The sequence below is a fragment of the Hymenobacter radiodurans genome (assembly GCF_004355185.1).
GTDB classification, from domain to species: domain Bacteria; phylum Bacteroidota; class Bacteroidia; order Cytophagales; family Hymenobacteraceae; genus Hymenobacter; species Hymenobacter radiodurans.
Map to the genome: position 1 here is coordinate 1,725,521 of NZ_CP037922.1, position 57,671 is coordinate 1,783,191.

Annotated in this window: 41 protein-coding genes and 3 pseudogenes (1 of these 44 cut by a window edge); 22 read left to right on the forward strand and 22 right to left on the reverse strand. The window is 55.4% G+C overall.

The features are described 5' to 3' along the window. Positions 1 to 169 precede the first annotated feature (169 nt). From mutM to EPD59_RS23180, 11 genes and pseudogenes are all read right to left on the reverse strand, one after another. Positions 170 to 1,045 carry a DNA-formamidopyrimidine glycosylase gene (mutM, locus tag EPD59_RS08430; protein WP_240731677.1) on the reverse strand — a complete coding sequence of 292 codons (876 nt, stop codon included), beginning with the start codon at positions 1,043 to 1,045 and terminating at the stop codon, positions 170 to 172. Between the two features lie 71 nt (positions 1,046 to 1,116). Then, entirely contained in the window at positions 1,117 to 2,016 is a 900-nt protein-coding gene (locus EPD59_RS08435; RefSeq protein WP_133272399.1) for a PhzF family phenazine biosynthesis protein, read from the reverse strand. A gap of 111 nt (positions 2,017 to 2,127) precedes the next feature. Continuing rightward, positions 2,128 to 2,904, reverse strand: a complete 777-nt coding sequence (locus tag EPD59_RS08440) for a M48 family metalloprotease (RefSeq protein ID WP_133272400.1) — start codon at positions 2,902 to 2,904, stop codon at positions 2,128 to 2,130. Between the two features lie 339 nt (positions 2,905 to 3,243). Continuing rightward, positions 3,244 to 5,033, reverse strand: a pseudogene (locus EPD59_RS08445) (ABC transporter ATP-binding protein). Between the two features lie 73 nt (positions 5,034 to 5,106). Beyond that, positions 5,107 to 6,309, reverse strand: a complete 1,203-nt coding sequence (locus tag EPD59_RS08450) for an efflux transporter outer membrane subunit (RefSeq protein WP_133272401.1) — start codon at positions 6,307 to 6,309, stop codon at positions 5,107 to 5,109. Further along, a complete protein-coding gene (locus EPD59_RS08455) occupies positions 6,306 to 6,572 on the reverse strand; it encodes a hypothetical protein (protein ID WP_133272402.1) in 267 nt (88 codons plus the stop codon). Before EPD59_RS08455 ends, EPD59_RS08450 begins: the two co-directional genes overlap by 4 nt. Positions 6,573 to 6,606: 34 nt before the next feature. After that, entirely contained in the window at positions 6,607 to 7,776 is a 1,170-nt protein-coding gene (locus EPD59_RS08460) for an efflux RND transporter periplasmic adaptor subunit (protein ID WP_133272403.1), read from the reverse strand. An 81-nt stretch (positions 7,777 to 7,857) separates the two neighbouring features. Then, complete coding sequence (locus EPD59_RS08465; protein ID WP_133272404.1) at positions 7,858 to 8,100, reverse strand: hypothetical protein; 243 nt, start codon at positions 8,098 to 8,100, stop codon at positions 7,858 to 7,860. Between the two features lie 65 nt (positions 8,101 to 8,165). Beyond that, a complete protein-coding gene (locus EPD59_RS23170) occupies positions 8,166 to 9,143 on the reverse strand; it encodes an efflux RND transporter permease subunit (protein WP_205703502.1) in 978 nt (325 codons plus the stop codon). After that, a complete protein-coding gene (locus EPD59_RS23175) occupies positions 9,086 to 11,149 on the reverse strand; it encodes an efflux RND transporter permease subunit (RefSeq protein ID WP_317128528.1) in 2,064 nt (687 codons plus the stop codon). The genes EPD59_RS23170 and EPD59_RS23175 overlap by 58 nt, the downstream gene beginning before the upstream one ends. Beyond that, a complete protein-coding gene (locus EPD59_RS23180) occupies positions 11,134 to 11,469 on the reverse strand; it encodes an efflux RND transporter permease subunit (protein WP_262712935.1) in 336 nt (111 codons plus the stop codon). Before EPD59_RS23180 ends, EPD59_RS23175 begins: the two co-directional genes overlap by 16 nt. Positions 11,470 to 11,988: 519 nt before the next feature. Between EPD59_RS23180 and opgC the strand changes: the two genes are divergently transcribed. After that, positions 11,989 to 13,170, forward strand: coding sequence for an OpgC domain-containing protein (opgC, locus tag EPD59_RS08475; protein WP_133272405.1), 1,182 nt, complete (start codon positions 11,989 to 11,991; stop codon positions 13,168 to 13,170). A gap of 72 nt (positions 13,171 to 13,242) precedes the next feature. On the opposite strand, the pseudogene EPD59_RS08485 reads toward opgC, so the two are convergent. Further along, a pseudogene (locus EPD59_RS08485) lies at positions 13,243 to 14,936 on the reverse strand (MFS transporter). 153 nt (positions 14,937 to 15,089) lie between these two features. On the opposite strand from EPD59_RS08485, the gene EPD59_RS08490 reads away from it, so the two are divergent. After that, positions 15,090 to 15,971 carry a glycerophosphodiester phosphodiesterase gene (locus tag EPD59_RS08490; protein ID WP_133272408.1) on the forward strand — a complete coding sequence of 294 codons (882 nt, stop codon included), beginning with the start codon at positions 15,090 to 15,092 and terminating at the stop codon, positions 15,969 to 15,971. Positions 15,972 to 16,018: 47 nt separating this feature from the next. Here EPD59_RS08490 and EPD59_RS08495 read toward each other — a convergent pair whose 3' ends face one another. The 3 genes from EPD59_RS08495 to EPD59_RS08505 all read right to left on the reverse strand — a co-directional run bounded on the left by EPD59_RS08495 (position 16,019) and on the right by EPD59_RS08505 (position 18,398). Then, positions 16,019 to 16,348: an STAS domain-containing protein gene (locus EPD59_RS08495; RefSeq protein ID WP_133272409.1), complete on the reverse strand. Its 330-nt coding sequence runs from the start codon at positions 16,346 to 16,348 to the stop codon at positions 16,019 to 16,021. Between the two features lie 210 nt (positions 16,349 to 16,558). Continuing rightward, on the reverse strand, positions 16,559 to 16,963 hold the full coding sequence (locus EPD59_RS08500) for a hypothetical protein (RefSeq protein ID WP_133272410.1): 405 nt from the start codon (positions 16,961 to 16,963) through the stop codon (positions 16,559 to 16,561). A gap of 418 nt (positions 16,964 to 17,381) precedes the next feature. Then, positions 17,382 to 18,398, reverse strand: coding sequence for a chemotaxis protein CheB (locus tag EPD59_RS08505; protein ID WP_133272411.1), 1,017 nt, complete (start codon positions 18,396 to 18,398; stop codon positions 17,382 to 17,384). 305 nt (positions 18,399 to 18,703) lie between these two features. Here EPD59_RS08505 and EPD59_RS08510 point away from each other — a divergent pair, with 305 nt between their 5' ends. The 3 genes from EPD59_RS08510 to EPD59_RS08520 all read left to right on the forward strand — a co-directional run bounded on the left by EPD59_RS08510 (position 18,704) and on the right by EPD59_RS08520 (position 25,520). Beyond that, on the forward strand, positions 18,704 to 21,745 hold the full coding sequence (locus EPD59_RS08510; protein WP_133272412.1) for a CheR family methyltransferase: 3,042 nt from the start codon (positions 18,704 to 18,706) through the stop codon (positions 21,743 to 21,745). 199 nt (positions 21,746 to 21,944) lie between these two features. Next, a complete protein-coding gene (locus EPD59_RS08515; RefSeq protein WP_133272413.1) occupies positions 21,945 to 23,915 on the forward strand; it encodes a PAS domain-containing sensor histidine kinase in 1,971 nt (656 codons plus the stop codon). Positions 23,916 to 24,233: 318 nt separating this feature from the next. Continuing rightward, positions 24,234 to 25,520, forward strand: a complete 1,287-nt coding sequence (locus EPD59_RS08520) for an LruC domain-containing protein (protein ID WP_133272414.1) — start codon at positions 24,234 to 24,236, stop codon at positions 25,518 to 25,520. A gap of 72 nt (positions 25,521 to 25,592) precedes the next feature. Here EPD59_RS08520 and EPD59_RS08525 read toward each other — a convergent pair whose 3' ends face one another. The 4 genes from EPD59_RS08525 to EPD59_RS08540 form a co-directional block, all read right to left on the reverse strand. Continuing rightward, positions 25,593 to 26,036, reverse strand: coding sequence for a hypothetical protein (locus tag EPD59_RS08525; protein WP_133272415.1), 444 nt, complete (start codon positions 26,034 to 26,036; stop codon positions 25,593 to 25,595). Between the two features lie 77 nt (positions 26,037 to 26,113). Beyond that, the gene (locus EPD59_RS08530; protein WP_133272416.1) at positions 26,114 to 27,343 is read right to left on the reverse strand and encodes a hypothetical protein; all 1,230 of its coding nucleotides are present in this window, start codon (positions 27,341 to 27,343) and stop codon (positions 26,114 to 26,116) included. A gap of 119 nt (positions 27,344 to 27,462) precedes the next feature. After that, positions 27,463 to 27,756, reverse strand: coding sequence for a hypothetical protein (locus EPD59_RS08535; RefSeq protein WP_133272417.1), 294 nt, complete (start codon positions 27,754 to 27,756; stop codon positions 27,463 to 27,465). Between the two features lie 208 nt (positions 27,757 to 27,964). After that, entirely contained in the window at positions 27,965 to 28,696 is a 732-nt protein-coding gene (locus EPD59_RS08540) for a TVP38/TMEM64 family protein (protein WP_133272418.1), read from the reverse strand. 213 nt (positions 28,697 to 28,909) lie between these two features. Between EPD59_RS08540 and EPD59_RS08545 the strand changes: the two genes are divergently transcribed. Beyond that, on the forward strand, positions 28,910 to 30,694 hold the full coding sequence (locus tag EPD59_RS08545) for a glycoside hydrolase family 15 protein (RefSeq protein ID WP_133272419.1): 1,785 nt from the start codon (positions 28,910 to 28,912) through the stop codon (positions 30,692 to 30,694). A gap of 88 nt (positions 30,695 to 30,782) precedes the next feature. Here the strand turns inward: EPD59_RS08545 and otsB are convergent, their stop codons facing one another. Next, on the reverse strand, positions 30,783 to 31,508 hold the full coding sequence (gene otsB / locus EPD59_RS23610) for a trehalose-phosphatase (protein WP_317128529.1): 726 nt from the start codon (positions 31,506 to 31,508) through the stop codon (positions 30,783 to 30,785). Beyond that, positions 31,457 to 32,959, reverse strand: coding sequence for a bifunctional alpha,alpha-trehalose-phosphate synthase (UDP-forming)/trehalose-phosphatase (locus tag EPD59_RS08550; RefSeq protein ID WP_317128489.1), 1,503 nt, complete (start codon positions 32,957 to 32,959; stop codon positions 31,457 to 31,459). Before EPD59_RS08550 ends, otsB begins: the two co-directional genes overlap by 52 nt. 400 nt (positions 32,960 to 33,359) lie before the next feature. On the opposite strand from EPD59_RS08550, the gene EPD59_RS08555 reads away from it, so the two are divergent. The 12 genes and pseudogenes from EPD59_RS08555 (at position 33,360) to EPD59_RS08600 (ending at position 51,784) form a co-directional block, all read left to right on the forward strand. Beyond that, positions 33,360 to 36,080 carry a hybrid sensor histidine kinase/response regulator transcription factor gene (locus tag EPD59_RS08555; RefSeq protein ID WP_240731678.1) on the forward strand — a complete coding sequence of 907 codons (2,721 nt, stop codon included), beginning with the start codon at positions 33,360 to 33,362 and terminating at the stop codon, positions 36,078 to 36,080. Positions 36,081 to 36,269: 189 nt separating this feature from the next. After that, a pseudogene (locus tag EPD59_RS08560) lies at positions 36,270 to 37,593 on the forward strand (sugar porter family MFS transporter). Positions 37,594 to 37,832: 239 nt separating this feature from the next. Beyond that, entirely contained in the window at positions 37,833 to 39,017 is a 1,185-nt protein-coding gene (locus EPD59_RS08565) for a SusC/RagA family TonB-linked outer membrane protein (RefSeq protein ID WP_133272421.1), read from the forward strand. 59 nt (positions 39,018 to 39,076) lie between these two features. Then, positions 39,077 to 40,990: a SusC/RagA family TonB-linked outer membrane protein gene (locus EPD59_RS08570; protein ID WP_133272422.1), complete on the forward strand. Its 1,914-nt coding sequence runs from the start codon at positions 39,077 to 39,079 to the stop codon at positions 40,988 to 40,990. Positions 40,991 to 41,011: 21 nt separating this feature from the next. Then, a complete protein-coding gene (locus tag EPD59_RS23615) occupies positions 41,012 to 41,935 on the forward strand; it encodes a RagB/SusD family nutrient uptake outer membrane protein (RefSeq protein WP_317128490.1) in 924 nt (307 codons plus the stop codon). 8 nt (positions 41,936 to 41,943) lie between these two features. Further along, positions 41,944 to 42,732, forward strand: coding sequence for a RagB/SusD family nutrient uptake outer membrane protein (locus EPD59_RS23620; RefSeq protein WP_317128491.1), 789 nt, complete (start codon positions 41,944 to 41,946; stop codon positions 42,730 to 42,732). A gap of 93 nt (positions 42,733 to 42,825) precedes the next feature. After that, a complete protein-coding gene (locus EPD59_RS08580) occupies positions 42,826 to 43,719 on the forward strand; it encodes a carbohydrate kinase family protein (RefSeq protein ID WP_133272423.1) in 894 nt (297 codons plus the stop codon). A 142-nt stretch (positions 43,720 to 43,861) separates the two neighbouring features. Next, positions 43,862 to 45,370 (forward strand): glycoside hydrolase family 32 protein, encoded by a 1,509-nt coding sequence (locus EPD59_RS08585; protein WP_133272424.1) that lies wholly within the window; start codon positions 43,862 to 43,864, stop codon positions 45,368 to 45,370. A gap of 386 nt (positions 45,371 to 45,756) precedes the next feature. Then, positions 45,757 to 48,117, forward strand: coding sequence for a glycosyl hydrolase family 28 protein (locus tag EPD59_RS08590; protein WP_133272425.1), 2,361 nt, complete (start codon positions 45,757 to 45,759; stop codon positions 48,115 to 48,117). A gap of 72 nt (positions 48,118 to 48,189) precedes the next feature. Continuing rightward, complete coding sequence (locus EPD59_RS23625) at positions 48,190 to 49,338, forward strand: glycoside hydrolase family 88/105 protein (RefSeq protein ID WP_317128492.1); 1,149 nt, start codon at positions 48,190 to 48,192, stop codon at positions 49,336 to 49,338. A gap of 35 nt (positions 49,339 to 49,373) precedes the next feature. After that, complete coding sequence (locus tag EPD59_RS23630; RefSeq protein ID WP_317128493.1) at positions 49,374 to 50,135, forward strand: DUF4350 domain-containing protein; 762 nt, start codon at positions 49,374 to 49,376, stop codon at positions 50,133 to 50,135. Positions 50,136 to 50,161: 26 nt separating this feature from the next. Further along, a complete protein-coding gene (locus EPD59_RS08600; RefSeq protein ID WP_133272426.1) occupies positions 50,162 to 51,784 on the forward strand; it encodes a glycoside hydrolase family 43 protein in 1,623 nt (540 codons plus the stop codon). 72 nt (positions 51,785 to 51,856) lie between these two features. On the opposite strand, the gene EPD59_RS08605 is transcribed toward EPD59_RS08600, so the two are convergent. After that, positions 51,857 to 52,948 (reverse strand): LacI family DNA-binding transcriptional regulator, encoded by a 1,092-nt coding sequence (locus tag EPD59_RS08605; RefSeq protein ID WP_133272427.1) that lies wholly within the window; start codon positions 52,946 to 52,948, stop codon positions 51,857 to 51,859. 317 nt (positions 52,949 to 53,265) lie between these two features. Here EPD59_RS08605 and kduD point away from each other — a divergent pair, with 317 nt between their 5' ends. The 4 genes in view from kduD to EPD59_RS23190 are tightly spaced (at most 41 nt apart) and all read left to right on the forward strand, a layout consistent with a single transcriptional unit that may run on beyond the window. Then, complete coding sequence (gene kduD, locus EPD59_RS08610; protein ID WP_133272428.1) at positions 53,266 to 54,036, forward strand: 2-dehydro-3-deoxy-D-gluconate 5-dehydrogenase KduD; 771 nt, start codon at positions 53,266 to 53,268, stop codon at positions 54,034 to 54,036. A 41-nt stretch (positions 54,037 to 54,077) separates the two neighbouring features. Beyond that, entirely contained in the window at positions 54,078 to 54,896 is an 819-nt protein-coding gene (gene kduI, locus EPD59_RS08615) for a 5-dehydro-4-deoxy-D-glucuronate isomerase (protein WP_133272429.1), read from the forward strand. A gap of 37 nt (positions 54,897 to 54,933) precedes the next feature. Next, positions 54,934 to 56,424 carry a SusC/RagA family TonB-linked outer membrane protein gene (locus EPD59_RS23185; RefSeq protein ID WP_262712936.1) on the forward strand — a complete coding sequence of 497 codons (1,491 nt, stop codon included), beginning with the start codon at positions 54,934 to 54,936 and terminating at the stop codon, positions 56,422 to 56,424. Further along, positions 56,421 to 57,671, forward strand: the 5' portion of a protein-coding gene (locus EPD59_RS23190) for a SusC/RagA family TonB-linked outer membrane protein (RefSeq protein ID WP_262712937.1). 528 nt of this gene lie beyond the right edge of the window; 1,251 of the gene's 1,779 nt are visible here — the first part of the coding sequence; its start codon is at positions 56,421 to 56,423; its stop codon lies off the right edge, out of view. The genes EPD59_RS23185 and EPD59_RS23190 overlap by 4 nt, the downstream gene beginning before the upstream one ends.

Below are 57,671 nucleotides of genomic sequence, written 5' to 3' on the forward strand. Positions count from 1 at the left end.
TAATAGTTTTTGTGCATAATGGTTGGAACAATAGGTAGAGATTCAGGCGGCCTTATTGAAGATAATATAACTGTACAGTATGTGTTCATACTGTAAGCACGAAAAGCCAGACGTAAACGGACTATAACCGAGAGAAGCCCCCAGAACCAGTTCTGGGGGCTTTTCTCGGTTATAGTATCTGGCAGCGCGAACACACATACGTAGCTCGCCCACCCACATAGCTTTTATCAATTAGCGTTTTAGGATGGCGGGGACAAAACTTGTGCTGCTCCGAGCCGGGCGTGGCGGAGTCGTCCCACTCGCGGGCGTGGATGAGGAAGGAAGCTGGAAAGTGCCGATACGTAGCCTCGTGCTGAATGGCAGTTTGCAACACTAGCTGAATAGCTGCACTCAGGGCCTTGAATTCCTTATCACCTAGTGAGTTGGCGACTCGTTCGGGATGAATCTTGGCCTGAAACAATACCTCATCCACAATCCAGTTTCCTAGTCCTGCCGTGATGCGCTGATCAAGCAGCAGAGGCTTGAGAATGGTCTTTTTGCCCCCCAGTGCTTGCTTGAGATAGGGGGCGCTTACGTCGAGGGCATCGGGGCCTAGCTTCTTGGCTTGCTGGTACGCTTCTACGCTCTCGGCCAGACGAATGCGCCCGAACTTGCGGGGGTCGATGAAGGCCACGCGCAGGCCGTCGGCCAGGTGCAGAGCCACGCGAGTGAAGCGGGGCGCGTCGTGGTCGTCGCGGTAGGCACCTACATCGCCGGTCATGCCAAAGTGCAGGGCCAGCACGGCGCCATCATTCAGCTCCAGAAAACAGTTTTTGCCAATACGGCGGGTGGCCGTTACCTGCCGGCCGACCACGCGCTGGCGGAGCGTGTCCTCGTCCGCGCCCAGCACATGAGCGTCGCGCACTTCAAAGGCAGTAATCGGTTGATGAAGAATAATGTCGTCGAGAAACCGGCGGTAGGTTTCTACTTCGGGTAGTTCGGGCAATGAGGTAAGGAACTTAGATGGGGTAAAAACCAAAAAATGCCCTTGGGGGGCATTTTTCAAAGAATCAGCATTCTATTAACCAACTTTCCCACCGGAAGTTCCGATCAGTAAAGACCAGTTTGGTACTTGCTCTAAATTCGCATGGTGCCTACGGCGACCACTACGGCGGTGCCCCCAATTTGCACCATCTCAATCGACTCGTGCGAGCCCCGCACACTCACTTGCACCGTGCCAGGGCGGTCGAGCCAATGGCCCTGCTCCGCCACAAAATTGAGGGTATCGAGGTAGCGATAATGCCAAAGATAAGCGGCCATGCCGCCCGTTGCCGAGCCCGTAACGGGGTCTTCAATAGTATCGGGCGGTACACCGAAGTGGCGGGCGAAGGTGTGCCCAGCCTTGGTAGCGCCGCCCAGACAGAAAAGATGAGGACTAAAGAAGTCACTGGAGGCGCGGTACTTACGGAAAGACACTGGCTCGGGAGGAGTAGCGCGGCGCAGGGCATCGTGGTTGCGGAGCAGCACCATGAGCTGCGGAGTGCCGGTGCTCACTGTCTGGATGAGGGCGCCGGGATACAGGTCGTCGGGGGTGAGACCAAAGAAGGGCATCACCACTTCTGGCTCGTGCACCGCACCGAAGACCGGGCGGCGCTGAGTCATGACAACGTGCATGGGTTTTTGCCCCCCAGGCGCCAATACATCAATCTGAATGGGGCCTTCCTGCAATTCCAACTGCAAAGTGGTGTGAATGCCGGCTAGCGGCAGGCGACCCGCATAAATAAGAGCCGTAATAGCCGCAATAGTAGGGTGGCCGGCCAGCGGCAATTCTTCCGCAGGGGTAAAATAGCGCAGACCAAAATCGGCAGTGGCCGAACGACGCACGAATACGGTTTCGGATTGGTTGAACTCGCGGGCAACCTTCTGCATGGTTTCCGGCGAAAGTTCATCCGCATCAAACACCACCGCACACGGGTTGCCGCTCAGCGCTGTTTGGGTAAAGGCATCGACAAGCAAAAAGGGGTAGGAAACGGGCATAGGCGCGGCAGGAACGGAACCTCTAAGGTAGGAAGAGTCGGGGAGTTAGATATAAAAAAAAGCTAATTCCTCGAGAGAGGAATTAGCTTTAGACAAAAACTCAACCAAGACTTAGGAAGGGTCGGAAAGGCGGCCTACCTGCTCACCATCGGTATCATAAACGCCACCGTTGGCGCTGACATACAGGCGGCGCTGTTGCCCATCGGTAAGCACATACGGAAACGTGCGGCTGCCGGAGCGTGTCAGGCGGCCCACCACCTGCGCCGAGCGACTGTTGCGCCCCAGGCGCACTACACTAAGACGGTCAGTTAAATAGTATTGCTCATCGGGGTAGTCGCGGAAGGTAATTTTACCAATTACGCTTACCATGGAGCTAGTCGTTTGCACGGGAGTAACCGGCGGATTGCGTTGGGTAAGCACCGCCGGCGCAGCAGAGGGCGCAGAAGCATTACGGCTAGCTACAATCTGTCCGTTGGCACGCTGCCAGCCCTCTCCAATAGCCTTGAGGCGGGTAGGACGGCCAGGGTGCGTAGCTGATGCTTGATCATCGGCAATGACGGCCATAGCGGCCTGCGCCTGGGCTAAGCTAGCGCCCATCTTGCGCAGCACAAAGCCCGAAAACTCATCGGCCTCCAGCTCGTCGGTAGGGTTGCTGCCGCCGGCGCGCAAGGTATGACCATTGAGGTGATGACCCATCTCGTGGGCCAGAATGCTGATACCTGCCCAGTCAGTGCGACCGGCCTGGTTCACAGCCCCCACAAACTGCGGGTTATAGAGCAAATAGCGCTGGCCGTTGTACACCACTGCCGCCGCATTTTGCACTTCGGTAGTGGAACGCAGCTCGAAGCGGGGCTTCAAACCTACCACATCCGTGATTTCGCGCAGCACATCGCGCTGGCCACCCGTACTCGATTGGGCCGTAGCTACGGTACCCGATAAAAAAAGCCCCCAGCAAGCAACAGGCCTGCAAAACGGCGGAAGATGCGGTTGGTTTTCATAGATAAAGCTTGATAAAGTTGACGCTTCACAAAGGCAACTTTCCGGCCAGAGGCACAAAGCAGTCAGCTTGTCAGCGGTTCGAAATCATAACGTTATCTGGGGGCTTTTCGTTTGAAAAACGTAGAAAAAGTAAAATTTAGTTGTCGAGCTATAAAGTAGTTAGGCGAAGGCAACCTATAGCACTATAATGAGCCGCTTGGCATGACCGGCTGGATTTGGGACGGGGCGTTACGCTAAAGCTGGTACGCCTTCGGTGGGGGCATTGGTCGTGCGTTCGCCAATTTGCTGGCGCCACATGGCGTAATACAACCCTTTGGTAGCCAGTAGCTCAGCGTGGCGACCTTGCTCGGCAATGCGGCCGCGCTCCAATACATAGATGCGGTCGGCGTGGAGCACAGTGCTGAGGCGGTGGGCAATGAGAATAGTGATGTGCTGGCGCGAACCGGATAACTCCCGCACCGTCTGGCTGATTTCCTCCTCCGTAAGCGAGTCAAGAGAAGAGGTGGCTTCGTCGAAAACCAGTAACGTTGGACGGCGCAACAAAGCCCTGGCAATACTCAAACGCTGCTTTTCGCCCCCGAGACCTTCACGCCCCCTTCCCCGATGACAGTGTCCAAGCCCTGCGGGGCGCGGGCCAGCAATGAGTCGGCGGCGGCTTGATGTAGTGCACGGAGACACTCTTCGTCGGTGGCTTGGGGTGCAACGAATAGAAGGTTTTCGCGGATGGTGCCAGCGAATAACTGGGTATCCTGCGTCACAAAACCAATCTGCTCGCGCAACTGGTCGAGGTCGAGCTCATCGCCAGGCAAATCGTTGTAAAGAATCTGGCCGCTGGCTGGTGGATACAGACCCACGAGTAGCTTCACTAAAGTCGTTTTGCCCGAACCAGAAGGCCCCACGAACGCAATGGTTTCGCCGAGCTTGGTGTCAAAAGAAATACCATCCAGCGCCGCGTTATTGGCCGACAAATGCTGAAAGCGGACATCAGCAAAACGAAGCGTTTGGATTTGCTCAATGCGCTTCGGATTGCTGGGTTTTACCTCCTTCGGCGTATCCAGAATCTGCTGGTAATTAGCTAATGAAGCCTCAGTTTCGCGGTAGATATTGATGATGTTGCCTAGCTCCTGCAAAGGGCCAAAAATGAAGAAAGAGTAGATGAAGAGCGAGAAGAATTCGCCCACCGTAATGCGCCCGTTGACCACCAGAAACAGCATGAGCAGCAGTATGCCGTTGCGCAGCAAGTTCACGAACGTACCCTGAATAAATGACAGGGAGCGGATGTAGCGCACCTTCTTCAGCTCCAGCTTCAGAATCTTGTCGGTGGTGGCATTGAGGCGCAAAGTTTCTTGTTGGCCCAGGCCCAGGCTTTTCACCAATTCAATGTTGCGCAAGCTCTCCGTAGTAGCACCAGCCAAGGCGGTGGTTTCGGCTACAATTGTCTTCTGTAATACCTTGATTTTCTTGCTTAACACGGAGCTGAGAATACCCAGCAACGGTATGGTAAGAAAGTACACCGGCGCGATAACCCAGTACACCGTAATGGCATACACGACCACGAAAATAATGCCTACCAACGAGGTAAAAAGCACATTTACAAAGCTTTGAATAAGCTTCTCCACGTCGGAGCGTACCTTTTGCAGCTTGCCTAAGGTTTCGCCGGAGCGCTGATCTTCGAATACCTGATAAGGCAATTCGAGCGAGTGGCGTAGGCCGTCGGAATACAGTTGGGCGCCCAAGCGCTGAGTGATGACGTTGACGTAGTAATCTTGGAAGTTTTTGGCAATCCGTGACACCATGGCCACACCCATGGCAGCTAGAATCAGCGTGCCAGCGCCGCGGATGAAGGTGCCCGCGTTGATGTCGTGTAGCTCGCCGCCGGGTTGCACCACGTACTGGTCAATAATTTTGCGGAAAATCCAGGGGTCGAGGAGCGAGAAAATCTGGTTGACGGCTGCCAGAGCCAACGCCAACGCCAATAGACCTCGGTATTGACGCAGATAAGAATAAAGTAGGCGCATGGAAGGGGAGAGTTATGGCTGAAAAGCTGCGAGCCTGAGTAGAAGTTTAAGAAAAGCCCGAGCAATACCCAATTTACTCCCAACTTCCTCCCAAAGCCCGCACCAATTGCACCGTATAGCGCAGCTGATTGGCTTGAGTTTGAACGCGCTGACGCGCCGCATTCAGCGTAATCCGATCGGCATCAACTACCTGAAAATAATCGGCGAGGCCGCGGCGGTAGCGTTCCAAGGTGAGGCGCCCGGCTTGTCGGGCAGCGGTGAGGGCGCGTTGCTGGGCGGCGAGCTGAGCAGTGGTTTGCTGCACATCGGCGAGGGCCGTTTCTACTTCCTGAAAAGCCACCAGGGCCGTTTGGCGGTACTCGGCTGCCTGGGCGTCATAGCGCGCCTGCGCAATCTGTTGGTTGGCCCGCAAGCGGCCGCCGTTGAACACCGGAATTGATATGCCGCCGCCCAAATAGTAGGTGTAGTTATCCGAAATCTTCGGCAAATCGCGAAGCTCGGCGGCTTGGGGACCGATGAAGCCATTGAGTAGAAGCGTTGGCAGACGGGCCAGGCGGGCAGCATCCACGCGGGCGTCAGTAGCCGCCAGCAGACGCTCGGCCTGGAGTAAGTCGGGACGAGTGGTGAGCAGGGCGGCGGGCACGGAGGCAGGCACCTGGGGGGCATTTAGCGGCCCGCGCCGCGGCATTACGCTAAACGTGCTGGCCGACTGCCCCGTGATGGTTGCCAAGGCAGCTTCGAGGCCTTTGCGCTGGCGTTGGGCATCGAAAAAGCTGGCCTCGACGGTGGCCAATTCGGTTTCGGCGCGGCGCACGGCTATTTCGTTATCGACGCCGGCCGTGAAGCGGGCATTGGTAAGTGCCAAGCTTTGCCGACGAGCCAGCAAGGTGCTGTCGAGCACGGCCAATTCGGCGTCGAGGCCACGAATACCGAAGTAATACGTGGCGGCATCGGCAGTCAGGCTGAGTTGTACGGTGCGCAACTCGGCTTCGCTGGCTTCCGATTCAGCTTTGGCCGCTTGCACACCCCGGCGCAAACGGCCCCAGACATCTACCTCGTAGCTCACATTGAGCGGCACATAGTATTGTGTTTGGGTAATGCCATTGGCTGTGGTGGCACCCCCAGTTTCGCCCCCCGCAGCAAATGGCAACGGCCGCAAACCCGATAGGCGAGTGAGATAAGCCTGCGGATCAATGGTGACTTCCGGCTGCCGCGTGGACGTAGCGACGCGAATGGCGGCGCGGGCTTCATCCACGCGAGCTACGGCGGCTTTCACGCTAAAATTGCCCCCAGCGTTTGTTCGGCTAGCTTGGTGAGCTCAGGGTCGTTGAACACCGTCCACCAAGCCGGTATGGCGGGCTGCTGCTTTGCGCTCACGGATGCGGGTGCAGGGGGTGCAGTTGGGGCCGTCGTGCTGGAGCCGTTTTTCCACGCAGGCGGCGCCGACACTTCGGGAGCTTGGTAGCGCGGCGACCGGGCACAACCCATCAAGCCACTAAGTAGCAACAGCGGTAGGAATAGATAGGGAAAAATCCTCATGCAGGGTGACGAACGGTGAATCCCAGGCGGGAGGTTACTTTTCTGATTTCTTATCGGCGGGCGTTTCGACGCGGGGTTTATCGGGGTCGTAGGGGCGCTCGGGCGCTTTCGGCTTCGACTGGCTTCCCGGTTTTTCGTCCTCTTTCTTGGGCTTTCGCGCTTCTACTTGCTGGCCGTCGCGCAGGCTTTCAATCGGATTGACGACTAGCATCTCGCCGCCTTTCAAGCCTTTTATCACTTCAATCTGGTCGCCAAAATCCCGGCCGGGCACGATGGTTTGGTAGCGAATCTTATTGTTTGCCACCACTACCACGCGCGGCTCAATACCACTCGGGACCAGCGCATTGGCGGAGATAACCACGCTGGGCCGGGTGCGCGGCAACTGAAATCGTACTTGGGCAAACATGCCGGGCCGTAGCAGCTTGTCGGTGTTAGGCACCTGTACCTGAGTGAGCAGAGTGCGAGTTTCCTCGTTCAACGCGCCCGCATCGCGAGCCACGCGGCCCGCGAAAGTGCGGTTGGGATACTCAGGTATCAGAATATCGGTTGTCATGCCCGGCTCAATGCTGGGTACAAAATTCTGCGGAATGTTGACGAAGGCTCGCAGCGTATCCGTCTGCTCAATCTTGAAGAGCTGCGTTCCCTCCGCGTTGCTAGCCGACACCAACGACCCGACTTCCACATTGCGTTGGGTAACAATGCCCCCAAACGGCGCCGTAACCCGCCGAAAACCTTGTTGGGCCAACAGCCCGTTGAGCACGGCTTGCTGGGCTTCGTATTGAGCGCGGCCTTCATCTAGCTCTTGCTGCGAAATGGCCCCCGGCAGCTCAATGCTGCGCAAGCGCTCGAAGCTAGTACGCGCCAGGTTGAGGCTGGCACGGGCCTGCGCTACTTGTTGGTCCAGCTCAGGCGTAGAGAGCAACGCCAAGAGTTGGCCGCGCTTTACACGGGCGCCAATGTCTGTATACCACGTTTTTACGAAGCCATTAGCGCGAGCAAACACGAAGGTCTCACGGTTGGAGCGCGTGTCGGCGGGCAGCTCTACGCGGGTCGTGTCGGGAGCAGCAGCGGCGGGCTCCACAGTCACGATCGTGAGGGCGTTGGCGTCTTTTTCAGCTTCTTCTTTCCGCTTTTTGTCTTTGCTCAAGCGCGGTAGCAACCCAATCAGCAACAAGGCCGCAAACACAACTCCGATGCCCAGCATGATCAGCCAAATACGGCGCTTCTTCTTGCCGGGGGCTTTTTTTCGTCGTCTTCGTCGGCAGCAGCCTGTGCTTCCTCCTGCTTATCGTTCTTCGACTTGGCTTCCTCTTTTCTGTCCGCTTCCGCTTCCGGGCTGGGGGCGACGACCTCCTCCAATCCGCGTCGGGCGCGGGCTGGGGGCTTTTTCATGCGCAAACGTGTCTCCCAGCTCCGCCCGTTGATTGGCATTTTCGGGACGAGTGTCCTGGTCAGAGTCGGCGGCGGGCTCCTCGGGGCGCGGGTCGTCCTTGGGCGGGTCTTTGTAGTCGTCGGAGCTAGTAGCCATAAGGTGAGTAACGTAGGGTGAAGCGCGGGCTTCGGGTATCGCAAAATGGGTTGAAGCAGCTACGCTTAGGCAGCTACGCGGTCTTGTTCGGCTTCCTTCTCTTCGGCCACTAACTGCTTCTTTTTGAAGTAGCTAAACACCACTGGCACGAAAAACAGCGTGGTGAAGGTGGCTAGGAGCAGGCCGCCAATAACGGCCCGGCCCAGGGGGGCATTTTGCTCGCCTCCTTCGCCCAGCGCCAACGACAACGGCAGCAAACCAATGATGGCGGCCAGAGCGGTCATTAGCACCGGGCGCAGACGGGTAACGCCCGCATCAATGGCCGCGTCGCGCGGACTCAGGTCGGGTTGGGCCTCTCGCCGTTCGTTGGCAAATGACACCACCAGAATACTGTTGGCCGTGGCAATACCGATACACATAATGGCGCCCATAAGCGAAGGCACGCTGAAGGTAGTTTGGGTTACAAACAGCATCCAGAGCATACCCGAAATAGCGCCTGGCAGGGCCGTAATGATGATAAATGGATCGAGCCAGCTTTGAAAGTTGACCACCATCAGCAAATACAACAGCACAATAGCGCCCGCCAGACCAATGCCCAAACCAGTGAAGGAGGTTTTCATGCTTTCCACCTGACCGCGCAGCTCGATAGTCGTGCCTTTCGGTAGGTTTTTGCTCGTTTCCTCAATGATTTTGCGAATTTCCTTGGCCACGCCACCCAGGTCGCGGCCCTCCACGCTGGCGTAGATATCGACTACGCGCTGAATGTCATAGTCGCTCACCACGGCGTCGGTTTGGTCGCGGCGGGTTTGAGCAAAGCTGCTCAGGAGCTGGGCTTGGGTTTGGGTAAGACTGGTGATGCCAATGGTGCGCACATCATCTAGCGTAGTAAGCTCCCTGGGGGGCGTTTGCACGGCCACCGTGTAGTTCACGCCACTCTCCGGATTCAGCCACTGGTTGGGGTCGGTTTGGGTGCTGGAACTGAGATTTACCAGCACGTTATCGGCAATGTCGGCTTGGCTGAGGCCGGCCCGCTGGGCGCGCACCCGATCGACGTCGAGGCGAATCTGGGGGCTTTTATCTGGAAAATAAATGCATCCACGACGCCCGGAATAGCCGCTATTTTCTGTTGAAGCTGCTTGGCTACTTTCTCGTTAATTTCCATGTCGCGGCCCGTCACCTGCACATCAATGGGAGAGGGCAGGCCGAAGTTCAAGGTCTGATTAACGATGTCGGCGGGCTGAAAAAAGATGGTTAGGTCGGGGTGCTCGCGCTGCACCCGCCGCCTGATTTCGGTGATATAATCCTGCGTTGGTTCGTGGCCTTTTTTCAGCGAAGCTAGGATCTCGCCATCAGCCGAGCTGATAACGGGGTTGTCACTGAGCAGCAGGTTCACCGGAATGCTCGGCAAGCCAATATTAGACAGCACCAGTTCCAGCTCTTCGGCCGGAATCACCTCTCGGATGATACCTTCCACCTCCCGAAACCGCCGCTCTGTTTCCTCCAACCGAGTGCCAGTGGGAGCGCGCACGTGCATGCGCATCTGGCCAGCATCTACTTTGGGAAAGAAGTCTTGCCCAATGAACGGATACAAGCACCCAGAGCCAATAAAAAGAACTGTGAAGCCAATTACCACGGTTTTGCGGTGGTCGAGCGCCCAATTAAGCGCACTCTGATAAGCTTCACGCACCTTGTCAAACCGCTTTTCGAAGGCCATGTGCACCCGCCAAATCCAGCCTTTCTGCATGGCTTTGGCGCCTTCCTTTTCCTCGGCCATGAGGGGCTTTTCCTCATCCTCACCAGCAAGATTAGCGGCTTGTTCCTCATCTACTTGCTGGCGGCGCAGTTGGGCTAGTTCCTTCTCGTGCTCACTTACTGTTTTGCCGTTACGCGTAAGGTCGCTGGGCACTTCCTCGGGGCCTTGCTCGTGGTAAATAGGCAACTCCTTGCGCAGCAGCACGCGGGCCAGCGTGGGCAGCAGCGTCCGCGACAAGAAGTAGGACACGAACAGGACGAAAATAACCGTCAGCGCTAGCGGCGTAAAAATGTCAGCCGATACGCCTGAAAGGAAGAAAATCGGGACAAACACGATGGCTAATCCTAGGGTAGATACCAAGGCCGGTAGCGCTACTTGCGAGGCGCTATCCAGAATGGACTTTTTCACCCCTTTGCCCATGCCCATGTTGCGGTGAATATTCTCAATTTCCACCGTGGCGTCGTCTACCAGGTTGCCAATGGAGAGAGCAATGCCGCTCAACGTCATGATGTTAAGTGTCTGCCCAAAGGCGCGGAGCAACATGATGGTGACCAAGACCGAGAGCGGAATCGAGATGGTAATGATGAGCGTGGACCGCCATGAGCCCAGAAACAGCAGAATCATCAGGCCCGTGAGAGCCGCCGCCACGCAGCCTTCCACGGCCACCCCCGAAATGGACGAGCGCACAAAAAAGGATTGATCAAACAACAGCTTCACATCCAGCCCTTTCGGCGAGGTAGCCACTACATTGGGTAGCTCTTCTTTGATCCCGTCGATAACATCGAGCGTGCTGGCCAGTCCGCTTTTAAGAATGGGAATAACTGCCGTGCGCAGCCCATCTTGGCGCACAATATTGGTTTGGACAGCTGCGCCCTCGTGTACAAATGCTACGTCGCGGATATATATCGTGACGCCGTTTACCTCCTTTACTGGCAGGTCGTTGAGGGTGGCAATCAACTCAGGGCTGCTGTTGAGGCGTACGTCATACTCCCGGTCGCCAATTTTAGCGGTACCGGCGGGCAGAATCACGTTTTGCGTCGTCAATGCATTGACCACATCGTTGCCAGAGAGACCTTTGCCCGCCAACGCATCCGGCTTCAGATCAACCATGATTTGCTTTGACCGACCACCGTTGGGCACCAGCAAAGACGCCCCTTTTACGACCGCCAAGCCCGGCCGCACAAAGGAGCGGCTGGCGTCGTATAGGTCGGCTTCGCCCAGGGTTTGGGAGGAAAGACTAGCCTGGGCAATGGGCACGTTGGCCGCCGAGTAGCGGATAATCAGTGGGGGGCCAATGCCCTGGGGTAAGCCCGAATGAGCGTGGCCGTAATAGCCGTGAGCTGGGCCACGCCCGCATCGGGGTCGGTGCCGGGCTGGAAGAACACTTTAATAATGCCGACACCCTTAATAGCGCGCGACTCTAGGTGCTCGATGTTGTTGACGGTGGTGGTGTACACGCGCTGGTTGACGTTGAGCACGCGCTGGTTCATTTCCTCGGCGCTCATCCCCGAATAGCTCCACACCACGCCCACCACCGGGATGTTGACCTCGGGAAAAATATCCACCGCCATGGTGAAGATGGTCAAAATGCCCCCCGCTAGAATTACCAGGGCCATGACAATAAAGGTGTACGGACGCGAAAGCGCCAAGCGAACCATCCACATAGGCTAAAATAGAGATAAGAATAAGCGCCGACTCAACAAATGCGAGTTGGTGGCGGGCATTACTGTTGAGGTACGTATGCGTAGCGGTTTTGGCGAATAGAAATCGATTTTGGGACTAATTCAGAGTACCAACCACTTACAAAGCGGAAGGTTAGGCTAAAGCCTGATAGGCAAGTGTTCCTCGCGTCCGCTTTTATGTAATAAAGCGCCAATTCACATCTGGGAAGCAGCCCTGTGTAGACCCTATTAGTTGGCGCTCACCCATGCTTTCTGATCCGCGGCTATGCTTAGGCTGGCATAAATTCATACCCAGCATCGGTGAGTGAAGCCTCAAGTCAGACTGTAAGAGGCGCTAACTGTAAATAGTTAAATATTAGTTAGTTATAATATAATAAAAATAATATCTATGAAAGTTGATCTATTGTTCTTATCTATCGGGAAAATTATAAAATATTGAAATTAATTATAACTATGAAAAGAATTCATGCCCTCGATTTCTTCAGAGGTATAATGCTGATTTTGATCACAGTAGATCATTTTCTATCTGAGAAAGACATCGTCAGACACTTTACATATGAGTTCATTGGCTGGGTGACTGCTGCTGAGGGCTTCGTATTCTTATCGGGGCTGACAGCAGGCATTATATATACTCATAAGCTGAATAAAAAAGGTGAGCGTTATACAAATGAAGCAGCAAAAAAGAGAGCCTGGTTAATTTACAGGAATCATATAGCTATTTTGCTCTTTGCTTTAATAGCTGTACTATTTGGTTACGGATTGAATGAATATTGGGTAAATCATTACAGCTTGTTTGCCGAAAATCCATTCTTATCAATATTCTTAGGTGCTACATTGTTATATCAGCCTATATATTTAGATATATTACCAATGTACGCAGTCTTCATTTTATTTGTGCCAATAGTAATTAAATACTTCGAAAAAGGAATTGTTTGGCAATTATTTGCTTGTTCAATTGGATTATATATGTTCCCAATTTTTATGGGATCCAACATATTAAATGACATAACGCAGATCAGGGATATAAATACTGGCTTCTTCAATCTACTTTCTTGGCAATTCCTGTTCTTTCTAGGCTTATTTTCAGGATTTAGCTACTACTATGGCAAGACAAACCAGTGGCTGAACAATAAATATCTATTACTTTCGTCATTGATTTTGTTCTCTGGGCTCTTCTTAATAAAGAACCTGCATGTTAATTTGAATGGGCTTGATCTTTTATTTTCTAAAAATATATTAGGCCCAGTAAGACTTATAAACTGTTTGTCAATTGTTTTTATTATAGCGTTTGTATCTACTAAAAAGCTGCATTGGTTTTCATCTAAACCTATGTGTTATTTGGGTCGATACTCATTAGAGGTGTATTCATTCCATGTGTTGCTGATAATCTTATTAAAACCTTTGAAGGAAGAATTTAGCGATTTCTATTCAATTCAAATAACACACTATTTCTTTGCGTATCCATTAGCCTTATTAATGATTTTATTATTAATAGTGCCTGCTTTATTTCTGGCTCCGACGCTATTAAGGAAAAAAACATATGTACTTCGTAAAACGGAAGCTATACCTCCATATGAAGATGCGGAGTTGGCAAACGATAGCCTTTCATTAGAAGAGAACAAACAGCTAGTCTAAAAGCCAGCACATTGCTTCTGCTTGCATTTGCGATAGAGTAAGCTTATTTAGTGGAACAGGCAGACCATCTTTCTAAGCCGAGGTTTCGCCGGCAGTGCTGGCAATGTGGCGGGTGCTGCCTGGAACCATCACGCGGGGCGGTTGAATTGGCTCGGCATGGAGGGCTAGGAGCCGGGCCACCACGGGCATTTCAGGGCCAATATGGAGCTCTCGGGCGCGAACTTTTACAGCGGCTTCTTCCCGACTTACGCCCCGGTCGTGGAGCTGTTCGTACTCTTCCCACGATTCTACCATAAAGTACTCCACCATGCGGATCGGGTCAGCCAGATCGACGTAGAGCCCGACGCGGATGGCGCCTTCGCGGCGGCGGATGCGGCTTAGCTCCTCCATGAGTGCCGCAAAGGCTGAGCGGTTGGCGGGGCAATGCGGTAGGTAGTAGTGATGATGATAGGCCCGGCGTCCGGCGCTGGCTCTTCCTCGGCTAGCACGGGCGTAGGCCGCGGGCGGGCGGGCGTAAAGTCGAGGCTTTCGGGGGCGTTAATAAGCGAGTAGCGGAATACCAATAGCGTACTCAGTCCCAACCAGATAGCCGCACCCGACAACGCCACCGGCAAGCTCCAATGAGTAGCCACCATTCCCCAAACTACGCTACCCAGTGCCATACCGCCCTGAATAGTAAGCAAATACAAGCTGATGGTGCGGGCCTGCACCCAGCGCGGTACCACCGTTTGTACGCCCACACTGAAGGAGTTGAGCACCAGCATCCAGGCCAAGCCCACCAGCACCAGCAAGCCGTAGAGCAGCCAGTGGTTGTCAGCAAAAGCCAGCCCCAGCAGGCCCATGGAAAAGGCAATAGTAGAGAGCGTTACGCGATGGTCGATGGTGAGGCCGCGGTTGAGGCGAGGGAGCACCACCGCCCCAATAACGGCTCCCAGACCCATACACGAAAGCAGGGTAGAGTAAAAGGAAGTGGGCAATTGTAACCGCTGAGAAACCACGGCCGGCATCAACGCCAGCAGGGCGCTGGCCCCGAATGTAAAGCTGACGCCTCGCACCAGAATCCGCTGCACTGGCGGCGCAAATCGGGCATACCGAATGCCGCCCCGGATAGCGGCCACCACCCGCTCGGTGGCCAGGGTAGAGGTAGCCTGAGGCTCGCGCTTCCAGCGCCACACCATGTAAATAGTAGCCAGAAATGACAGCCCGTTGATCAAAAAAGCACCCCCGGCCGAGTAGTAGCCAATAACTATGCCTCCCAAGGCTGGCCCAAAAGCCCGCGCCAGATTGAAGCTCACGCTGTTCAGGGCAATGGCCTGAGGCAGTTCGGCGCGGGGGACCAGCTCGGGTGTTACGGTTTGCCACACCGGGTTATTAAGCGCGCCGCCCAGGCCCAGCATAAACGTGAGCAGGAGCAGCAGCCAGGGGGTGGTGAGGCCCATGAAGGTTAGCAAAGCCAGCAGCAGCCCTAATGAAGCCATCCAGGTTTGGGTGAAAAGCAGCATCCGGCGCCTATCTACCAAGTCAGCCAGCGCGCCGGCGGGTAAGCTGAGCAGAAAAACCGGTAGGGCCGAGGCCGTCTGGAGTAAGGCCACCAGCACGGGCGAAGGCGTAAGCTCAGTCATCAGGCCCACGGCGCCCACGTTCTGCATCCACGTGCCGATGTTGGACACAAACGACGCAATCCAGAGCATCCGGAAAAACGGAATTTTGAGTGGGGCGAAGGGAGAAGTGGAGGTAGGCTGGGTAAGCGTAGTGGAAGCAGGCATGGGGGGCAAATCTGAAGCTAAGCCGTGCGCGGGCGAACCGTTTAGCCTACGTACGGCCCTCGAAAACTGCCGGTCTCATTTTCATTCTAAAAAAGCCCCCGCCCGGTGGCGGACCACTAAGCGGGGGCTTTTTATTTGCGTATGTTGACCCCCATGCGACAAACCACTCTTGCTTTGCTGGCCGCCTTACTGATCGTACGCAGCGTAACCGCGCAGCAGCTTTCGCTGGATTGGCAGGGCCATCGGGGCTGCCGGGGTCTGATGCCCGAAAACACGATTCCGGCCATGCGCAAGGCCCTGGACCTAGGCGTTACCACCCTGGAAATGGACGTGGTGATTAGTCAGGACCGCCAAGTGGTGCTCTCCCACGACCCTTACCTGAACGCTGATTTCGTGCGCACGCCCGAGGGGCAGCCCCTTCCCATAGCCCAGGAAAAAAGCTTCCGCCTGTACGCCATGCCCTACGCTGACATTCGGCGCTACGACGTGGGCAGCCAGGGCAACGCGAAGTTTCCGCGTCAGCAAAAGCTGCGCACCTACAAGCCGCTGCTCGCTGAGGTAATCGACTCGACGGAGGCGTATGCGCAGCGAAAAGGCCGCCCCGCCCCGCGCTACAACATCGAAACGAAGATGACCCCGGCCGGCGACGGTACCCTGCACCCGGCGTCCGCCGAGTTCGTGCACTTGCTGCTGGCCGTGGTGCAATCCAAAGGCATTCAGGACCGGGTTATTATTCAGTCCTTCGACCCTAGGGCCTTGGAAGAAGTGCACCGGCTACGACCCGAACTGCCTACTGCTTTCCTAGTGGACAACACGCAGGGGCTGGCGGCCAACCTACGGCGTCTGAGTTTCCGGCCCACACACTATAGTCCGCATTACCGGCTGGTGAGTAAAGCATTGGTGCAGCGCTGCCACAAGCAGGGCATGAAGATCATTCCCTGGACGGTAAATACGGCGGCCGACGTGAAGAAAATGCTTCGGCTAAAAGTAGATGGTATCATCACGGATTACCCCGATTTGCGCCTTGGCCACTAAACGAGCTAGGCTTGCGGACAGGGTAGCGGTCAAAACGCTTACGGTCGCTAAGCAGTAGCCGTCCGGTGGCTGGCTTCGTCGCTGTGCTTGCCGGAAGCCTGAAGTACTTCAAAAACGGTATCCAGGCGGAGCAGGTGCAGGGTGCGGAATAGGGTGGGGCTAACGTTGTAGAGCCGCACTCTGGCCCCGCCATGGTGCAGTAGAAGCAGCTGGGAAGCAAGGTGCCCCACGCCGTGCGTTCGCAGGCAATCCAAGTGCTCACAATTGACAAACAGACGAGGCTCGCGCATGGTGGCAACGCGTACTAAGGTGTTGCTAAACTGAGCCGGGTCACTCGGATCAACCCTCAGCTTTACCGCACGAGGAATCCAAGTCATGTGCCGAGAGGAGTGCGCTTGCATGGGGATTGGAATAAAGGGAGAGAATACGTAAATATTAGGTTCAGAGGGAGATGCAGCAGTATGGCACTAGACAAATCTAAAAAGAAGTGCAGCCCTTTATTTGCGTAAAATCACCTATTTTCAAAACCCGTATTTCTACCTGCTCGCTAAGTAAGTGTGTACAGTATCCTCCCCAACTGCTGGCCCTCACTGCTGCAAGGTGGCGGCGTGCGGTACATAATGCCCGACACTAAAGCGCCAGATGTGACTATCGGGACTGCGTCGGGTCAGGGTAAAAGCGCCTGTCAGGTTGCTGCCACGTAGGTGAAGAAGCAAATGCCCCGCCTCAATACACTGATGTAGGGCCGCGGGAAGGTTTTCTTGCTTTGCTTCGGCTATCCTGCACTCGCCTCTGTCTACCTCCACATGGGGGAGAGGCGCCGAGGTGGGCGACTCACACAACAAGTAGTAGGGGAGCCCGTCGAGCAATTGCTGAGCCCGCCCTGGCAACACCCAGTGCATGAGTTGGCTGGTAGGCGAGCACAACGCCAGGTGTTGAAAAACAGCATCTTTGGATGTTTGCCGCAAGACAAACCAAAGCGAAGAATTCATTGCGTATAGCTCGAAGCAAATAGGGCCTTATAAAATGGAACAGATGAGCTACAAACCGAGCCGCCAGCGGCGACTCGGCGGACATAGGGTAGGGCTGAGTATACCGCCCTACTGTTACATAGCGACAGAGAGCAGAGGTAGCGCGGAAGGCTACATAGTGGCATTGCCCGGCAGAGTCAGATAGAGTTACTCTCGGCCGCAGTCTTCCCATTCCGGGCAACCCACTCACTTACTTTAACGCTGATTAGGCCCAAAAATTCACCTGTTTACTACGGAAAACGACTGGCACGAACACGTAATTTGAAAAGCGTATTTGACGCTTATTCCGGGATAATACGGAGTACGGGACCTGTAAAAAAAAGCCCCCCGGACTAGTCTGGGGCTTTTTTTAAACGGGGTTGTTGGGAAGTGCCTGCCGTTATTGCTGCTCTTCTTCCGGAGTAGTTACCACGGTGCTGCCGCTTACGCCATTGAGCAAAAACTCGCGCAGACGGTTGATGTGGTTCTTTATTTCCTCAATGCGCTCCTCCTGCTGCACCGAATAATGACCCTCGCCGCGGCTCGCTATACTGGTCAGCAGATTTTTGCGTTCCTCCATCATGCGCAGGGCCACCCACAAGGTTTCTTCAAGGCTGTGCTGCGTACTTTTAAGGAGCGCATTGGCAGTGAAGGCATGGCCTGTGTGGCAGCGGTAGCGTAGCAGCTTGCCGTGCTTGAGCTCAAAAAGCGCCCCGCCACAGTCGGGGCAGGTCATGGAACTGACTTGGCCCAAGCGTTCAACTTCGTTGGTAGTTCCCACGACTCTTTCCGCAATAGCGGCCTCCAGTTTAATGTCTTCAGGTACGTTGCTATTGCCAGAGGAAGGTATCCGTACCAGTCTGGCCAGTAGTTCACCCATCTGCGAGATGGGCAATACATAATCGATGGGCACGTTGCTGAGCGCACTTTCAGGCATACTCGGATACTCTGCCTCCTGAGGGTCCTGCACCACGGCGAGGCCACCAGCGCGCTTAATCAGCTCCAGGCCCGCAGTGCCATCGTGGAGCATACCCGTAAGCACCACCCCGATAACGGCGGTTCCGTAGTGAGCCGCGGCGGAGCGAAAAAGGGCGTCAGCCGCCGGGCGGTAGTGGTTTTCGCGGGGACCTTTAGTCACCAGCATATGACCATCCTTCACCAGCAAGTGACGGTCGGGGGGCGCTAGGTACACGCAGCCAGCCTCAATTCGGTCGCCGTCGCTGGGCAGCAGGCATGTAAGCGAGGTATGGCGCGCCAGGCGCTCTACCAAGTGCCAGCCCGAGGAATCGGGAGCAAAATGCTGTACGATAAGCACGGCCGCCGACAGTGCAGTCGGCAGTTGCTCAGCCAGTCGACACAAAGCAGGCATTCCGCCTGCTGAAGCACCAACCACGATAAGATGGGAGGGGTTTTTCACAGATGCGAACAAAGAAGGTGGGACGTGCGCGCTGAGTAGTTTCCTTAAACTACGAGGAAGGCCGTTTGGGGGCTATGGTTGAGCTCGAAAGAAGCGCCGATAAGCGGAATACGGTTGCGCTTCTGTATACGCAGAATTTGCGCGGCAAATCATAAACCGCTACCTCAAGTAGGATGAGGAGCCGGGTTTTACCGAAAGCTCGACACTCTTTTTCAGACTTGGGAAAGGAGTAACTTTACATATTCCCACCGTTTGGGACGCATCCCAAACACGCTTCGTTTCCTTGGAGCCCAGTTTTCTTGCTTATGCTTCCTCCCCCCGACGATCATACTGACGAGCCCGGCATCACTATCAACTTTCACGACCCCAGCCAGATTCCGGCCAGCGTGACGCCCCCCCAACTGCGGCTGGCCAACCAGCAGGATAACGCACAGGACAAGTTTACCATTGTGGGCCTGGGTGGCTCGGCGGGCTCCCTGCAGGCCTTCGAGGATTTTTTTGTGAGCATGCCCGCAGATTGCGGAATGGCCTTCGTGATTGTGACCCACCTTGCCCCGGAACAGGATGCCACGCTGGCGGGCGTGTTGCAGCAATTCACGCGCATGCCCGTGCGCGAAGCCGAGGACGGCATGATAATACGCCCCAATGAGGTGTATGTGATTCCGCCCAACAAAGACATGAGCCTGCTACACGGCACGCTGCTGCTGTTTGCGCCCACGCAGCCGCGGGGCAAGCGCATGCCTATCGACTTCTTTTTTCAAAGTCTGGCCAAAGATGCCCGCGAACGGGCCGTGTGCATTATCTGCTCTGGCATGGGCACCGATGGTACCATTGGGCTGAAGATGGTGATGGAGAACTTCGGGATGGTAATGGTGCAAGCGCCCGATACGGCCGAGTACGACTCCATGCCCCGCTCAGCCATTGCCACCGAGTTTGTAGACTACGTGCTGCCCGTGGATCAACTGCCCGGCAAGCTGCTGGAATACATAAATAAGCCCCCCACAAGCCGACCGCACCGCGAAACGGCCGAGTCGGCGTCGAAGCCGGCCCACGCTCTCCAGAAAATCTTCCTGCTCATCCGTTCCCATACGGGCCACGACTTTTCCTTCTATAAGCGCAACACGGTGATGCGCCGCATTGAGCGGCGCATGAATTCTCACCAGATCAAGGACTTCACTCACTACGTGCGCTACCTGCAGGAAAACGTGCCGGAAGTAGAAGCCCTGTTTAAGGAGCTGCTCATCGGGGTAACCAAGTTTTTCCGGGACAACGAAGCGTTCGACTCGTTTAAAAAGCACTTGCTGCCGATGCTTCGCCAGAAGCCTGACGGCAGCCTGGTGCGGGTCTGGACCCCCGGCTGCTCCACCGGCGAAGAAGCGTATTCGGTCGCTATTACCTTGCTCGAATGCCTCGACGCACTGGCTCCCGAGCGCTATCTGAAGGTTCAGATTTTTGCCACTGACATCAACGCGGAAGGCATCGACTTTGCCCGCGCCGGCTTTTACCCCGAAAACATAGCCGCCGATGTGACCCCAGAGCGGCTGCGGCGCTACTTTACCAAGGTGGAGGGCGGCTACCAGATTCGGAAAGAGCTGCGCGACTTGGTGGTTTTTGCCCCCCACAACCTCAACAAGGATGCCCCCTTCACTCGCCTCGATGTGCTGGTGTGCCGCAATCTGCTCATCTATCTGTCGGCGGAGCTGCAGCGCAATCTGCTGCCCGTGTTTCACTACGCCCTTAACCCTAACGGCCTGCTGTTTCTGGGGCCGAGCGAGAACCTGACGGGCTTCCAGGATTTATTTGCCCCCCTGGATATCAAGTGGAAGATTTCGCGGCGCATGGAGGGCGCGGCGTCCCTGCCCCGTCTGCTTAATTTCCCCTCGGGCTTGTCGCGGCTGCCATCTATTCCTACCGTAGCAGCCACCAGTTCTGGCCTCGGAAGCACCCGCAAAGACGGCCCCTTCGCTATCTTGGTGCAGAAAGCATTGCTACGCTACTTTGCCCCGCCGGCCGTGGTTGTCAATCCGAAGGGCGAAATTCTGTTTGTGAATGGGCGCACGGGCCGCTACCTGGAGCCGGCCCCTGGCCTCAGCAACCTGAACATCTTTGAGATGGTGCGCGACGACATGCGCTTCGAGCTGAGCGGCGCCATTCATCAGGCCAGCACCACCCACGCCGATGTAGTAGTGGACGGCATGAAGCTGGCCACGGATACCGGCTTTCAGCTGGTGCGCCTCAGCGTAAAATACATGACCGAGCCAGAACACTTGCAGGGCCTGATGTTGGTAGCGTTTGAGGAGCAAGCGCCACCCCGCAAGGTGCGCGCAGGCAAAGCCAATCTGCTAAGTGCTGACCTGAGTCGCGACGCGGCGGTGGCAGCCATGGAAAAGGAGCTGCATTACACCAAGCAGCGCCTGCAAATGACCATTGAGGAGATGGAAAGCAGTCTGGAGGAACTAAAAAGTACCAACGAAGAGCTGCAAAGCGCCAACGAGGAGCTGCAAAGCACCAACGAGGAGGCCATGACCAATAAGGAGGAAATGCAGAGCATGAACGAGGAGCTGCTCACGCTGAACCTACAGTACGCGAGCAAAACGGAGGAGCTGAGTCAGGCGGCCAACGACATGAAAAACCTGCTCGATGCCACCGAAATTGCTACCATCTTCCTCAATAATGATTTGCTCATCAAACGGTTCACGCCATCCATCGGGCGCATATTCAAGCTGGTGGCTTCGGATGTGGGGCGGTCCATAACGGACTTTGCCAACAACCTGCGCTACGATAATTTGGCCGGCGATGTGCAGCACGTAATTGACCGGCTGGTAACAATAGAAACCAATATTCAGACGACCACCGGCGAGTGGTACGCCATGCGCATTCTGCCCTACCGCACCCTCGATAACTACATCAACGGGGCCGTTATCACCTTCAATGATATCACTCAGCTCAAGGACCTGGAAGGTAGTCTGCAAGCCAGCACCAGCTTTGCTGAAAGTATCGTCGAAACCGTGCGCGAGCCTATGATCGTGCTCAACCAAGACCTGCAGGTGGTTTTGATCAGCGGAGCCTTTGCTGAGCACTACCGCTTGAACGTGGCGGAAGCGAAAGGCCAGTCGCTGACGGAGTTGAACAATGGCGCCTGGAACCTGCCCCCTCTGCGCCGCCTGCTCACCAACCTGCTGAGTGATAAAAGCGAAGAGTTCGACAACGTGCCGTTGCAGGTGAAGCTGCCTGAGTTGGGCCCGCGCCAGGTGCTGGTATATGGCCGCCGCCTGCTCAGTCACGGCTCGCAAATGACGTCTGTACTGCTGGGCATAAGTGATGCACCTGCGCAAGCACCGACGTAGGCAGCTGGTTTGCAAGCAATGCGCAAGAGAGGTATGCGTTAAAAAAACCCCCCAGTAGGCCGCTCTACTTGCCTGCGTTGCGTATGCATTATTACCTCGTCGGAGGGGCGCTGATCTTGCGCTGGGGGGCTTTTTTGAGGTCAGACTCTGATTTGCAGTAGATTGCTTACGCTCTTTTCATTCATCTATTCCGAGCGCCATGGACTACGACCAGCAGCTTTCCGCACATGAGGCTTTGCAGCAGCTTCGCGACCATGCCGAAAAGCGCCGCCACCTAGTTACGCAGAGCGTGGATGTATCGGCGCCGCAGGATACCCAACGGCTGGTGCAGGAGCTGCAAGTGTACCAGATAGAGCTGGAAATGCAGTACGAGCAGCTCCTGTTGTCGCAGGCTGAGGCCGAAACTGCGCACGCCAAGTACGTCGACCTATACGACTTTGGGCCCATAGGCTATTTTACGCTCGATGAGGCGGGGCTTATTCAGCTGCTGAATCTGCGGGCGGCCCAGATGCTGGGCACCGTACGCCAGCGCCTCACAAGCCGGCGCCTCGCCTTGTTTGTAACTTCGGACTGTCGGCCCAAATTCAATGATTTTCTAACTCAAACCCTGCTCTCCGACACGCGCCAGACCTGCGAGTTGGAGATGATGCGAGAGGATGGCACGCGTTTTTTTGTCAGGCTAGAAGGCTTGGCTATGCTCTCAGAGAACGGCGCGAAATGCTGCCGCCTAGCTGTCATCGATATCACTGATTCAAAAGCGGCTACGCGGGCCCTCGAAGCCAGCGAAGCCCGTTTTCGGTTGCTGTTTGAGCAAAGCCGCGATGCCACGCTGCTCATTCAGGATAGCCACGTTATCGATTGTAACAGCACTGCTCTTCAATTCTTTAATCTTCGCAGCAAGAGTGAGCTGCTGGGCAAGCACGTTTCAATTTTTGCCCCCCCTACGCAGCCTACTGGAATGCCGTCGGTAGAAGCCGCCAACGCCCACACCGCAGAGGCACTGCAGAAAGGCTGGAACCGGTTTGAGTGGTTGTTGATAGGGCCGGATGAGGAGGAAATGTGGGTAGAAATCTCCTTGACCGCCTTCTCGCTGGATGGCCAAGCGGTATTGCATTCCGTGGTGCGCGATATTACGGCTCAGCGGAAGGCGCGCGAGCAGCTACGCCGGGAAAAGGAGTTCTCCGAAAGTCTGCTCAATAATAGCGTCGATGGTGTTATGGCTTTCGATGCCCAGCACCGCATCACGGCTTGGAACAAGGTAATGGAGCTCAATACCCGTAAGCCGAAAGCAGAAGTGCTGGGTAAGGATGTATTTGATCTGTTTCCGCAGCACCGCGACGGCCCCGAGGGAGAAGCGGTGTGCAAGGTTTTGGCGGGGGAGCGCGTCACGAACTACAATCTGAAGCTCTATGAACGACCCGGCCACTTTGAGTCCTTTTTTGTGCCCTTGCTGAACGATGAAGGTAAGGTGGAAGGGGGCTTGGTGCTGATTCGCGACGTGACGGAGCGCGTCCGGCTGGCCGAAGAAGCCACCCAGATGAAGCTACGGCAGCAACAGGAGGTGCACTCGGCCATCCTGACCACCCAAGAAGAGGAACGCAAGCGCATTGCCGAAGCCTTGCACAACGGCGTCGGGCAATTGCTTTACGCCACCAAGCTAAATCTGGAAAACCGCGCGGGGGGCAATTCTTCCCGCGATTCGGCGCTGGCCCTACTGGAAGAAGCCATCAAAGCCACCCGCACCATCTCGTTTGAGCTGACGCCCGGTATTCTCCAGGATTTTGGCTTAAAATCGGCACTGGAAGAGTTGGTAAAACGTATTCCGCACGCGGGACTGCACGTGCACCTCTATATGCAGGGAGATTTTGATGGGCTTCCGCAGCAGCTCGAAGTATCTGTGTATCGTATTGTGCAAGAGTTGCTTAACAATATTATCAAGCACGCCAAAGCCCGCGAAGCCTTTGTGCATGTGGTGCAGGAAGATGGCCACGTAATCATCTCCGTCGAGGACGACGGCCAGGGCTTCGACCCAGTCCAGGCAAAAGCCAAGTACTCCGGTATCGGCCTCACCAGTATCCGCAACCGCGTCGATCTGCTAGCCGGTACGCTCTCCATCGACTCACGCCCCGGCCGAGGTACTATAGTAAGTATTGAGCTACGGATAAAGTAAGAGATAAAAATGCGACAACAGCGCCAGCTGCTAGGTTAAAAGCCTAGTGGCTGGCGCTGTTGCTGTTAATGACTTTGGGCTAAGCAGTTAGGCGCCTGTGCAAGTGCTTTAGGAAAGTACATTTTTATCGCAATTAATGTGGGTAGAGTGCAAATCATTGCTAATGCTTTGGCTACATCAATTTAGTTGATTGAAATAATTCTCTTTGGTATAAATAATACAAGTAAAATTAGCCATATAATAAAAATTTGTTTAAATTTTTATAAATTAGATCCTAATAGTACGTCCTACACTCCCACCTTCTAAACCCTTGTAACCATGAAAAATCAACCTTTACAGCACAGGCTCTCTTGGCTATTTTCAGCCATAGCTCTGATGTTGACGATTCAAAGTTGTTCGGATAAGGAAAATATTGCTTCGCCTCGCACAAGCACGCAATCGAGCACGCAGGATATTGTTGTTCCTCCAGCTTGTCAGTCCGTTTGCTTGGTAGCAGGCCAGCATAACCAAGTGGGAACGGTAGATGTGGCGCTGGACGGTGGCGACGTGCTGGTAACGTACAATCTGACGACACCGGGTATCACTCTTAAAGAGATACACCTTGATGTCTTTACCAGTCTGCAAGAGCTGAGAGATGAGAAGAAACTAAGCAATGGGGGCGCTATACCTGGTAAGTTTACTTACAAGCAAACATTTAAGACCGGCGTAACATCGTATACCGTAAGAATTCCTGCCGCGCAGGTTCCAGACATCAACTGCTTTTTCATCGCATCACATGCGGCGCTTTCCAATGGCGAAACTGCTTGGGGTGGCGTATGCGACAACACAAGCAAGGGCGTATCCTTAGCTAATGCCAACCAGTTCCCTGGTAATAACTGGTCGGTGTACTTCGAGTTCTGCAAGAGCAGATGCAGCCAGGCCATCGACTTCACCTATGCCTGGGAGGATATTAACAACGTTGGTCCTTTCCAAAACGACAGAGACTACAATGACTTAGTAGTGCAGTCTGACATTGTTAAGACTTCTAGCCAAGTGATAATCAACTTCCTGGTAACTGCCAGAGGAGCTGCTTACGATCATAAGTTCCGTTTCCGGATTCCAAAGCTGGGAATAACCAGTATCTCAGGGGCGGCCAGTTACACGAGTGATGCCACGTACTACTATGTCACTGTTTTCGAGAGCACAAAAACCGCACTGCTTGGATCAGGACCAGAAAGATTCGCTAATACGGTGTCGGGTGAGCCATGCGTTCCTTACGCAACAGCCCAAGTAACGCTCAATATCAACGGCGACTTCTCCTACAATCCGAGCGAGCCCTACGAGCCCTACATTTCGGTGTATACCTCCGGCCCCGCCACAGGCACACCCTCTTATGATTTGTACGTGTGGGAGGTTTCAAACAGAGATACCTATACCGTTGGAGGAAAGGAATATCCAAACGGCATCCTGATTTCTGATGATTGGAAGTGGCCCTTAGAATACATGTCAATCAATGAGCCTTATCCAAGCTTCACAAGCATAACCGATGGATTCACGTACGGCTGGTTTAACTCGCCAGCTCCTGGCTATGAATCTAAAACGTTTGGGCCAGAGGATTGCCTATAAGCCCTCCGGTTACAATTGAGAGCCAAAAAAGCCCCCAGAGGTAACTCTGGGGGCTTTTTTGTGGGCTAAACTTTACAATCGAATACCAATGCCCGGGCCAAGGAGAAAGAACAGCTTGCCGCCGTTAAGCAGATAGCCGCCACCCAGATAGAGCGGGAAAGTTAGCTTAGCATCGCTGCGCGTCGGATACACGGAGCCCAAAATTACGATGCCCAGGTTGCGGGCGCTGTTGGCGTCGGGGTTCAGGTTGAAGGCATTCAGAGCCACGAAGCCCGCCCCAACTTTGTACGGACGCAACTTATTGATTTTGTTTGGGTTGTAGAAGCTGAACTGCGCCAGCGTAGCCAGGCTAATACCGTTGAACGTGCCCACGCCCTGCACGTCGCTGTTGACTTGCTTGGTCAGCAAACCGGCCGGGAAGCTGACGTCGATATCAAACTTCACGCGACGCTGAAGCACTAGATCGAGCTTCTGCTGGAAGCCGGGCTCTGAGTACTTATCCGCAGCGTGCTTCACCGTAATCTGGATGCGGGCCCAGTCGTCGAGGTCGTAGGTTTTGCGGGTGCTGAGGTGCGCATTCAGACTAAGATTGCCTACCTGACACTGTTTGTCCTGGTAAAAAGCCCCCGGATGGAGTTTTCACCCGGACAGATGACGATGTTGTCGAGGGTGCGCATCTCAATTAGCTCGCCCTTACTGTTCAAGGTCCGAATCTCGAAGCTCAGGTATTGCTTGCCGTACAGTTGAGCATCGGTGTCGATGGCATCGGCGTTGAAGCTGAATACTACGTCGCGGATAGACTTATCGTAGAGGACGGGGCCATTGAGGCGGGTGATGGGGCGGGGCGCTTCGCCGAAGGTCACGCTCACAAAATCGAGCGGGTGGGGCCGCTGAAACTCACGTACATTGAGCACATGGCCCGTAGGCTGGCCCGCGTTAAAAATGGTCAGCCGCTTCTTGTCGATGTTCAACGGCACCTGTACGCGGTATACCACCGCCTGCTCGGAGCGCACCGACGAGTCGGAGGGTACCACCAGCACATCCTCAAAGTGGAAGCGCGCTTTCTGCAACGATTCGCCTTCCAGACGCACGTCCACAGTTTCGCCAGGATTCACCGTTTGGTTGTTCGTCCAGTCTCCGCCGCGGTGCCGCACCTGCACGCCCATAATGCTGGTTTTGGGCGACACGTTGAAGTTGGTGAGGTACTTAGGCTGGTCGTTTTCCTTGATATAGAGGTAGCTGTCGGTTTGACGGTGGGTGTTGTACACGCGCAGCCAGCATAGCACCCGGTCGTTGGAAAGGTAGCTGCGGGTCACCAACTCGGCAATCAGCGGGCCGCCCTGTTCCTCCTGGTCCTCAATGCGATAAGTGCGTTTTAGATCGAAGCTGCGGCCATTATCGAGAATAATTTCCACGCCCTGCCGGCGCGACGCCTCATTGAGAGTAATCTCTTTTTTGTCGACGCTCAGAAACCGCAGACGGCTGGACTTTACTGTGAACTCCTGGCGTAGTGGGGCCAGACTGTAGCTTAGGCGGCGGTTATTTTCGATGAGAAACGGCCGCTCCGTTTGGGGGCGCACCATCAGCGTGCGGTTGCCGGGCACGTTGGGCAGCACGTGCAGGCGCAGCGTACCGTTCTGCTGACTGAGGCGGTAGTCAATTTCCTGGCCACGCGTCCAGTCGGTGCTCACGCGCACGTTTTTGGGATTGTTGCTGGTCAGGTCAAACACCTTTTCCTCACCTACATACAGCTCCGTGTCGTTGGGCCGAAAGGCCAGCGTGGTGCGCGTGACGGGCAACAAATTCACCGTTTGGGTCTGCAAATTGCCCCCCGCCTGATCTGGGTCTTGTGTAAAGGTGAGGCGCAGGAAGCGGGTAGCCGTCAGGTCGCGGAAGCGTATTTTGGCCCGATAAAATGCGTTGTCAACAGCCGTGAGCGAGTCTAGGAGTTGAAAATCGGCGGAGCGCTGGAGGCGTAGGGGCCGCTGGGGGCAAATTGGTTGGGGTAAACCAGCAGCTCCGCCGTCTCGTCGTCCTGGCGGTAATAGAAGTACAGGTGCGGCTCATTCTCGACCGTTACTACCTGGCGACTCAGGTGGTAGCGAGCCGTATCGACGTGCAGTACTACTTCTCGCAGCAGCGGAGTCTGAGCAAAAGCTGCGGGGCTAATTGCCAGCAAAACCAACAGTAAAAGTGAGGTGCCGACAGCGCGGCTGAAGTCTGGAAGAAGGCGCACGGGGCGGTTCAGGTCAGAGAGTGAGTAGCCAGAAGCCGGAAGCGCGAACTACTCAAGCAGTCCACAATGGGACAAAGGTAGAACGGTAGGACTTTGGCCGAAAGCAAAAAACCGTTTTTTGCCTCTGCCTGCTGGCATCCCCAAGGAGGAGCCCGGCAGTAAAAAATCTCCTACAATGACTGTGCTATTTTGCCCCCCGCGCGGTTATTTATGCCTTTTGCCGCCGCTTATCCCACCAGACATACACTCCAAACAGCACCAAACTTACCCCCGATACCCACAGCAATCCGCTTTTGAGCCGGTCGCTGTTCTCGCCCAGGTACGCCAGCAGCCCGATGAGCGGCAAAATGCCCCCCGCGGTAGCAATCAGGAACTTGAGGTAGCCCATGCGTGCCAAGCCCGCCACGAAACTGACCGCGTCGTTGGAAATGATAGGAGAGATGCGGGCAATAACCACGGCCCACACGCCGTAGCGCTGCACTTGGTCAACTACTTTTTTCTGGCTTTTCTCACCCAACAAGCGCCCCACAAACCCTTCTCCCAGCAGGTGACCCAGCCCGTAACCCACCGACGACGCCACCACTATCCCCACAAAGGCCCACAACGAACCCCACCACGGCCCATACGCCAGAATAGCCACCAGAATCAACAGCACCACATTAATTACGACCAAAAACATCTGGATTATAAACGCCAGTAGCAGCCAAACTGGCCCCCATGCGCCAAATTGCTGCACCCACTTCGCAATGCGGGGCCGATCTCCGCTGGTCAGAATATCAAAGGCTTCGCGCACGGCGCTTTGAAAGGCCGGCCACAAAAAGTAACAGCCCACGAGCAGCACGATCACGGCTGCCGAAACATACAATGGCAGATGATTGGAGGTCCCCTTCGCTGAGGCGCTATCTGTCACTGATGGAGATTGATCTTTAAGTTGCTGCATAGATTCTAACGCTTGGTTTATCAGTTGGTTAGGATACTCTTAATGATTTAAAGAAGGCGTATTAGCGCCCTTGTCAGAACCGCCAACCTAGCACTACGCAAAATCACTCACACCCGGTTGGTGGCAACCTGAGCGGCGTCAATGAGGTACACTACTGCTGAGCGGCATTGCACTAAGCATACTGCGCTGCTTTCATCATCTGTTCTCCCTCTCATGACGACAAAGCACACCTACGATATGGGCGTGATTGGCAACTGTGCCTTTCTGGCCTTGGTAAAACAAGACACTTCTATTTCCTGGCTTTGCTGGCCGCGCTTTGATAGCAGCTTCGTGTTTGGCAGCCTGCTCGATACGCGCAAGGGCGGCGAGTTTAGCATCAAACCTTCTACTGAAGAGTTTACCTCGCATCAATCTTACAGGGAAAACACCAACGTACTCTGCACCGAAATCGAGAACGAGGACGGGCGCTACCGGGTCACGGATTTTGCCCCCCGCTTCCCGCAGTACGACCGCTACTACAAGCCCCTGATGCTGATTCGGAAGATTGAGCCGCTGTCGGGTACGCCGCGCGTGAAGGTGGTTTGCTCGCCGGTGGGCAACTATGGCGAATTGCCGCTAAGCCGCCGCCGTAGCTCCAACCACATCGCCTTTCTGGGGCTGGAAGAGGAAATTCGCCTCACCACCAACATTCCCCTGACGTATATTCTGGACGAGGAATTGTTTGTGCTCAACGAGCCTAAATACTTGGTGCTCACCTATGGCGCGCCGCTGGAAGCGCCTTTGGAAAGCACCGCCGAGCGTTTCCTGCGCAGCACGGTACAGTACTGGCAGAAATGGGTAAAAAGCACCAGTATCAGTAGCTTCTATCAGGAGGCGGTTATTCGGTCGGCGCTGGCGCTCAAAATTCACCAGTACGAGGATACGGGGGCCATTATTGCGGCCAGCACCACCAGCTTGCCCGAGGCGCCCGGCAGCACCCGCAACTGGGACTACCGCTTCTGCTGGATGCGCGATACCTACTATATCCTCACGGCCTTCAACAACATTGGCCACTTTGAGGAGATGGAGCAGTATTTCCACTACATCGCCAACATCTCTACGAAGGTTAAGGAAAAATATCAGCCGCTGTACAGCATTAGCGGCGGCACGGAACTGATTGAGCGTGAGCTGGATCTGGAAGGCTACCTCGGTAATAAGCCCGTGCGCATCGGCAACGACGCCTACACCCACATTCAGAACGACGTGTATGGGCAGGTGCTGGTGGCGTTGCTACCTCTCTACGTCGACCGACGCTTTCTGGACAGCGAGCGTACCGACTCACAGAAGCTGATTTATGACGCTCTGCGCATGATCGAGAAGACCATGAACATGCCCGACGCTGGGTTGTGGGAATTCAGAACGCTGGCTCAATATCATAGCTATACGTATCTGTTCCATTGGGCCGGCGCTCACGCGGCGCGCCACGTAGCTCGTCGCCTCCGCAATCCGGAGATGGAAGCCCTGGCCACGCGCCTGGTTGATGAGGCTGCGAAGAAAATTGAAGAGTGCTTTGATGCCAAGCGCGGCGTGTACACCAACGCCATCGGCTCGCCTCACCTCGACGCCAGCACCATGCAGCTCATCATGATGGGCTACCTCGACCCAGCGTCGGAAGTAGCAAAAACCCATCTTGTAGAGCTAGAAAAGGAGTTGAAAACGCCCGAGGGCCTGTTCTACCGCTACCGCCACGCCGACGACTTCGGCACGCCCGAAACCACTTTCCTCATCTGCTCTTTCTGGTATGTGGAAGCGTTGGCCTGCGTGGGTCGCGTAGAGGATGCCATTCGCGAGTTCGAGTCACTGCTGACGTACACCAACCATCTGGGCTTGCTCTCGGAAGATGTGGACGCCCGCACCGGCTCGCAGTGGGGCAACTTCCCGCAGGCCTATAGCCACGTAGGCTTGGTGAATGCGGCCTATCGTATTGCCAAAAAGCTGGACCAGCCAAACTTTGTATAATGCTCCGACAAGTCTCTGAATTGATTCTTGAACTAAAAAAGCCCCCGGAATACATCCGGGGGGCTTTTTTGCAATCAGATAGTATTGGTTACGCTTCTACCAAAGCCCGCAATACGCGTCGCACATCGTGGTGGGTATCAAGGTGAAAGCGCGCTAGGGAGCGGTGAGTGCTGCCAACTTTCACGGTGTAGGCGTGCGACGGCATCGCGCCGAAGGTATCTTCATCGGTACGGTCATCGCCGATGGCGATGATAAAGTCGGCAGGATAGAAGCTGAGCCAGCGGGCGGCACCAGCGCCTTTATTTACGCCGGCGCTCTTTACTTCCACCACCTTATTGCCCTCCATCACTTGCAGGTCGCTGTTGGAAGCCAAAAAGTGCAGATGGCTGGTCAGCTCGCGCGCCCTTACCTCGCCAAGCTCTATATCGGCGCGGCGGTAATGCCATACCAACGAATATTCTTTTTCTTCCACAAAGGAGCCGGCCGTGCGGCTTACATGCAAGTCGAGAATAGGCCTGATTTCGTGCATCCAGTCGTTGGTAAGCGGCCGCAGCATGGTCCACTCTTCGCCCAAGGCCCGCAGCCACACGCCGTGTTCTACAATAAAATCAAGGGGCAAATGGCCAAGCCACTTCTCCAAGGTCGCCCGGTCGCGCCCACTCACAATTATTACGCGGTTACGCTTATCGGCGCTCAAGTCGGCTAGCAGCGTGAGCAACTCCTGGTCGGGGCCGGCAAGCTGCGGATTGGAGTTAAATCCGGCTAGCGTGCCATCATAATCCAGGAATAAAAGCCGCTGGGGGCATTTTTGTATTCGCTGGTCATGCGTTGCAGCTCATCAGTGTTCAGAGTGGTAGTGGCCAAGGTTTCTTGTTTTAACTTGCTGTAGGTGAGGCGGTCCATGAATAAATTTACCCAGTGGTGAATATTGTATTTCTTTACCAAAGCCTGCATGGCGCCCATGCGCTGCCGCTGTTCGTCCTCGGGCATTATTAGCGCCTCGTGCATGGCCTCAGCCAGCTGGTTGGTATCCGTGGGGTTGATGATAATGGCATCCGATAGCTCGCGGGCGGCCCCGGCGCGCTCACTCAGAATCAGAACCCCAGGGGTGTCAATCTTGCTGGCAATGAATTCCTTAGCCACCAAATTCATGCCGTCCCGCATCGGGGTAACCAGCGCCACTTCCGCCATCCGATACAAAGCCGCCAATTCCTCAATCGGGAAGGAGCGGTAGAAGTACTGAATCGGGTTCCAGGAAATGGTGCGGTAGGTGCTATTGATGCGGCCAACCAGCTCGTCAATTTCCTCTTTTAGCTCCTTGTACTGATCCACCTGGTCGCGAGACGGAACCACCACCATGAGCAGGGTAGCCCGCTCGCGCCACTCGGGGTAGGCTTGCAGCAACAGCTCATAGGCCCGCAGGCGCTGGGCTATGCCTTTCGTATAGTCGAGGCGGTCGATAGACAGAATTATCCGCTCGTTGCGCAAGGCGTCGCGGTACGTTTGCTCGTGCGCGCGGGCCTGTTCCGACTGTGCTACTTCCGCGTATTTGGCTTGGTCAATTCCCATCGGGAAGGCGTCGACCAGCACACTGCGCGTGTTCACTTCCACCAGGCCATTCTGGCTCTGATACCCCAGCAGCTGCGACACAGAGCTCAAAAAGTGACGCATGTAGCCGTAGGTATGGAAGCCAATCAGATCGGCACCCAGCATACCCTCCAGCAATTGGCGCCGCCAGGGCAGCACCCGAATCAGCTCGTAGGAGGGGAAGGGAATATGCAAAAAGAAGCCAATGCTGCTTTTTGGTCGCGCGGCGCGCAGCATCTGCGGCAGGAGCAGCAGCTGATAATCGTGTACCCAGATGGTATCGTCGGGGCCGGCCAGCTCCAGCACGGCCCGGCAGAATTTCTCATTTACCGCCACGTAGGCTTCCCAGTGCGACTGGTCGTAGATGGCGTACTGCGCGAAATAATGGAAGGTTGGCCAGAGCGTTTCGTTGCTGAAGCCTTCGTAAAAATCTCGGATTTCACTTTCCGTCAGGAACACGGGCCGCATACTGTCGGCCCGGAGCTTTTCGCGCACTTCCTGTTCTTCCTCAGCATCGACAGAGATGCCGGGCCAGCCCACCCAGACATTATTAGCAGCCCGATAAATAGAGCCCAAACCGGTGGCTAAGCCCCCTTCGCTGGGGGAAAAAGAAAGGCCCTCTTCACTGCGTTGTACTTTGGTTGGTAGGCGATTAGAAACGATAATCGTACGGGACATAGGGTATTAACTTCGTACACAAATAGCCTTTCTTACGGTAAAAAGAACCGTTTCGGCGAAAGTGTTTGTGATCAAACCGTGAAGCAATGAACCCAAATCTGCTCCCTAACTAGTGAGAATGCCATAAAAGCCCCCAGTCAGACTCTGGTGTTGGGGAAGTGAAAAGGAGGGCTACTACTAAGCTTCACCCTAATAAAATGCGGCGCTGCCAGTAGATCACGGAATAAGTCCTCTGGGAAAGGCGACGCAACAGCTGAACTGTACTCATTCTTTCCTCAGGTATCTGCATCTTTGATTACTCACACCACCCAGCCCACCCGCACGAATGATTAGTAGCACCGCAAAACGATGGAACGAGCGTTTGGTCTCTTGCCTGCATGGTAGGATACTCTGGCTCTTTATGCTCGTTTTGCTGAGCAGCTGTGCCGAGCCTGCCCCCGCTGATCGGGTCAAGATTGGGTTTTCGCAGTGTACCAACGCCGACGCGTGGCGGCAGGCCATGCTGGCCGGTATGAAGAAGGAGCTGAGCTTTCATCCCGGCGTTGAGTTCCGGATGAAGGACGCCCACGACAACAGCGCCCTCCAACGCCAGCAGATTCAGGAGTTTCTGAAAGAAGACATCGACCTGCTCATCGTGTCGGCCAATGAGGCGGAACCCATTACGCCCATCGTGGAAGAGGTGTTCAACCGGGGCATTCCGGTGGTGATTCTCGACCGCCGGACCACTTCCAAGCTATATACGGCGTACGTGGGGGGCAATAATGTGGAAGTAGGCCAGACGGCCGCTAATTACATCAGCACGCTATTGCGCCAGCGCGGCAACGTGCTGGAAATCAAGGGCGCGCCCGGCGCTTCACCTGCCCTCGACCGCCACAAGGGATTCGCCGAAACGCTGGCCGCGTACCCCGGAATGCGCCTAGTAGCGCAAATGCACGGCGACTGGAAGCGGCCCTCCGTTATGCAGAATCTTCCCGCCTTACTCAAAGCTCACCCCGAAGTCGATCTGATTTTTGCCCACAACGACCGCATGGCCCTGGGCGCTTACCAGGTGTGCAAGCAGCTGGGCCTCGACCGGCGAATTAAGGTAGTGGGCGTCGATGGGCTGCCCGGTCCGCACGGTGGTATTCAGTTCGTGCAGGACGGCATTCTGGCGGCCACTATTCTCTACTCGCCGGGCGGCGAAGAGGCCATTCGGACGGCCATGAAAATTATCAAGGGCGAGCCGTACGACAAGGAAAACATGCTCGGCACCATGGTCATTGACTCGACCAACGCGCTGACTATGAAGATGCAGACGGAAAAATTGAGCAGTCAGCAGGAGGATATTCAGCGTCAGCAGCAGCTTTTGCAACAGCAGCGCGATACGTATGCCAGCCAGCGCACCGTCCTGTATATTTTGCTCGCGGCTTTGCTGGGAGCTGCCCTGCTGGGGTTAGTGGCGTGGCGGGCTTTTCAGGTAAACCGCCGCTTAATTAAGCGCTTGGAGCGGCAAAATGAGGAAATCAGCTCCCAGCGCAACCAGATAGCTGAGCTGGCCGAGCAGGCCCGCATCGATACGGAAGCCAAGCTGCGCTTCTTCACCAACTTCTCCCACGAGTTGCGCACCCCACTCACCCTTATTCTGGGTCCGGTGGAAGAAATGCTCACCGCCAGCGCCGACTTATCGGCCGGGCAGCGCCACGATTTAACGCTGGTGCACCGCAACACACAGCGCCTGCTACAGCTGGTAAACCAGCTCATGGATTTCCGCAAAATCGAAGTGGGTAAAATGCCCGTGCGAGCATCGGAGGGCAATATTGTGGCCTTCGTCCGCGAGATTATGGACGTGTTTGAGAAGTCGGCCCGGCAGCGGGGTATAGTGCTCCGATTTCTCCCTGCCGAGCCCGTTATTCCTCTGTGGTTTGATGTCAATATTCTGGATAAGGTCTTCTTCAACCTGCTCTCCAATGCCCTGAAATTCACCCCCGACCGGGGCCAGATTACGGTCAGCATTCAGCGCGTACCCACCGACAACACGGTGCGCGTGAGTGTGGAAGATACAGGCAGCGGAATTTCGGAGCAAGACCGGGAACACATCTTTGAGTGGTTTTACCAAGGCCATCAGCCGACGGCCAAAGGCTCGGGCATGGGCTTGGCGTTGGCAATGGGCCTTGTGCGCTTGCACCAGGGGCAATTATCATTTACCAGCCAGCCGGGGAAAGGCAGCACGTTTGTCGTGACGCTGCCGCTGGAACTGCCGGCAGCGCTGCGGAGCACCACGCCCTATGCGGCTCTGCCCGTCAACTTTGCCCAAGAGGAAGAAATGCCTCCCAGATCGAAAGAGGACCCAACGCCCACGCCCATTTCCGCAAGCGAATCCTTAATCTTAGTGATTGAAGACAATGAAGACGTGCGGGACTTCGTCGTGCAGAAGCTGGCGCCACACTATCAAGTTTCCTCGGCTGCTGATGGAGACACGGGCTTGCGCCTAGCCGCCGAAACCATCCCCGACCTTATTGTGTGTGATGTGATGCTGCCCGGCCTCAGCGGTCTGGAAGTAGTAACCCAGCTACGTGCCGATTGGCGCACCTCACACATACCGGTGGTCATGCTCACGGCCCGCAACGCCCCCGAGCAGCAGGTGGAAGGCGTGCAGTCGGGCGCCGACTTGTACCTGACCAAGCCGTTCAACCCGACCTTCCTGCTGGAGAGCATCCGGACTTTGCTGGCCAACAGAGCCCACTTGCGCGAGCACTTCCGCCGGGAGTTATCAGTAGACACCGCCACCGTCGCGCCCCAGCGCGTCGACCAGAAATTCCTAGCTGAACTCACCGCCATTGTGGAGGCCAACCTCACCCGCACCGACCTGAGCGTGGAGGATGTAGCGCGCAGCTTGGGCATCTCGCGGGTGCAGCTTTACCGCAAAGTAAAGGCCCTGCTGGGTACCGGCGTCACCGACTTTATTCAAGGCATCCGCCTGACCAAGGCCCGCCAGATTTTGCTCGACGACAGCCTGACTATTGCTGAAGTAGCCTACCAAACGGGCTTCTCCTCGCCCTCCTATTTCTCCACCGCCTTCAAAGCCAAGTACCAGATTTCGCCTTCCGAGTTCAAGGCCCTGCACGTGACGCCCCATAGCTGAATCAAATTCGAAAGTCGGGTATCATGAGCGAAACTTGAGCTTTAAAAATGAATCGTATTAAGTAGTTAAAATATTGATTACTAGTAATTTATACATTACGTAAACGTTGTATCAAAAATGGAAGACTTTGGAATAATAGAGCACGCTTAGGCAGACGCCACGACCGAATTTTGAAGAAAAAAAACGGTCGTGAAAAACAGCAAAGTATTCTTCTGGTCCATCGTCATCGCCCTGGGGGCTTTTTGTTTGGCTTTGACACGGCCGTGATATCCGGAGCGGAAAAAGCGATTCAGCAGCTTTGGCAGCTCACCGCTTTCGAGCACGGGTTCACCATATCCATCGCTCTTATAGGTACGGTGCTCGGCGCCTTGCTGGGGGGCATTCCTTCCGATAGACTGGGTCGCCGCAAGACCCTGATCTGGATTGCGGTCCTCTACTTCGTCTCGGCTTTGGGCGCGGCCATGGCTCCGAGCTGGGTGCCCTTTCTGATCTTCCGCTTCCTCGGTGGGCTAGGGGTAGGCGCCTCCTCCGTCACGGCGCCGCTCTACATTTCAGAGATTTCGCCAGCCGCCTCCCGGGGCCGCATGGTGGCGCTGTTTCAGTTCAACATCGTCTTCGGAATCCTGATTGCCTATCTTTCCAACTATCTGCTGGCCGATAGCGGCGACGCAGCCTGGCGCTGGATGCTCGGCGTGCAAGTCTTCCCAGCCGCCGCATTTCTGCTCCTTCTGTTCCGGGTGCCCGAAAGCCCGCGTTGGCTGATCACCAAGAAAGGTCTGGTAGAAGAAGGCCGCGCCATTCTGCGCATCATCAACCCCACCTCTTTTGACCGCGACGTCACGGCAATCCTGACGTCGCAGGCCCAGGAAGGCGCCGGGGGGAATCGCTCTTTACCCGGAAGCATATTGGGCCGGTAATGCTGGCGGTGCTGTTCGCCGTCTTCAATCAGGTTTCCGGCATCAACGCTATCCTGTATTATGCCCCCCGCATCTTTGAAATGACGGGGTTGGGTACCAGTTCGTCCCTGCTATCGTCGGCAGGCTTGGGGCTGATCAACTTCGCCTTTACCCTGCTGGCCATGAACTTCATCGACCGGTTTGGCCGGCGCAAGCTCATGCTGATTGGCTCTTTTGGCCTGATTGCCACGCTGGGCTTGGTAGCCCGTGCTTTCTACACCGAGCAGTTTACGGGCTTCACCGTGCCCATCCTGCTGTTCGTGTACATCGCCTTTTTCGCCTTCTCGCAAGGGGCTGTTATCTGGGTATTTATCTCTGAAATCTTCCCCAACAGTGTGCGCGCCAAAGGGCAGGCGCTGGGTAGCTCTACGCACTGGATCATGGCGACTATCATCGCCTTCACCTTCCCCTACTTCGCCGAGCACCTAGGCGGAGGCCACACCTTCCTCTTTTTCTGCCTGATGATGGTGCTGCAATTGGTCTTCGTGTGGCGCTTCATGCCCGAAACCAAAGGCACGAGCCTGGAGCAAGTCGAAAAGATTCTGGTGGTCCACTAAGAGGCCAGTCAAAGAGACAAAAAGCCCCCACAAGAACCTCATGCAGAGAGCAGCGAAGCATCTCGCTCGCGGTAGTGGGATTACTAATCCAACATCAGCACGCGAGATGCTTCGGCTCCGCCTCTGCATGACCGCCTGATTTACAAGCGTCTTTCCGAAAACGATTACAGCTCCCTGGCGTCCTTTTTTGCCACCCAGAGCTGACCAACCTTCAACTCTCTCCACTTTATACAACACCCATGAAAAAGATCGTACTCATGCGCCGCCGGACACTCCTGCCCACGGCGTTGGCTGTTCTGCTGCTGACGGCCCCAAACCTCGTCGCAGCGCACAGCCGAATAGAACTGATCAGTATCTATAAGGCTGATATCCAGGTGACTGGTCAGGTAGTTGACGATAAGGGCGCGGGGATACCCGGTGTAACCGTGCTCGTGAAAGGCACCACCAACGGCACCGCTACCGACCCCGACGGCCGCTTCAGCCTTACCGTTCCCGACGACGCGGTGCTGACCTTCTCTTCCATCGGCTTCACTTCCCAGGAAATTGTATTAGGTGGCCGCACTACCCTTAATGTAACGATGGCTGCCGACACCAAGACCTTGGATGAAGTGGTCGTGACGGGCTACCAAACCCAGCGCAAGGCCGACCTGACCGGCGCCGTATCGGTAGTGAAAACGGAGGAAATCAAAGACATGGCCTCTAATGACGTGACCCGCAACTTGCAAGGCCGGGTGCCGGGCGTGAACATCACCACCGACGGCGCGCCGGGCAGCTCCGCCACCGTGCGCATTCGCGGCATCGGTACGCTCGGCAACAACGACCCGCTCTACGTCATCGACGGCATCCCGACGCGGGAAGGCATTAACCAGATCAACCAGAATGACATTGAGTCGATTCAGGTGCTGAAAGACGCTTCGGCCGCCAGCATCTACGGTTCGCGGGCCAGTAACGGCGTGATTATCATCACGACCAAGAAGGCTAAGCAAGGCGCTACGCGGGTAGACTTTTCGACCTTCTTCACCCTCCAGACCCCGGGCCCGCACATCCAGATGCTCAATACACAGGACTATGGCCGGGTGTACTGGCAGGCAGCCACTAACGACGGCGCAGTGCCGAGCCGCCCCTTCTACACCTTTCAAACGCGCACCGGTCCCGACGGACAGCCCGTGCTCGATCAAGTGATTGTGCCCGAGTTCATCGACAAGGACAAAACCATGCGCGCCGCCGACACTGACTGGTTTAAAGAAACCGAGCAGAATGCCCTGATTCAGAGCTACAACCTAAGCGTGAGCAGTGGCGGCGAGCGGGGCGGGGCGTTGTTCTCCCTGAACTACTACGACAACACTGGTACCCTCAAACACTCGGGCTTCAACCGCTACACGGCCCGCCTCAACTCCGATTACAACTTCCTGGGGGCAAATTAAAGATCGGCGAAAACCTGACTATCGTCAAGTCGCAGCGGGCGGAGTTCGACCTAAACCTGGTGCGCGACCGGACTACCCAGTTGCCCTCTATCGTGCCCGTGCGCACCGTGGATGGCATAGGATGGGGCGGCCCCGTAGAAGGTATGAGTGACCGGGATAATCCCCTGCGCCTGCTCTCTGATAACCAGCAGAACCGCTCCAACACGGGTCGGGCCTTCGGTAACGTGTTTGCCGACGCCGAGCTGCTGCCCGGCTTGCACCTGCGCACCAGTTTCGGCATCGACTACAGTATGTACAAGTTCCGCCAGATCTACAAAACCTACAAGGCGGGCTTCCTCTCTGAGGCGAATAACAGGGTAACTGATAACCAGCGCTTCTTCGGCAACTGGGTGTGGCAGAACACTTTGAACTACGACATGACGTTGGGGGGCAAACATCAGCTCAACTTCGTGGCTGGCACCGAGCGCATCAGCTACTACGATGAGAGCAGCTACGCCTCCCGCACCAATTTCGCCAGCGAAGACCCCACCTACGCCTACCTCGACGCGGGTGCGGCCAACAAGGACAACGGCGGCGGCGGCACCGCCTACAAGCTGGCCTCGTACTTCGGCAAATTCAACTACTCGCTGGCCGACAAGTACTTGGCTTCCGTTACCATCCGTCGAGACGGCTCCTCCCGCTTCGGCGAAGACAACCGGTTCGGGGTATTTCCGGCCGCGTCGGTGGGCTGGCGCTTGAGCGAAGAAAACTTCGTGAAAAACACGACCCCGTTCTTTTCTGACCTGAAGCTGCGCGCTGGCTGGGGCCAAACCGGCAACCAGGACATCGCCAACTTTGCCTCCCGCGGCCTTTACCAGTCATTGCTGGGAACGCTGGACCCCAACTTTGAGTACGACCGTGGCACGGCCTACGACATCTTCGGCAACGACACCAATTTGCCTTCCGGTTACCGCCGCGTGCAGCAGGCCAATCCCGATTTGAAGTGGGAAACCACGACCCAGACTAACCTCGGTGTTGACTTCGGCTTGCTGGATAACCGCCTTACGGGTTCAGTCGACTACTTCATCAAGAAAAGCGAAGACATCCTCGTGAATCTGCCTTACCTGGCCGTGGTAGGCGAGGGTGGCGACAAGTTTGTGAACGGTGCTTCGATCGAAAACAAGGGCTGGGAATTCTTAGTAGGTTACCAGAATGAGCTGACTAATGGCCTGACGTACAGCATCACGGGTAACCTCTCCACGTACCGCAACAAGCTTACCTTCCTGCCCGACGAGGTTATCAACGCCTACGGCGGCAACGGCCAGGACGTAACTCGCTTGGGCCACTCCATCAACGCCGTGTACGGCTACGTAGCCGACGGCTTGTACCAGAACGCCACCGAGGTAAGCGAAGGCCCCACGCAGGTAGGTGCCGCCCCCGGCCGCATCCGCTACAAGGACCTGAACGGCGACGGCAAAGTGGACAACTTCGACCAGACCTGGATTACCGAGGGCGTGCCCGACTTCAACTACGGCTTAAACTTGGGCGCCGGCTACAAAGGCTTCGACGTGCAAGTGTTCCTGCAAGGGGTGCAAGGCCTGGAAGCTTACAACAACGCCAAATTCCGGACTGACTTCGCATCAATTGCCTCGGGTGAGAACTGGGGCGAGCGCCTGCTCGACGCGTGGTCGCCGACTAACACGGGCTCTTCGATTCCGGCCCTTACCCTGCAAAACTCCAACAATGAAGGCCGCGCCTCGACTTACTTCATCGAAAACGCTTCATACCTGAAGCTGCGCAACATCCAGCTGGGCTATTCGCTGCCCGCCACCTTGGTTAGCAAGATTAAGCTGCAAGGGGTGCGCGTGTACGTGCAGAGCCAGAACTTATTCACTGTCAAGAGCAAGGAGTACACCGGCCCGGACCCCGAGGTAACCAACTACCAGTACCCGGTTCCCCGCATTTTCACCACCGGCCTCAACGTTTCCTTCTAATCATCCGCCAGCATTACTACCATGAAAATCCTGAAATCCAGCGTACTGGCGATTTCGCTGCTCGCCCTTTCCTATGGCTGCAACGACAAAGAGTTTCTCAATGTGCAGCCCACCGGCGCGCTCAGCGACGACCAGCTGAATACCGCCGCCAATATTGAAAAGCAGGTTATTGCCACCTACTCCCAACTTGGTAACGACGTGTACCGCGCGCCTTATACCTCTTTGTGGCCCTACGGCAACGTCCGCGCCGGCGACGCTTACAAAGGTGGCAACGGCACGGCCGACGTGGATGCGTTTCACTTCTACGAAACCTTCACTTTCAACCGCCTCGATGTAGGCAACACCGACGAGCTGTGGTTCCTGATCTACATTGGCATCTCGCGGGCCAACGACGCCCTGCGCCGCCTCGAAACTGTTGATGCGGCGGCTATGCCGAATAAGGCCATTCGTCAGGGCGAGATGCGCTTTCTGCGCGGCCACTTCTACTTTATGCTCAAGGAGCTCTTCAAGCGTGTTCCCTACATCGACGAGAAAGTGCCCACTGCGGAGTACGCTACCGTATCGAACGTAGCCCTGACCAACGACGAGCTATGGACCAAGATTGCCGACGATTTCCGCTTTGCGGTAGCTAATCTGCCTGACGCTCAGCCTGAAATAGGGCGGGCCAATAAATCGGCAGCGCAGGCTTACCTGGCCAAAACGCTGCTTTTCCAGGCTTACGTACAGAGCGATAACAACGCCGTTACATCCGTCGACCAGGCGAAGCTCCAGGAAGTGGTTTCCCTAACTAACCAGGTCATTGCCTCGGGCAAATACTCGCTGCACGCTGACTTTGCCACCAACTTCCTGACGGCCGGCGATAACGGCGTGGAGTCGGTGTTTGCTATCCAGTTTTCGCGCAACGACGGTACCCCAAAGGCCGCACCGACCGCGGCAACTGTCTGAACTATCCGATGAACCCCGACTACGGCTGCTGCGGGTTTCATCAGCCCAGCCAGAACCTGGTCAACGCCTTCAAGACGGATGCTCAGGGCCTGCCGTTGTTCGAGACCTTCAACAACTCGGACCTAAGTGCGCCCGCTGATTTCCAGGCCAATACCGTCGATCCGCGCCTCGATCATTCCGTTGGTATTCCATCGCACCCTTATAAATACTCGCCGTCGTTCATCTTTGAAACCTCCTGGCTCCGCGACCAGAATACCTATGGCGTGTATATGTCGATGAAGGAAAACGTGCTGCCTACGGATCCGAGCTTCCAAAAAACGCCCCCCTTCATGACCTCATCGAAGAACTGGACCATCATCCGCTTCGCCGATGTGCTGCTCTGGAAAGCGGAAGCCTTGATTGAGTTAAATCGCTCGGCCGAAGCTTTGCCCATCATCAACCAGATTCGGCAGCGGGCTCAGAACAGCACCGCCCGGTTGAAAACCACTTCCGGCGCCAACATCTCCAACTACCGGATCGGCCAGTACTCGGCTGGAGTTTGGAATCAGGCATACGCTCGCCAGGCGCTGCGCTTTGAGCGCCGCTTAGAGTTTGCTTTGGAAGGCCAGCGCTTCTTCGACCTCGTGCGCTGGGGAATCGCGGCCGATTACCTGAACACGTACTTTGAAAAGGAGAAAACGAAGCGTCAGCACCTAAAGGACGCCCGCTTCACCCGTGGCCGCGACGAATACCTGCCAATTCCGTTAAATCAAATCAACTTCAGCAAAGGCCTGTACCAGCAGAATCCAGGTTGGTAGGCGGCGCTAACGACGGGCCTCACTCCCTAGCCCCCTCTCGTAGGGGAGAGGCCCGTCGTTTGAATGCTACTAAAACTATAAACTCAACTTCTTATGCAAAATACAGTTGTGTGCTTCGGTGAAACGCTCTGGGATGTGCTGCCCTCGGGTAAGCAGCCGGGCGGAGCACCTTTCAACGTGGCGGTGCACCTGCATCAGTTTGGGCAGCCCGTAGAGCTTATCAGCCGGGTCGGCGACGACGACCTGGGAACGGAGCTGTTGGATTTCCTAGAAAGTCGAGGCGTCAGCACAAAGTATGTGCAGCGCGGTAAGACGCATTTGACGGGCGTAGTGAAGGCCAACGTAGACGACCGTAATGAGGTAGTTTACAAAATTGTGCAGCCTGTGGCCTGGGACTACATCCAATACGATAATGAGGTGCGCGACCTAGTGGCCGGCGCCAAAGTATTCGTATATGGTAGTCTGGCGGCGCGTAGTCAGGCCACGCGCGAAACCCTGTATCGGCTGCTGCAGAGTGCCCAACTCAAGGTATTCGACGTGAACATGCGCCCGCCGCATTATACCCGCGAGGTCATTAAATACCTGCTGGAACAAGCTGATGTGGTGAAAATGAATCACCATGAGCTGGCCGAAATCCTGGATTGGTTTGGCGGTAGCACCGAAGACGAAGCGGCCTTGGCTGGACTGGCCAGTCGTTTTGACTTGAAAGCTGTGTGCGTCACGCTCGGCGCCGACGGGGCCATGCTATGGGCTGGGGGGCAATTTTACCGCGCCCCCGGTATCAAAGTAGAAGTAGTGGATACCATCGGCAGCGGCGACGCGTTCCTGGCGGCTTTCCTGCGAGCTTGGTTAAGCGGGCGCACCTACGACGAATGCCTGCGCATTGCCTGCGCGAGTGGGGCTTTAGTTGCGACCTATCAGGGCGCAACCCCAGCCCTCAGCGAAGCGCATATTACGGAGTTGCTGGACGTTCAAGTTCGGCAGTAAATCATGCTCCTCTAGGCGGTCATGCAGAGCGAAGCATCTCGCGTGCTAACGTCAGATTAGTAATCTTACTACCGATGGCGAGATGCTTCGCTCCGCTCTGCATGACCGCCTTTTTCCTTAATAGGTCATTTATCAACTCCCTATGAAAAAACTGATTTGTCTAATTGTGGGCCTGCTGGGCCTGACGCTCAGCGGCTGGGCCCAACGGCCGCAAGCTACTGAGCAGTACCGCCCCAAGTTTCACTTCACCCCGAAGGCGAAGTGGATGAACGACCCTAACGGCATGGTCTATAGCAAGGGGACGTATCACCTGTTCTATCAATATTACCCCGACAGCACCATATGGGGGCCGATGCACTGGGGCCACGCCACCAGCAAGGATTTGGTAAGCTGGCAGCACCAACCCGTTGCCTTATATCCTGACAGCCTGGGGTACATCTTCTCAGGCAGCGCCGTTCTGGATGTGAACAATACTTCGGGCTTCGGCAAAAACGGCCAGGCGCCGATGGTGGCTATTTTCACCCATCACAACCCGAAGCTGGAGAAGCTGGGGGGCAATAAGCACCAGAATCAGAGTATTGCCTATAGCCTGGACGAGGGCAAAACCTGGACGAAGTACGAGAAGAACCCAGTGCTGAAAAATCCCGGCATTCCGGACTTCCGCGACCCAAAAGTGAGCTGGTACGAGAAGGACAAGAAGTGGATTATGACCCTGGCCACCAAAGACCGCATCACGTTTTACTCCTCGCCCAACTTAAAGGATTGGACCAAGCAAAGTGAGTTTGGCGAGAAGGTAGGCGCGCACGGCGGCGTGTGGGAGTGCCCCGACTTGTTCCCACTGACGCTGGGGGGCAAAAAGCAATGGGTGTTGTTGGTGAGCATCAACCCCGGCGGCCCCAACAAAGGCTCGGCGACCCAATACTTCGTGGGCGACTTCGACGGTAAGAAATTCACGCCTCTTTCTACCGATACCAAATGGGTTGATTATGGCCCTGACAACTACGCCGGCGTGACGTGGTCGAACACCGGCGACCGGAAGATATTCTTGGGTTGGATGAGCAATTGGGAATACGCTAATCAGGTGCCCACGTACCCCTGGCGCAGCGCCATGACCATCCCGCGCGACTTGTCGCTGCGCAAAGTAGGAACGGAAGTGCTGTTGGTGTCGCAGCCATCCAAGGAAGTAAGCAAGCTGGAATCAGGAGAAATTACACTGGATAATGTAGCGGTGAAAGAGGAGATGAACCTCTCAGACAAGACCAAGAACACGGGGCCATTCCAACTAAAGCTCTCTGCTGATCAGCTCGCTGACTTTGCCGTGGTTTTGACTAACGACCGTAAGGAAGAAGTGCTGATTGGCTACGACAAGAAAGCCAACCAATACTACATCGACCGCACCAAATCCGGCAAGCTTGATTTCAGTAACAAATTTGCGAGTCGGGCCACTGCGCCGCGCCTGACCACCAGCGCGAAAATGGACTTGACACTCATTGTGGATGCCGCTTCTGTAGAATTGTTTGCTGACGAAGGCCTGACCGCCATGACGGGCATCTTCTTTCCCACTGAAGAATTTAAAACCATCAAGGTTCGGGCGGCTAATCCGCTTACGCTGCGCAAAGTCACTTACAAGCGTATGGGCGTCGGAATCTAATACTCCTGTGACGGTTTCACTGAAGAAGCCGCGCAATAAAAGCAAATCGGGCAGCAGGCTGAGCTAGATTCAGCCTGCTGCCCGATTTGCTTTTATTGCATCGTCATAAAATACAACATTGACGCAGCGTTACAGACGTTACTTCTTTCATTAGATCACGCACGACGGCTTTAAAAGCGCATTATTTGGGTGTTGTAAAAGGCCCCAGAGGAAGGCATGAGAACGTTCCCGGTAACGATTGCGCAAATAAACTCTCTGCGAAGCCCGTTTCCCTAAAGCCTCCGTCTGTAGCTTAAGCTATTGCTCAATAGCTGCGAAAGCGGCCGCATCAGGAAAGAATTACACTCCAGCCCGAGCTGGGGGCTTTTTTCTTTAAAGCTCATTCCATGAAAAAATACGCTGTATTGTTCTTGTCTTTGGTCGCTCTGGCCTTCCGACCGGCCGAGGAAAAGAAGGTTCAAGTATTCCTGGTTGGCGACTCCACGATGTCGGAGAAGCCGGACCGTAGCAAGCCGGAGCGCGGCTGGGGCATGTACTTTGACCAGTTCTTTGATGGCGAAACCACCGTGCAGAACCACGCCATGAATGGGCGTAGCACCCGCAATTTTCGTCACGAAGGCCGCTGGGCTAAGGTGATGGAGCAGGTGAAGCCCGGCGACTGGGTGCTTATCCAGTTTGGCCACAACGACCAAAAAAAGGAAGACACCGCCCGCTACGCCGCGCCCCAAACTGATTACCGCAAAAACCTGACGCGCTACGTGCAGGAAGCCAAGCAGCGGGGGGCAAATCCGGTGCTGCTCACGCCTGTGGGCCGGCGCTACTTTGATGAGCAGGGCAAGCGCAAAGACGACCACGGCGAGTATCCGTCGGTGGTGCGTGAGGTGGCCAAGTCGCAGAAAGTGCCGCTGATTGACATGCACGAGAAGAGCTGGGCACTGTACTCTCAACTGGGTGAGAAGGGTAGCCGAGACCTTTTCTGGAGTTACCAGAACGGCTACTACCAAGAGAACCCGGTGCCCCCAGCCAAGAACGACAACACCCACTTTTCGGCCTACGGCGCTGAGCTAATTGCGCAGCTGGTTGCCCAGGACATAAAGAAGCAGAACCTGGGTATAGCCAGTCACCTGAAGCCCTTAGCCTTTGCGGGTAAGTACGCCTTTGATTTGCCGGTAGTACTCCAGCCTTCGTTCCGCGCCGATACGTTTAATATCACCAAGTTCGGGGCCGTAGCCGATGGCCAAACCCTGAACACCGAGGCGTTTCGCAAGGCCATTGAGGCATGTAGCCAGCAGGGCGGCGTAGTATTGGTGCCGCGCGGCTTGTGGCTCACGGGCCCAATTCAGCTGAAAAGCAACGTGAACTTACACGTGCAGCGGGGCGCTTTGGTTCAATTCAGCAACAAACTCTCCGACTACAAACTCATTAAAACGAACTGGGAGGGCGAGGACGCCGTGCGCAATCAGTCCCCCATTTCGGGCTACGACCTCGTGAATATTGCCATTACTGGCGAGGGTACTTTCGATGGTGCCGGCGACTCTTGGCGCATGGTGAAGAAGGAGAAGCTAAGCGAAGGGCAGTGGCAGAAGCTCGTGAAGTCGGGCGGCGTGGTAGACGAAAAAGGCACCACCTGGTACCCGACGGCTAGTTCTTTGAAAGGATCACTTTCGCCCAAAATCTGGGTTATTCCTGCTGGTCAAACCGATGTGGATCTCAACCATCTTTCCGAAGTAAAAGACTTTCTGCGGCCCAACATGCTCAGCCTACAGCGCTGCAAGCAGATTTTGCTCGAAGGCTTCACCATTCAGAACTCGCCGGCCTGGACTATCCACCCGCTGCTCTGCGACAACATTACCCTGCGCAACGTGACGGCCAAAAACCCTTGGTACGGCCAAAACACCGACGCCCTCGACCTCGAATCTTGCCGCAATGGTTTGGTAGAAGGCTGCACCTTCGACGTGGGCGACGACGGCATCTGCATCAAGTCGGGCCGCGACGAGCAGGGCCGCAAGCGTGGGGTACCAACGGAGAACTTCATCATCCGCGACACCAAAGTATATCACGCCCACGGCGGCTTCGTAATTGGCTCCGAAATGTCGGGCGGCGCGCGCAATATCTACGTGACCAACTGCACCTTCATGGGCACCGACGTAGGACTGCGCTTCAAAACGGCTCGTGGCCGCGGCGGGGTAGTAGAGAACATCTTCGTCGATGGCGTGGACATGACTGACATTGCCGGCGAGGCCATTTTGTTTGACATGTTTTACGCGGCCAAAGACCCGGTCCAGGTAAACGGCGAGGCATTCGCTATTCCCGAAATCAAGGCGGAACCCCTGAACGAGGGAACACCGCAGTTCCGTAGCTTCCGTATCAAAAACGTGACCTGTAAAGGGGCCAATACTGGTATCCTGATTCGCGGGGTACCCGAAATGAACATCAAGGACATTGAGATTGAAAACGTAGTGCTGGAAAGTAAAAAGGGCCTCGTATGTCAGGAAGCCGATGGTATCAAGCTCAAAAACGTAGCACTGTTTTCCACCGAAACCAAGCCAGTGCTGGAAGTGCAAAACAGTCGCAACATCGTGATGGACAACATCCGTTATACCAACGGCGCCGAATTGCTGCTGCGCGTAACCGGCGACCGGAGTAAGAATGTGAAATTGGTCAACACCAATGTAAAAGGCGCGAAGGAGGATGTAGAGTTCGGGAAAAAAGTGTCGAGAAAGGTGGTCACCGTTTCGAGCCGCTAACCTATAAGAACAGTAACCCTCGCCTCGACTGAGGTGAGAGAATAGCCCATTGCTTAAGCTCACACAAAGCCTATGTTCCGTAGTCTCTTCCTTGTCGGTTTTCTATTCTCGTTTGTTGCTGCGACGGCCCAAAAAGCCCCCCAGACGGCCGCGCGGCCTATGTCGCAGCGCATGGCTGATTCATTCATCAAATGGCACCCCGATTCTATTGTTATCGGCAGCCGGAAAATGACTCGGTGGGATTATGAGCAGGGCCTGATGCTGAAGGCATTGGAGCGGGTGTGGCAACGTACCGGCGACCCCAAATACTTCACTTATATTCAGAAAGATCTCGACCTGTTTGTGCAGCCCGATGGCAGTATTCGTACCTATAAAATCGAAGATTATAACCTCGATAACCTGACAACCGGCCACGCGCTTTTGCTGATGAGTCAGATGTCGTTGGGTAGCTCGGCGGTGCAGCAGAAATACGTTAAAGCCGCTCAATTGCTCCGCAAGCAGCTTGCGGAACAGCCCCGCACCAAAGCCGGCGGTTTCTGGCATAAGAAGATTTACCCCAATCAAATGTGGCTGGATGGCCTGTACATGGCTCAGCCATTTTACGCTGAGTACAACCAGGTTTTCAAACAAGCTCAGGATTTCGACGATGTAGCCAAGCAGTTTGCTTTGATCGAGAAAAACCTTGTTGATCCGAAAACTGGTCTGCTTTACCACGGCTACGATGAAAGCCGGGAGCAGCAGTGGGCCAACAAGCAAACGGGCCAGTCGCCCAACTTCTGGGACCGGGGCATGGGCTGGTACGCCATGGCCTTGGTTGATGTGCTTGACTACTTTCCGAAGGAGCACAAAGAGTACGCGAACCTGCTGAAATACGTGCAGCGGTTGGCGCCGGTATTAGCGAAATATCAGGACCAAAAAACGGGCACTTGGTCACTGGTAGTAGACCAAGGCTCCCGCAAAGGCAACTACGCCGAAGCCTCGGGTAGCAGCATGTTTGTGTACATGCTGGCCAAAGGCGTACGCATGGGCTACCTCGATAAATCGTATCAAAAAGTGGCCGATAAAGGCTATCAGGGCCTATTGAAAACCTTTGTAGCCAATGAGGCCGATGGCGCACTAGCCTTCAATGGAACCGTAAGTGTAGGCGGTCTGGGGGCAAACCTTACCGCGATGGTAGCTTTGAATACTACCTCAGCGAGCCGCTGCGCAAGAACGATTTGAAAGGCGTTGGGCCATTCATTCTGGCCAGTGTGGAGATGGAAATTGCTGCTGAAAATAAGCTCGGCCAAGGCAAGACAGTAGGCCTAGATTATTACTTCAACCACGAGTCGCGCAAGAGCCCGATTACCGGCGAGCCGGAGCCATTTCACTACACTTGGGAAGAGCGCACGCATGGTGGCTTCTGGTTCTGGGGCAATCAGTTTCGGGAGCTGGGGGGCAAAACAGTGTCTGTGCCCACGGCGCCAACAGCCGCCTCGCTCAAAGGGCTAGACGTATACATCATTGTAGATCCAGACACGCGCAAGGAAACCCCCAATCCGAACTTTGTAGAGGCCGCGCACGTGCAAGCTATCAGCGACTGGGTGAAGGCTGGCGGTACGTTAGTTCTATTCGCCAATGACACTTCCAACTGCGAAATTCCGCGCTTCAATCAGCTGGCTCAGGCCTTCGGATTACGCTTTGCTAACACCAGCCTTAACATGGTGAAGGGCGACCAATTCGAGCAAGGAAAAGTTGACCTGACCGGCGGCAAAACGGTGTTCAAAACGGCCAAGACGGCGTACGTAAAGGAGCTAGCCCCATTGGAAGTAAAGTCACCTGCTCAGCCGCTGGTCAAGAACGGCAATCACGTGATTATGGCTACGGCCAAAGTGGGCAAAGGAACGGTGTTCGCGCTGGGTGACCCGTGGCTGTACAACGAGTATGTGGACGGCCGCAAAATTCCGGCTACGTACGAGAACTTTCAGGCTGGTAAAGATATGGCTACCTGGCTCCTGCAGCAAACCGTTCGCAAGTAAGGCTGAGGCATTTAGCTTTACTTCTCATGAAAATACTGAGCGTTCTGTACTTATTGCTGCTTCCTGTTCTGGGGGTGGCGCAGTCATCAACTTTGTCGAAAGTGTGGGTGCCGGATTTGGGCAATGGCACCTACAAAAATCCAGTGCTGTACGCCGATTATTCCGACCCAGATGTCGTGCGTGTTGGCTCCGATTATTACCTAACTTCTTCGAGCTTTAACGCGGCGCCCGGCCTGCAGATTCTGCACTCGAAAGACCTGGTAAACTGGACGATTATCAGCACGGTTTTCAGCCAGCAGTCACCGCTGGATGTGTTCAGCAAGCCCCAGCATGGCAATGGGGTTTGGGCTCCATCAATTCGCTACCATAAGGGGCAATTTTACATCTATTACCCCGACCCGGATTACGGTATTTATGTAACGCGGGCGAAGAATCCGGCGGGCCCTTGGGAAACGCCCATCCTCATCAAAGAAGCGAAAGGCTGGATTGACCCTTGTCCGCTCTGGGACGCGGACGGACAAGCCTATCTGGTGCACGCTTTTGCCGGTTCGCGGGCCGGATTTAAGAGCGTGCTAGCCGTATCGCGCATGTCGCCCGATGGGTTGAAGCTGCTGGGTGATGAAGTGCTGATTTTTGATGGCCACGAGAAGCACCCGACCATCGAAGGCCCGAAGTTTTACAAGCGCAACGGCTACTACTATATTTTCGCGCCGGGTGGGGGAGTATCGACGGGCTGGCAAGTGGTACTGCGCTCCAAGAATGTATTTGGTCCCTATGAAGACCGCATTGTAATGGCGCAGGGCAACACGCCCATTAACGGGCCTCACCAGGGCGCCTGGGTGACGACGCCCGGCGACAAGGAAGATTGGTTTATGCACTTTCAGGACCAAGGCGCCTACGGCCGAGTGGTGCATTTGCAGCCAATGGTTTGGAAAAACGACTGGCCCGTAATCGGCAACGACCCTGATGGCGATGGCAAAGGCGAACCCGTACTGACCTACCGCAAGCCTGCCCATAAAGGCAAGGCACAACCGCTGGCAACGCCGGCTACTTCTGACGAGTTTGATAGTACTACGTTGGGCTTGCAGTGGCAGTGGCACGCTAATCCTCAGCTCGGCTGGGCGTTCCTAAATGCCCCCCAGAGTTTACTGCGCCTCTACTCTGTGCCGTTACCCGCCGATTTCAAGAACTTCTGGCAGGTGCCGAATCTGCTGTTGCAAAAGCTGCCGGCCGCCGCGTTTACCGCTACCACCAAGCTTACATTTATTCCACGCTTTGAAGGGGAGCAGGCTGGCTTAATTATGATGGGCATGGACTACGCTCACCTGAGCGTCACCAACCAAAACGGCCGCCTTTCGCTGGCGCCAGTTGTGTGTCAGAACGCTGATAAGCTCGCTCCGGAAAAAGCGACTGCCCCACCAGTTGAAGTGCCAGCCAACAAGCCGATTTATCTGCGTGTAGCCGTGCGCGACGGCGCCAAATGCCAGTTCAGCTACAGCCTCGACGGGCAGCAGTTTCAGCCTATTGGCACCGAGTTTCAAGCCCGCGAAGGCCGTTGGATTGGGGCGAAAGTTGGTTTGTTCTGTACCCGGGCCAGCAAAACCAACGATGCCGGCTCCGCCGACGTAGATTGGTTTCGGATTGAATAGAAAAAGCCCCCCAGCAAATGCTAGCTTCGATCTAGCATTTGCTGGGGGACTTTTTCTAACCTGACTTCTCAATTAGATAGACAGCACGAAATCCTTAGGCTTCGACTTCTGATCGGGTGATGCCGTTGCTAAGCGGGTCGTGATGTGTTCTGGGAGTCGCGTGGAGTCGCGCGCTATTAGTTCGGTCGGAATGCGGACGGTGCCAACGGGTTGCGCCCGATGCTTGCGCTCAATCAAATCGATGAGGCGTTCGGCGGCAACTTGCCCAATCTCCTGAGCCGGCTGCACCACCGTGCTCAGTGAGGGCGATAAAAGCTCGGCTACGTTCAAGTTGGTAAAGCCAATAAGCGACACATCATCGGGAATGGTAAGGTTGCGCTGGCGCAGGGCCGTAAGGCAGCCCACCGCCAACCGGTCGCTGGCAGTAAAAAAGGCATCAGGAGCAACCGGTAAGGCCATTAGCTCGTCCACCATCGGTCCAACTTCATTGGGGCCGAAAGTGCCGTAGCGTACTAGATTCTCGTCGAAGGGCAAGCCGTATTTTTCCAGGGCGGCTCGGTAACCAGCTAGGCGCTCCTGCGTGATGCTCAGCCAAGGCTGAATGGTGAGGTGGGCGATGCGCCGCCGGCCCGACTGAATAAGGTGTTCGGTGGCAGCAAAAGCTCCCTTGAAGTTATCAGCCACGACCTGCGTTACATCCAACTCGGCTGAAACCCGGTCAAACAGGACAATGGGAACACCTTTAGCGTGCAGCTCACGCAAATAGGTAACGTCGGACGTTTCGCTGGATAAAGACAGCAGCAGCCCATCAACCCGCCGTGACATAGCCTGCTCTACATTAGCCACTTCGCGGTCGTAAGACTCGTGGCTCTGGAAGATAATAACGTGGTAGCCGCGGTTGTAGGCAATAGCCTCAATACCGTTGATGGCTTGGGAGAAAAAGTAGTTGGCAATCTGGGGTACAATGACGCCAATAGCGCGGGTGCCGCTCCCTTTTAAGCTTAGCGCTATCGGATTGGGGCGATAGTTAAGACGCTCGGCGCATTCCATCACCAGCCGCTTGGTCTCGGGGTTGATTTCGTAGCTGCCGCGCAAGGCTCGCGAAACAGTAGAAGTTGAAATATTCAGTTCGCGGGCAATATCCTTGATGGTGAATGTTTCCAAGTAAGTAGCAGTGTAGGGAGAGAGGAGTAGGGGAAGATAGGGGCAAAGCTTCTTAAAGTTCAAGAACTAGTAGCGTGCCGCTAGGGCCTGTTGCACGCTGACAGTAGAAATATCCACTTGTTTTCAGCGCAAATCCTAGTCGGGACCGAGGAGATTCGGCTTTGTGGCAACGTTCCCGATAACGTTTGCGCGAATAAAAACCAGCTTATACTTCCTGTTAACCATCACTTGAGTTGATATTAACAGAGCGAATAATTCGATCAGTGTCTTAAAAGTACACTGAATTTCTTTGAAAAGTTTATAAAGACAACACCTGCATGAGTGCATCTTCTCTCTTCAACTTGGCTGGCAAAGTGGCCTTGGTAACTGGTTGTAACCGGGGTATTGGTCAGGCGATGGCGATAGGGCTGGCAGAAGCTGGCGCTGATATTATCGGCGTGTCTGCCTCACTCGAAGCCACCGGAAGCGAGACGGAGCAGCAAGTGCAGGCCCTGGGTCGGCAGTTCACGGCCTACCAGGCCGACTTTAGCCAGCGCGCCCAGGTTGATACCTTTATTCAGCAGGTGCAGCAAGACTTCCCCCGCATCGATATCCTAATTAATAACGCTGGCACCATCCGCCGCGCCCCCGCCGCCGAGCACTCCGATGCCGACTGGGATAACGTGCTGGCAATTAACCTAGACTCACCATTCCGTCTGGCTCGCGCTATTGGGGGGCAAATGTTGCGGCAGGGCAGCGGCAAAATCATCTTCACCGCGTCCTTGCTCACCTTCCAGGGTGGCATCAACGTGCCGGGCTACGCCGCCAGCAAAGGCGCTATTGGCTCCTTAGTAAAAGCCCTGGCCAATGAGTGGGCCGGTAAAGGCGTGAATGTAAACGCCATCGCCCCCGGCTACATCGCCACCGATAATACTGAGGCGCTCCGCAACGACCCTGACCGCTCCGCTAGCATCCTGGGCCGCATTCCGGCCGGCCGCTGGGGCACGCCCGAGGACTTCAAAGGACCCACTGTATTTCTGGCCTCCGAGGCCGGCAACTACGTGCACGGCACCATCCTCACCGTCGATGGCGGCTGGATGGGGCGCTAATTCCACCTACGAATTCATACAGAACAACCCAATACGTTCCCATGCAGCAACGCCACGCCAGCAGCCCCCGCGAAACCGTCACCCTGACCACCGACCAGCTCCGCGAGCAGTTTTTGATCGAACAGCTTTTTGTCGACGGTCAGATTGAACTCGTGTATTCCCACTACGACCGCATGATTGTGGGCGGCGCAGTACCAGCTGGTCAAACCTTGACTCTGCCTAACCCAGAAAACCTCAAAGCCAACTACTTTCTGGAGCGCCGCGAGCTAGGCATTCTGAACGTGGGTGGCGCGGGCCAAGTCACGGTCGATGGCACTAGCTACGAGCTCGGCAACCAGGACTGCCTATATGTGGGGAAAGGTGCGCAAACCATTACGTTCAGCGGCGCAGAGGCCCGCTATTACCTTTTATCGGCCCCGGCCCACGCCACCCACCCGACCACGCTCCGCACGCAGTCCGAGGCCACGCCGGTAGAAATGGGATCCATGGAAACGGCCAATGAGCGCACCATCTACAAGTACATATACAACGAGGGCATTCAGAGCTGCCAACTGGTAATGGGCCTTACCCAGCTCAAGCCAGGCAATGTGTGGAACACCATGCCGGCCCACACCCACGACCGGCGCATGGAAGCCTATCTGTACTTCAATTTGCCCCCCAACCAGCGGGTACTGCACCTAATGGGCGAACCCAATCAGACCCGGCCACTGTGGGTGAGCAACGAGCAAGCCATCATCTCGCCGCCCTGGTCCGTGCACACGGGCTGCGGTACCAGCGCCTACGCCTTCATCTGGGGCATGGCCGGCGAAAACCTAGAATACACCGACATGGATGCCGTGGGCATTTATGATTTACGGTAAGCGACTTATAACCCACCATTTTTTTCTCATCCCCACCATGAAAAAATATCTATTCATCTTCTGTCTGCTGCTGGGTGCGGCGACGGGGGCTTTTGCCCAGGCCCAACGAACCATTACGGGCGTGGTGCGGTCGGCAACTGAGGCTTTGCCCGGCGTAACCGTGCTCGTGAAAGGCACCACCAACGGCGCCTCTACCGATCCTGAAGGCCGCTTCAGCCTCACGGTGCCTACGGGCCAGCCGGTGACCCTAAATATCAGCTCGATTGGCTACGTATCGCAGGAAATCCCCGTTGGCGACCGTGAACAGATCAACGTGACGCTCAAGGAAGATGCGCAACAGTTGAATGACGTGGTAGTAATTGGTTACCAAGAGGTTAACCGCCGCGACGTAACTGGATCCGTATCATCAGTTGGCGCCCAGCAGATTAAGGACGTGCCCGTTAACTCGGCCGCTGAGGCACTCACGGGCCGCTTGGCTGGTGTGCAGCTGACTAGCTCGGAGGGTACGCCTGGTAACCAGGAAGTACAGGTGCGGGTACGCGGTGGCGGCTCGGTAACGCAGGATAACTCGCCGCTCTACGTGGTCGATGGTATTCAAATTGAAAACGCATTGGGCGTAATTGCCCCCCAAGACATTGCTTCGGTCGACGTACTGAAAGATGCATCTGCTACGGCTATTTATGGTGCGCGTGGCGCCAATGGTGTTGTGATTATCACTACCAAAAAAGGCCTGGAAGGCAAAACCGTAATTAGCTATAATGGCTTCGCGGGGGTACGTAAAATCACCAACACGCTAGGGGTGCTTGAGCCCGACGATTATTTAAACTACCAGTATGAGCGGTCGCGGTATGCCGGCGTTGCTGGCCTGAACAGTTTTAGAACGCTGTTTGGCTCTAGAAACTTTGCTAGCGATACCATTACACGGGCCCGTAATTCACCTTTTGTTGATTGGCAGGATGATGTGTTCGGCAAGAATGCGTTCCAGCAAACCCACAACGTATCGATAGCTGGCGGGGTGAAAGGCACCACCTATTCCCTGAGCCTAACCCGCAACACCGAAGACGGTATTCAGCGCGGCTCCGACTACGAGCGCAGCCTGATCAACTTCCGCTTCGATACCAAAGCGACCGACAAGCTCACCGTCGGCCTGAACGTGCGCTTCAACGACCAGGAAGCCAACGGCGCCGGCACCTCTACCTCCGGTTCTTCCGTTACCTCACGTCTGCGTAATACGGTGCAGTACCAGCCGCTGAACATCCCAAGAGCTGATGGCACGGTAGTGGACGTAACGGCCTTTGATCCAGAATTTTTCGAGACGTCTACGCTGGTAAACCCCATCCTGACCATCGACAATGAGTACCGCCTCGATAAGCGCCGCACCTTCAACGTGGGGGGCAATATTGCGCTGGAGCTAGCTAAAGGCTTGGTGTTCCGCTCCACGGCTGGTTTCGACATTACCAACTTTGACCTGAGCACTTTCAATGGTCGCTATTCGCCTACCATTCGGCAGGCGGCGGGGGCTATTTGAACCTGCCTTTCGCCACTATCACGACTACCACTCAGACCACGATTAACAACTCGAATGTGCTGGATTATTCCTTCAAGAAGGACCAGCACTCCGTTGGCGTTCTTGTAGGACAGGAAATCTATCAACAGCGTAACAACCAGCAGTTCATCCAAACCAATTTCCTGCCGCTGGAAATCACCGCTGAGCGGGCATTGGCCAACATTAACCAAGGTGTACTACCCACTGGCCAGACTTCCCAGCCCGTGCTGCCCCAAACCAGCATTCCGCAGGACTACCGCTTGCTGTCCGGCTTCGGTCGCCTGACGTACTCTTACAATGACAAGTACCTCTTCACGGGTACGTTCCGCGCCGACGGCTCATCGAAATTCAAAGACAACAACCGCTTCGGCTTTTTCCCTGGTGCCTCCGTTGCGTGGCGGATTTCGCAGGAAGAGTTTTTTAAAGGCGTTCCAGCCGTATCCGATTTGAAGCTGCGCTTAAGCTACGGCCAAGCCGGTAACAACCGTATCGCCGACTTCCTGACCGACCAGCTGTACCGGGCCGGTAGCGCGCCGTATGCACTCGGTGGCAATATCGTGCAGGGTTCAGCGCCCGTCAGCCTACCTAATCCTGACTTGAAGTGGGAAAAAACCACTTCGCGCAACTTAGGTCTGGATTTGTCATTGCTCGACAACCGCATTCAGTTCACGGCTGATGCGTACTACAACACCACCAGCGATCTGCTCATCGCCCGTCCGATTCCAGCTTTCACAGGCTACACCTCGCAACTTCAGAACATCGGCTCAACCTCTAACCGTGGTCTGGAATTGCAGGTTATTGGTAACATCGTAAACAGTGAGAACTTCACCTGGACGGCTACGGCTAACACCTCCTTTAACCGGGGTCGCATTGAGGACTTAGGTCCCAATACTAACGAGATTCTGGGTATTGCTTCCGGCTGGGCTGGTACTGCGCTCAACCAAGATTTCGTAGCGCGGAAAGGTCAGCCTGTAGGGCAGATGTACGGCTACGTAACCGATGGCTTCCTCACCGCCGATGACTTCATTGGTTACGTGCCGGCTACCACCCCTACGGGTACGGGTACCTGGACGGTTAATCCTGATCGGCCTCTAGTGAATCCCTTTGCCGTAATCGGTGGTGGTGAGTTTCGTCCAGGCTTGATAAAACTGCGTGACCTCAACGGCGATAATATCATCAATAACCAGGATCAGACGGTAATTGGTAATGCTAACCCGAAAGCGGTAGGC

What these genes read in the sequence shown, in the direction of transcription:
- EPD59_RS08435 (WP_133272399.1), bottom strand. Translation starts at nt 2,016, where the DNA reads ATGCCCGTTTCCTACCCCTTTTTGCTTGTCGATGCCTTTACCCAAACA.
- EPD59_RS08455 (WP_133272402.1), bottom strand. Translation starts at nt 6,572, where the DNA reads ATGAGGATTTTTCCCTATCTATTCCTACCGCTGTTGCTACTTAGTGGC.
- EPD59_RS08460 (WP_133272403.1), bottom strand. Translation starts at nt 7,776, where the DNA reads ATGCTGGGCATCGGAGTTGTGTTTGCGGCCTTGTTGCTGATTGGGTTG.
- EPD59_RS08465 (WP_133272404.1), bottom strand. Translation starts at nt 8,100, where the DNA reads ATGGCTACTAGCTCCGACGACTACAAAGACCCGCCCAAGGACGACCCG.
- EPD59_RS23180 (WP_262712935.1), bottom strand. Translation starts at nt 11,469, where the DNA reads ATGGCCCTGGTAATTCTAGCGGGGGGCATTTTGACCATCTTCACCATG.
- opgC (WP_133272405.1), top strand. Translation starts at nt 11,989, where the DNA reads ATGAAAAGAATTCATGCCCTCGATTTCTTCAGAGGTATAATGCTGATT.
- EPD59_RS08490 (WP_133272408.1), top strand. Translation starts at nt 15,090, where the DNA reads ATGCGACAAACCACTCTTGCTTTGCTGGCCGCCTTACTGATCGTACGC.
- EPD59_RS08495 (WP_133272409.1), bottom strand. Translation starts at nt 16,348, where the DNA reads ATGACTTGGATTCCTCGTGCGGTAAAGCTGAGGGTTGATCCGAGTGAC.
- EPD59_RS08500 (WP_133272410.1), bottom strand. Translation starts at nt 16,963, where the DNA reads ATGAATTCTTCGCTTTGGTTTGTCTTGCGGCAAACATCCAAAGATGCT.
- EPD59_RS08510 (WP_133272412.1), top strand. Translation starts at nt 18,704, where the DNA reads ATGCTTCCTCCCCCCGACGATCATACTGACGAGCCCGGCATCACTATC.
- EPD59_RS08515 (WP_133272413.1), top strand. Translation starts at nt 21,945, where the DNA reads ATGGACTACGACCAGCAGCTTTCCGCACATGAGGCTTTGCAGCAGCTT.
- EPD59_RS08520 (WP_133272414.1), top strand. Translation starts at nt 24,234, where the DNA reads ATGAAAAATCAACCTTTACAGCACAGGCTCTCTTGGCTATTTTCAGCC.
- EPD59_RS08540 (WP_133272418.1), bottom strand. Translation starts at nt 28,696, where the DNA reads ATGCAGCAACTTAAAGATCAATCTCCATCAGTGACAGATAGCGCCTCA.
- EPD59_RS08545 (WP_133272419.1), top strand. Translation starts at nt 28,910, where the DNA reads ATGACGACAAAGCACACCTACGATATGGGCGTGATTGGCAACTGTGCC.
- EPD59_RS08550 (WP_317128489.1), bottom strand. Translation starts at nt 32,959, where the DNA reads ATGTCCCGTACGATTATCGTTTCTAATCGCCTACCAACCAAAGTACAA.
- EPD59_RS08555 (WP_240731678.1), top strand. Translation starts at nt 33,360, where the DNA reads ATGCTCGTTTTGCTGAGCAGCTGTGCCGAGCCTGCCCCCGCTGATCGG.
- EPD59_RS08565 (WP_133272421.1), top strand. Translation starts at nt 37,833, where the DNA reads ATGAAAAAGATCGTACTCATGCGCCGCCGGACACTCCTGCCCACGGCG.
- EPD59_RS23615 (WP_317128490.1), top strand. Translation starts at nt 41,012, where the DNA reads ATGAAAATCCTGAAATCCAGCGTACTGGCGATTTCGCTGCTCGCCCTT.
- EPD59_RS23620 (WP_317128491.1), top strand. Translation starts at nt 41,944, where the DNA reads ATGAACCCCGACTACGGCTGCTGCGGGTTTCATCAGCCCAGCCAGAAC.
- EPD59_RS08580 (WP_133272423.1), top strand. Translation starts at nt 42,826, where the DNA reads ATGCAAAATACAGTTGTGTGCTTCGGTGAAACGCTCTGGGATGTGCTG.
- EPD59_RS08585 (WP_133272424.1), top strand. Translation starts at nt 43,862, where the DNA reads ATGAAAAAACTGATTTGTCTAATTGTGGGCCTGCTGGGCCTGACGCTC.
- EPD59_RS08590 (WP_133272425.1), top strand. Translation starts at nt 45,757, where the DNA reads ATGAAAAAATACGCTGTATTGTTCTTGTCTTTGGTCGCTCTGGCCTTC.
- EPD59_RS23625 (WP_317128492.1), top strand. Translation starts at nt 48,190, where the DNA reads ATGTTCCGTAGTCTCTTCCTTGTCGGTTTTCTATTCTCGTTTGTTGCT.
- EPD59_RS23630 (WP_317128493.1), top strand. Translation starts at nt 49,374, where the DNA reads ATGGAAATTGCTGCTGAAAATAAGCTCGGCCAAGGCAAGACAGTAGGC.
- EPD59_RS08600 (WP_133272426.1), top strand. Translation starts at nt 50,162, where the DNA reads ATGAAAATACTGAGCGTTCTGTACTTATTGCTGCTTCCTGTTCTGGGG.
- kduD (WP_133272428.1), top strand. Translation starts at nt 53,266, where the DNA reads ATGAGTGCATCTTCTCTCTTCAACTTGGCTGGCAAAGTGGCCTTGGTA.
- kduI (WP_133272429.1), top strand. Translation starts at nt 54,078, where the DNA reads ATGCAGCAACGCCACGCCAGCAGCCCCCGCGAAACCGTCACCCTGACC.
- EPD59_RS23185 (WP_262712936.1), top strand. Translation starts at nt 54,934, where the DNA reads ATGAAAAAATATCTATTCATCTTCTGTCTGCTGCTGGGTGCGGCGACG.